This window comes from Sphingobium abikonense NBRC 16140 (genome assembly GCF_001598335.1).
Classification (GTDB): Bacteria; Pseudomonadota; Alphaproteobacteria; order Sphingomonadales; family Sphingomonadaceae; genus Sphingobium; species Sphingobium abikonense.
The window spans coordinates 273,945-328,089 of record NZ_BCYT01000003.1 but is presented as its reverse complement, the minus strand read 5'-3'; the positions used below and the strand labels follow the sequence as shown (position 1 = coordinate 328,089).

At 65.5% G+C, this 54,145-nt stretch carries 58 protein-coding genes and 1 pseudogene (1 of these 59 running past the window's edge); 37 read left to right on the top strand and 22 right to left on the bottom strand.

Annotation, left to right across the window (positions count from 1 at the left end; genetic code table 11):
* The first annotated feature begins 91 nt into the window (after nucleotides 1–91).
* The 9 genes from SAB01S_RS05475 to SAB01S_RS05435 all read left to right on the top strand — a co-directional run bounded on the left by SAB01S_RS05475 (nucleotide 92) and on the right by SAB01S_RS05435 (nucleotide 8,261).
* Nucleotides 92–835 (top strand): flagellar basal body rod protein FlgF, encoded by a 744-nt coding sequence (locus SAB01S_RS05475; protein WP_062732068.1) that lies wholly within the window; start codon nucleotides 92–94, stop codon nucleotides 833–835.
* 116 nt (nucleotides 836–951) lie between these two features.
* Entirely contained in the window at nucleotides 952–1,740 is a 789-nt protein-coding gene (gene flgG / locus SAB01S_RS05470) for a flagellar basal-body rod protein FlgG (protein WP_021228797.1), read from the top strand.
* Nucleotides 1,741–1,749: 9 nt separating this feature from the next.
* Complete coding sequence (locus SAB01S_RS05465; protein ID WP_031299290.1) at nucleotides 1,750–2,430, top strand: flagellar basal body L-ring protein FlgH; 681 nt, start codon at nucleotides 1,750–1,752, stop codon at nucleotides 2,428–2,430.
* 107 nt (nucleotides 2,431–2,537) lie between these two features.
* On the top strand, nucleotides 2,538–3,677 hold the full coding sequence (locus tag SAB01S_RS05460) for a flagellar basal body P-ring protein FlgI (RefSeq protein ID WP_062732067.1): 1,140 nt from the start codon (nucleotides 2,538–2,540) through the stop codon (nucleotides 3,675–3,677).
* Complete coding sequence (locus tag SAB01S_RS05455) at nucleotides 3,677–4,018, top strand: rod-binding protein (protein ID WP_062732066.1); 342 nt, start codon at nucleotides 3,677–3,679, stop codon at nucleotides 4,016–4,018. Before SAB01S_RS05460 ends, SAB01S_RS05455 begins: the two co-directional genes overlap by 1 nt.
* Nucleotides 4,015–5,352, top strand: a complete 1,338-nt coding sequence (flgK, locus tag SAB01S_RS05450) for a flagellar hook-associated protein FlgK (protein ID WP_062732065.1) — start codon at nucleotides 4,015–4,017, stop codon at nucleotides 5,350–5,352. Before SAB01S_RS05455 ends, flgK begins: the two co-directional genes overlap by 4 nt.
* Before the next feature lie 18 nt (nucleotides 5,353–5,370).
* Nucleotides 5,371–6,216, top strand: a complete 846-nt coding sequence (locus tag SAB01S_RS05445; RefSeq protein WP_062732064.1) for a flagellin — start codon at nucleotides 5,371–5,373, stop codon at nucleotides 6,214–6,216.
* Between the two features lie 125 nt (nucleotides 6,217–6,341).
* A complete protein-coding gene (gene motA / locus SAB01S_RS05440; RefSeq protein WP_021228803.1) occupies nucleotides 6,342–7,205 on the top strand; it encodes a flagellar motor stator protein MotA in 864 nt (287 codons plus the stop codon).
* A gap of 3 nt (nucleotides 7,206–7,208) precedes the next feature.
* On the top strand, nucleotides 7,209–8,261 hold the full coding sequence (locus SAB01S_RS05435) for a flagellar motor protein MotB (protein ID WP_062732063.1): 1,053 nt from the start codon (nucleotides 7,209–7,211) through the stop codon (nucleotides 8,259–8,261).
* A 423-nt stretch (nucleotides 8,262–8,684) separates the two neighbouring features.
* Here SAB01S_RS05435 and SAB01S_RS05430 read toward each other — a convergent pair whose 3' ends face one another.
* Complete coding sequence (locus SAB01S_RS05430) at nucleotides 8,685–10,277, bottom strand: isocitrate lyase (protein ID WP_062732062.1); 1,593 nt, start codon at nucleotides 10,275–10,277, stop codon at nucleotides 8,685–8,687.
* A gap of 137 nt (nucleotides 10,278–10,414) precedes the next feature.
* Here SAB01S_RS05430 and SAB01S_RS05425 point away from each other — a divergent pair, with 137 nt between their 5' ends.
* Nucleotides 10,415–11,812 (top strand): helix-turn-helix domain-containing protein, encoded by a 1,398-nt coding sequence (locus tag SAB01S_RS05425; RefSeq protein WP_062732061.1) that lies wholly within the window; start codon nucleotides 10,415–10,417, stop codon nucleotides 11,810–11,812.
* Nucleotides 11,813–11,824: 12 nt separating this feature from the next.
* Here the strand turns inward: SAB01S_RS05425 and SAB01S_RS05420 are convergent, their stop codons facing one another.
* The 4 genes from SAB01S_RS05420 to SAB01S_RS05405 all read right to left on the bottom strand — a co-directional run bounded on the left by SAB01S_RS05420 (nucleotide 11,825) and on the right by SAB01S_RS05405 (nucleotide 15,175).
* Nucleotides 11,825–12,469 (bottom strand): trimeric intracellular cation channel family protein, encoded by a 645-nt coding sequence (locus SAB01S_RS05420; protein ID WP_062732125.1) that lies wholly within the window; start codon nucleotides 12,467–12,469, stop codon nucleotides 11,825–11,827.
* Between the two features lie 101 nt (nucleotides 12,470–12,570).
* On the bottom strand, nucleotides 12,571–13,881 hold the full coding sequence (locus SAB01S_RS05415; protein ID WP_062732060.1) for a M20/M25/M40 family metallo-hydrolase: 1,311 nt from the start codon (nucleotides 13,879–13,881) through the stop codon (nucleotides 12,571–12,573).
* Nucleotides 13,878–14,423: a glutathione peroxidase gene (locus tag SAB01S_RS05410; RefSeq protein WP_062732059.1), complete on the bottom strand. Its 546-nt coding sequence runs from the start codon at nucleotides 14,421–14,423 to the stop codon at nucleotides 13,878–13,880. Before SAB01S_RS05410 ends, SAB01S_RS05415 begins: the two co-directional genes overlap by 4 nt.
* 41 nt (nucleotides 14,424–14,464) lie before the next feature.
* Nucleotides 14,465–15,175, bottom strand: a complete 711-nt coding sequence (locus SAB01S_RS05405) for a VIT1/CCC1 transporter family protein (protein WP_062732058.1) — start codon at nucleotides 15,173–15,175, stop codon at nucleotides 14,465–14,467.
* A 180-nt stretch (nucleotides 15,176–15,355) separates the two neighbouring features.
* Here SAB01S_RS05405 and SAB01S_RS05400 point away from each other — a divergent pair, with 180 nt between their 5' ends.
* The gene (locus SAB01S_RS05400; RefSeq protein WP_062732057.1) at nucleotides 15,356–16,135 is read left to right on the top strand and encodes a ThuA domain-containing protein; all 780 of its coding nucleotides are present in this window, start codon (nucleotides 15,356–15,358) and stop codon (nucleotides 16,133–16,135) included.
* Nucleotides 16,136–16,145: 10 nt separating this feature from the next.
* Here the strand turns inward: SAB01S_RS05400 and SAB01S_RS05395 are convergent, their stop codons facing one another.
* Entirely contained in the window at nucleotides 16,146–17,927 is a 1,782-nt protein-coding gene (locus SAB01S_RS05395; protein WP_062732056.1) for an ABC-F family ATP-binding cassette domain-containing protein, read from the bottom strand.
* Between the two features lie 143 nt (nucleotides 17,928–18,070).
* Between SAB01S_RS05395 and SAB01S_RS05390 the strand changes: the two genes are divergently transcribed.
* Nucleotides 18,071–18,802: an SIMPL domain-containing protein gene (locus SAB01S_RS05390; RefSeq protein WP_062732055.1), complete on the top strand. Its 732-nt coding sequence runs from the start codon at nucleotides 18,071–18,073 to the stop codon at nucleotides 18,800–18,802.
* Between the two features lie 16 nt (nucleotides 18,803–18,818).
* Here the strand turns inward: SAB01S_RS05390 and SAB01S_RS05385 are convergent, their stop codons facing one another.
* Entirely contained in the window at nucleotides 18,819–20,312 is a 1,494-nt protein-coding gene (locus SAB01S_RS05385) for a DUF389 domain-containing protein (protein WP_062732054.1), read from the bottom strand.
* Between the two features lie 73 nt (nucleotides 20,313–20,385).
* On the opposite strand from SAB01S_RS05385, the gene SAB01S_RS05380 reads away from it, so the two are divergent.
* From SAB01S_RS05380 to SAB01S_RS05360, 5 genes are all read left to right on the top strand, one after another.
* Entirely contained in the window at nucleotides 20,386–20,724 is a 339-nt protein-coding gene (locus SAB01S_RS05380) for a hypothetical protein (RefSeq protein ID WP_021227103.1), read from the top strand.
* Between the two features lie 45 nt (nucleotides 20,725–20,769).
* Nucleotides 20,770–21,435, top strand: coding sequence for a response regulator transcription factor (locus SAB01S_RS05375; protein ID WP_021227104.1), 666 nt, complete (start codon nucleotides 20,770–20,772; stop codon nucleotides 21,433–21,435).
* A 181-nt stretch (nucleotides 21,436–21,616) separates the two neighbouring features.
* Nucleotides 21,617–22,924 carry a sensor histidine kinase gene (locus tag SAB01S_RS05370; protein ID WP_062732053.1) on the top strand — a complete coding sequence of 436 codons (1,308 nt, stop codon included), beginning with the start codon at nucleotides 21,617–21,619 and terminating at the stop codon, nucleotides 22,922–22,924.
* Nucleotides 22,925–22,971: 47 nt separating this feature from the next.
* On the top strand, nucleotides 22,972–23,391 hold the full coding sequence (locus SAB01S_RS05365; protein ID WP_062732052.1) for a GNAT family N-acetyltransferase: 420 nt from the start codon (nucleotides 22,972–22,974) through the stop codon (nucleotides 23,389–23,391).
* 16 nt (nucleotides 23,392–23,407) lie between these two features.
* Nucleotides 23,408–23,761, top strand: a complete 354-nt coding sequence (locus SAB01S_RS05360) for a YbaN family protein (protein ID WP_062732051.1) — start codon at nucleotides 23,408–23,410, stop codon at nucleotides 23,759–23,761.
* Between the two features lie 4 nt (nucleotides 23,762–23,765).
* Here the strand turns inward: SAB01S_RS05360 and SAB01S_RS05355 are convergent, their stop codons facing one another.
* Together SAB01S_RS05355 and SAB01S_RS05350 are read right to left on the bottom strand one after the other, a co-directional pair.
* Nucleotides 23,766–23,960, bottom strand: a complete 195-nt coding sequence (locus tag SAB01S_RS05355) for a hypothetical protein (RefSeq protein WP_062732050.1) — start codon at nucleotides 23,958–23,960, stop codon at nucleotides 23,766–23,768.
* Between the two features lie 36 nt (nucleotides 23,961–23,996).
* Nucleotides 23,997–24,935: a right-handed parallel beta-helix repeat-containing protein gene (locus SAB01S_RS05350; protein WP_062732124.1), complete on the bottom strand. Its 939-nt coding sequence runs from the start codon at nucleotides 24,933–24,935 to the stop codon at nucleotides 23,997–23,999.
* 164 nt (nucleotides 24,936–25,099) lie between these two features.
* Here SAB01S_RS05350 and SAB01S_RS05345 point away from each other — a divergent pair, with 164 nt between their 5' ends.
* The 8 genes from SAB01S_RS05345 (at nucleotide 25,100) to SAB01S_RS05310 (ending at nucleotide 32,484) form a co-directional block, all read left to right on the top strand.
* On the top strand, nucleotides 25,100–25,933 hold the full coding sequence (locus SAB01S_RS05345; RefSeq protein ID WP_062732049.1) for a TIGR00266 family protein: 834 nt from the start codon (nucleotides 25,100–25,102) through the stop codon (nucleotides 25,931–25,933).
* 57 nt (nucleotides 25,934–25,990) lie between these two features.
* Complete coding sequence (locus SAB01S_RS05340; RefSeq protein WP_062732048.1) at nucleotides 25,991–26,869, top strand: MBL fold metallo-hydrolase; 879 nt, start codon at nucleotides 25,991–25,993, stop codon at nucleotides 26,867–26,869.
* A complete protein-coding gene (locus SAB01S_RS05335) occupies nucleotides 26,854–27,564 on the top strand; it encodes a DUF4230 domain-containing protein (protein WP_062732047.1) in 711 nt (236 codons plus the stop codon). Before SAB01S_RS05340 ends, SAB01S_RS05335 begins: the two co-directional genes overlap by 16 nt.
* A gap of 77 nt (nucleotides 27,565–27,641) precedes the next feature.
* Nucleotides 27,642–28,415, top strand: a complete 774-nt coding sequence (locus SAB01S_RS05330) for a hypothetical protein (protein WP_245646413.1) — start codon at nucleotides 27,642–27,644, stop codon at nucleotides 28,413–28,415.
* 70 nt (nucleotides 28,416–28,485) lie between these two features.
* Nucleotides 28,486–29,484, top strand: a complete 999-nt coding sequence (gene nadA / locus SAB01S_RS05325; protein ID WP_062732046.1) for a quinolinate synthase NadA — start codon at nucleotides 28,486–28,488, stop codon at nucleotides 29,482–29,484.
* Between the two features lie 13 nt (nucleotides 29,485–29,497).
* Nucleotides 29,498–30,817 carry a DUF2254 domain-containing protein gene (locus tag SAB01S_RS05320; RefSeq protein ID WP_062732045.1) on the top strand — a complete coding sequence of 440 codons (1,320 nt, stop codon included), beginning with the start codon at nucleotides 29,498–29,500 and terminating at the stop codon, nucleotides 30,815–30,817.
* On the top strand, nucleotides 30,798–31,664 hold the full coding sequence (gene nadC / locus SAB01S_RS05315; RefSeq protein WP_062732044.1) for a carboxylating nicotinate-nucleotide diphosphorylase: 867 nt from the start codon (nucleotides 30,798–30,800) through the stop codon (nucleotides 31,662–31,664). The genes SAB01S_RS05320 and nadC overlap by 20 nt, the downstream gene beginning before the upstream one ends.
* Nucleotides 31,657–32,484 (top strand): ribonuclease T2 family protein, encoded by an 828-nt coding sequence (locus tag SAB01S_RS05310; RefSeq protein WP_062732043.1) that lies wholly within the window; start codon nucleotides 31,657–31,659, stop codon nucleotides 32,482–32,484. The genes nadC and SAB01S_RS05310 overlap by 8 nt, the downstream gene beginning before the upstream one ends.
* Here SAB01S_RS05310 and SAB01S_RS05305 read toward each other — a convergent pair whose 3' ends face one another.
* Together SAB01S_RS05305 and SAB01S_RS05300 are read right to left on the bottom strand one after the other, a co-directional pair.
* Nucleotides 32,485–32,907 carry a DUF4112 domain-containing protein gene (locus SAB01S_RS05305; protein WP_062732042.1) on the bottom strand — a complete coding sequence of 141 codons (423 nt, stop codon included), beginning with the start codon at nucleotides 32,905–32,907 and terminating at the stop codon, nucleotides 32,485–32,487.
* A 21-nt stretch (nucleotides 32,908–32,928) separates the two neighbouring features.
* Nucleotides 32,929–34,422, bottom strand: coding sequence for an ABC transporter substrate-binding protein (locus SAB01S_RS05300; protein WP_062732041.1), 1,494 nt, complete (start codon nucleotides 34,420–34,422; stop codon nucleotides 32,929–32,931).
* A 139-nt stretch (nucleotides 34,423–34,561) separates the two neighbouring features.
* On the opposite strand from SAB01S_RS05300, the gene SAB01S_RS05295 reads away from it, so the two are divergent.
* Nucleotides 34,562–35,968: an OprO/OprP family phosphate-selective porin gene (locus SAB01S_RS05295; protein WP_062732040.1), complete on the top strand. Its 1,407-nt coding sequence runs from the start codon at nucleotides 34,562–34,564 to the stop codon at nucleotides 35,966–35,968.
* Between the two features lie 43 nt (nucleotides 35,969–36,011).
* Here SAB01S_RS05295 and metH read toward each other — a convergent pair whose 3' ends face one another.
* The 4 genes from metH to SAB01S_RS05275 form a co-directional block, all read right to left on the bottom strand.
* Nucleotides 36,012–38,612, bottom strand: a complete 2,601-nt coding sequence (metH, locus tag SAB01S_RS05290) for a methionine synthase (RefSeq protein WP_062732039.1) — start codon at nucleotides 38,610–38,612, stop codon at nucleotides 36,012–36,014.
* A gap of 119 nt (nucleotides 38,613–38,731) precedes the next feature.
* Nucleotides 38,732–39,778, bottom strand: a complete 1,047-nt coding sequence (locus tag SAB01S_RS05285; RefSeq protein WP_062732038.1) for a homocysteine S-methyltransferase family protein — start codon at nucleotides 39,776–39,778, stop codon at nucleotides 38,732–38,734.
* Nucleotides 39,779–39,922: 144 nt separating this feature from the next.
* Nucleotides 39,923–40,831: a methylenetetrahydrofolate reductase gene (gene metF, locus SAB01S_RS05280; protein WP_062732037.1), complete on the bottom strand. Its 909-nt coding sequence runs from the start codon at nucleotides 40,829–40,831 to the stop codon at nucleotides 39,923–39,925.
* Nucleotides 40,828–41,799 (bottom strand): ArsR/SmtB family transcription factor, encoded by a 972-nt coding sequence (locus tag SAB01S_RS05275; RefSeq protein WP_062732036.1) that lies wholly within the window; start codon nucleotides 41,797–41,799, stop codon nucleotides 40,828–40,830. Before SAB01S_RS05275 ends, metF begins: the two co-directional genes overlap by 4 nt.
* A 215-nt stretch (nucleotides 41,800–42,014) precedes the next feature.
* Here SAB01S_RS05275 and SAB01S_RS05270 point away from each other — a divergent pair, with 215 nt between their 5' ends.
* A complete protein-coding gene (locus tag SAB01S_RS05270) occupies nucleotides 42,015–42,233 on the top strand; it encodes a hypothetical protein (protein WP_021227123.1) in 219 nt (72 codons plus the stop codon).
* A gap of 78 nt (nucleotides 42,234–42,311) precedes the next feature.
* The gene (locus tag SAB01S_RS05265; protein WP_062732035.1) at nucleotides 42,312–42,548 is read left to right on the top strand and encodes a hypothetical protein; all 237 of its coding nucleotides are present in this window, start codon (nucleotides 42,312–42,314) and stop codon (nucleotides 42,546–42,548) included.
* Between the two features lie 51 nt (nucleotides 42,549–42,599).
* On the opposite strand, the gene SAB01S_RS05260 is transcribed toward SAB01S_RS05265, so the two are convergent.
* A complete protein-coding gene (locus SAB01S_RS05260; RefSeq protein WP_062732034.1) occupies nucleotides 42,600–43,007 on the bottom strand; it encodes a glycine zipper 2TM domain-containing protein in 408 nt (135 codons plus the stop codon).
* Nucleotides 43,008–43,197: 190 nt separating this feature from the next.
* On the opposite strand from SAB01S_RS05260, the gene SAB01S_RS05255 reads away from it, so the two are divergent.
* Nucleotides 43,198–44,187: an esterase-like activity of phytase family protein gene (locus SAB01S_RS05255; RefSeq protein ID WP_062732033.1), complete on the top strand. Its 990-nt coding sequence runs from the start codon at nucleotides 43,198–43,200 to the stop codon at nucleotides 44,185–44,187.
* 76 nt (nucleotides 44,188–44,263) lie between these two features.
* On the opposite strand, the gene rpmB is transcribed toward SAB01S_RS05255, so the two are convergent.
* Entirely contained in the window at nucleotides 44,264–44,557 is a 294-nt protein-coding gene (rpmB, locus tag SAB01S_RS05250) for a 50S ribosomal protein L28 (RefSeq protein ID WP_009822595.1), read from the bottom strand.
* Nucleotides 44,558–44,701: 144 nt separating this feature from the next.
* Here rpmB and SAB01S_RS05245 point away from each other — a divergent pair, with 144 nt between their 5' ends.
* Together SAB01S_RS05245 and SAB01S_RS05240 are read left to right on the top strand one after the other, a co-directional pair.
* On the top strand, nucleotides 44,702–44,923 hold the full coding sequence (locus tag SAB01S_RS05245; RefSeq protein ID WP_009822596.1) for a hypothetical protein: 222 nt from the start codon (nucleotides 44,702–44,704) through the stop codon (nucleotides 44,921–44,923).
* 37 nt (nucleotides 44,924–44,960) lie between these two features.
* On the top strand, nucleotides 44,961–45,419 hold the full coding sequence (locus SAB01S_RS05240) for a nucleoside deaminase (protein ID WP_062732032.1): 459 nt from the start codon (nucleotides 44,961–44,963) through the stop codon (nucleotides 45,417–45,419).
* Here the strand turns inward: SAB01S_RS05240 and SAB01S_RS05235 are convergent.
* Complete coding sequence (locus tag SAB01S_RS05235; protein WP_062732031.1) at nucleotides 45,381–47,279, bottom strand: Na+/H+ antiporter NhaC family protein; 1,899 nt, start codon at nucleotides 47,277–47,279, stop codon at nucleotides 45,381–45,383. The two genes, SAB01S_RS05240 and SAB01S_RS05235, sit on opposite strands and share 39 nt — an antisense overlap.
* A gap of 45 nt (nucleotides 47,280–47,324) precedes the next feature.
* On the opposite strand from SAB01S_RS05235, the gene SAB01S_RS05230 reads away from it, so the two are divergent.
* The gene (locus SAB01S_RS05230) at nucleotides 47,325–47,741 is read left to right on the top strand and encodes a GtrA family protein (protein WP_062732122.1); all 417 of its coding nucleotides are present in this window, start codon (nucleotides 47,325–47,327) and stop codon (nucleotides 47,739–47,741) included.
* Here the strand turns inward: SAB01S_RS05230 and fdhD are convergent.
* Entirely contained in the window at nucleotides 47,738–48,538 is an 801-nt protein-coding gene (gene fdhD, locus SAB01S_RS05225) for a formate dehydrogenase accessory sulfurtransferase FdhD (protein ID WP_062732030.1), read from the bottom strand. The genes SAB01S_RS05230 and fdhD overlap by 4 nt on opposite strands.
* A gap of 99 nt (nucleotides 48,539–48,637) precedes the next feature.
* On the opposite strand from fdhD, the gene mobA reads away from it, so the two are divergent.
* The 4 genes and pseudogenes from mobA to SAB01S_RS19015 form a co-directional block, all read left to right on the top strand.
* Nucleotides 48,638–49,168: a molybdenum cofactor guanylyltransferase gene (mobA, locus tag SAB01S_RS05220; protein ID WP_062732029.1), complete on the top strand. Its 531-nt coding sequence runs from the start codon at nucleotides 48,638–48,640 to the stop codon at nucleotides 49,166–49,168.
* 40 nt (nucleotides 49,169–49,208) lie between these two features.
* Entirely contained in the window at nucleotides 49,209–49,748 is a 540-nt protein-coding gene (locus SAB01S_RS05215) for a DUF192 domain-containing protein (protein WP_062732028.1), read from the top strand.
* A 50-nt stretch (nucleotides 49,749–49,798) separates the two neighbouring features.
* Nucleotides 49,799–50,197: an NADH:ubiquinone oxidoreductase subunit NDUFA12 gene (locus tag SAB01S_RS05210; RefSeq protein ID WP_021227133.1), complete on the top strand. Its 399-nt coding sequence runs from the start codon at nucleotides 49,799–49,801 to the stop codon at nucleotides 50,195–50,197.
* Nucleotides 50,194–50,616 (top strand): annotated as a pseudogene (locus SAB01S_RS19015) (DUF2155 domain-containing protein); the annotation flags it as partial. The gene SAB01S_RS05210 and the pseudogene SAB01S_RS19015, both read left to right, overlap by 4 nt.
* A 35-nt stretch (nucleotides 50,617–50,651) precedes the next feature.
* Here SAB01S_RS19015 and aat read toward each other — a convergent pair.
* Entirely contained in the window at nucleotides 50,652–51,401 is a 750-nt protein-coding gene (aat, locus tag SAB01S_RS05205; protein ID WP_062732027.1) for a leucyl/phenylalanyl-tRNA--protein transferase, read from the bottom strand.
* A gap of 136 nt (nucleotides 51,402–51,537) precedes the next feature.
* Between aat and SAB01S_RS05200 the strand changes: the two genes are divergently transcribed.
* Nucleotides 51,538–52,812 (top strand): dipeptidase, encoded by a 1,275-nt coding sequence (locus tag SAB01S_RS05200; RefSeq protein WP_062732026.1) that lies wholly within the window; start codon nucleotides 51,538–51,540, stop codon nucleotides 52,810–52,812.
* Between the two features lie 63 nt (nucleotides 52,813–52,875).
* On the opposite strand, the gene SAB01S_RS05195 is transcribed toward SAB01S_RS05200, so the two are convergent.
* A complete protein-coding gene (locus SAB01S_RS05195) occupies nucleotides 52,876–54,099 on the bottom strand; it encodes a dihydroorotase (RefSeq protein WP_062732121.1) in 1,224 nt (407 codons plus the stop codon).
* 29 nt (nucleotides 54,100–54,128) lie between these two features.
* Nucleotides 54,129–54,145 carry the final stretch of an aspartate carbamoyltransferase catalytic subunit gene (locus SAB01S_RS05190; RefSeq protein WP_062732025.1) on the bottom strand. It continues 979 nt past the right edge of the window, so the window shows 17 of its 996 coding nt (coding positions 980–996); its start codon lies beyond the right edge, outside the window; the stop codon is at nucleotides 54,129–54,131.

Sequence of the window (54,145 nt, the reverse complement as noted above, 5' to 3'; positions counted from 1 at the left end):
AGCCTCATATCGAAGCATCCTTCGATACGCCATTTCGACTTCGCTTTATGGCTACTCAGGGCGAACGGCCGATAGAAAGGATAGGTAAGCCATGGACCGGCTCGTCAACACGGCACTGACGGCGATGCGCGGCGCGATGGCGCGGCAGGCGTCGATCGCGAACAACCTCGCCAATGCCAACACCGTTGGTTTTCGCGCGGAAATCGCCAATGCCGAAACGCGCTGGATCCAGGGCGAAAGCTTCGACACGCGCGCCCAGGCCTCCGAACAGGTGATCGCCGCCGACATGGCGCAAGGCGCGGTCACCGAAACGGGCAATCCGCTCGACGTGGCGCTGGACGGGGACGCACTGCTCACCGTCCAGGCCACCGACGGCAGCGAAGCCTATACGCGCCGCGGCGACCTCAAGGTTTCCGACAGCGGCCTGCTGACCACCGGCGACGGCCTGCCCGTGCTGGGCGAGGGCGGCCCGGTCATCCTGCCGCAAATGGACAGCGTCTCCATCGCCAAGGATGGCAACATCTGGGGCGTGCCCCAGGGCGGCGACCCGGCCAATCCGCAGCAGGTCGACAAGCTCAAGCTGGTCAATGCGGCCGGATCCAGCATCGCCAAGGGCAATGACGGCCTGTTCCGCGAAGTCAATGGCGGCGCCCTGCCCTCCGATCCGCTCGCCACCGTGACATCGGGATCGCTGGAAGGATCGAACGTCAATTCGACCCAGGCGCTGATCGACATGATCGAGGCCAGCCGCGCATGGGAAACGCAGGTCAAGATGATCGACACCGCCAAACAGCTGGACGATGGCGGCGCGTCGCTGATGCGCCTCGACAGCTAGGCCCTATGGTTAATATTGGCACGCCTCTTGCTTTGATGCGTGCATGAGCGATCCGCTTGAGGATCGCGCCGACGACTGAGCGGCCCGCTTGAGGACCGCGCCACGGAGAATGCACGATGAGCAACGCCGCCCTTCATGTCGCCCGCACCGGCCTTGACGCGCAGAACACGAAGATGCGCGTCATCGCCAACAACCTGGCGAACGTCAACACGACCGGTTTCAAGAAGGACCGCGCCGATTTCGAGACGCTGGCCTATCAGCAGATCGTGCAGGCCGGGGCCAATTCCGACGCCGAAAACAAGTTCGCCACTGGGCTGAACCTGGGATCGGGCGTGGCGCTTCAGGGCACCAGCAAGATCAATACGCAGGGCACGCTGACCCAGACCAGCAACGCGCTGGACATGGCGATCGAGGGATCGGGCTATTTCCAGGTGCAGCAGCCTGACGGTTCCATCGCCTATACGCGCGCCGGCAATTTCAGCGTCACCGCCGAAGGGACGATCGTCACCGGCGACGGGCTGCCGCTCATCCCGCAGATCACCGTGCCGCAGGGCGCGACATCGGTGTCGATCGGCAATGACGGCACGGTGTCCGCGACGTTGCAGGGCGAAAGCGAACCCAGCCAGCTCGGCCAGATCGAGCTTGCCAGCTTCATGAACCCGTCGGGCCTGCAATCCGTCGGCGGCAACCTGCTGGTCGAAACCGCCGCCAGCGGCACGCCGCAGGTCGGGATCGCGGGGTTGGAAGGGCGCGGCGTCATCCGCTCGGGCTATCTGGAAACATCCAACGTCAACATCGTCGAGGAACTGGTCGACATGATCGAGACGCAGCGCGCCTATGAGGTCAACAGCAAGATGATCAAGGCGACCGACGAAATGCTCCAGTACGTCAACCAGAATATCTGAGCCATCATGATGCGCCTGTCCTTCGCCCTTGTCGCCGCCGTTTCCGTGCTTGCCCTCGCCGCATCGCCCGCCGATGCGCGCAAGAAGAAGCGCGAGGTGGAGCGCGAATATTTCGCGCCGACCGTCATTGCCCAGCCGGCCGCGCCTGCCGCCAACGGCTCCATCTTCCAGACGTCGGTCGGCTATACGCCGCTCACCAGCGGCGCGCGCGCCACCACCGTTGGCGACATCATCACCATCGTGCTGGTCGAACGCACCCAGGCGTCCAAGAGCAACAGCGCCGACACTAGCCGCAGCGGCTCCTTCGGGCTGACGCCGCCGACCACCGGCGTGCTTTCCAAGTTGTTTTCGGCAAGTGACGTCGCGATGGGCGGCAATAACGGCTTCACCGGCAAGGGCGCGGCGACCCAGTCGAACGCGCTGTCGGGCGAAATCACCGTCACCATCGCGCAGGTCTATCCCAACGGCACCATGCTGGTGAAGGGCGAGAAGGCGTTGACGCTCAATCGCGGTGACGAATTCATCCAGATCAGCGGCCTCGTCCGCCAGGCCGACATCAGCCCGGACAACCGCATCGCCTCGACCCGCGTCGCCGACGCCAAGATCATCTACAAGGGCAAGGGCGAGATCGCCAATGCCAGCCGCCAGGGCTGGCTCCAGCGTTTCTTCTCCGCGATCAGCCCCTTCTGATGGAGAGCCAAGTGAGCGTTTTCCACCGCCTCTTTTCATTACTCCCCTGGAAGGGGAGGTGGCAGGGCGCAGCCCTGACGGAGGGGTGTCACCCCATCGACAGAGGGATGCCCCTTTACCACCAGCGTCGCTGGCGGCTCCCCTCCCCTTCCAGGGGAGGGTGGTTCGTCGCGCTGGTCGCCGCCTTCGCCCTCGTCACCCCGGCCCATGCCGAGCGGATCAAGGATCTCGGCACGTTCCAGGGCGTGCGACCCAACCAGCTGACCGGCTACGGCATTGTCGTTGGCCTCGCCGGCACGGGCGACGACAGCATCGAATATGCGACGCAGGGCATGAAGGGCGTGGTGTCGCGCTTTGGCCTGACGCTGCCGCAGGGCGTCAATCCGGCGCTTAAGAACGCCGCGGCCGTGCTGGTGACGGCCGACCTGCCCGCTTTTTCCAAGCCCGGCCAGCGGTTGGACGTTACCGTGTCGGCGCTGGGCAAGGCCAAGTCGCTGCGCGGCGGCACGCTGATCATGACCCCGCTGCGCGGCGCGGACAATGAAATCTACGCCATGGCGCAGGGCAACCTTGCCGTCGGCGGCCTCGGCGTATCCGGCGCCGATGGCAGCCAGGTGTCGGTCAACATCCCCTCGGCCGGCCGCATCCCCAGCGGCGCGACGGTCGAACGGGCGGTGGCCACCGGTTTCGACACCGCGCCCACCTTGACCTTCAACCTTGCCGAAGCGGACCTGACGACCGCGCTGCGCGTGGCCGATGGCATCAACCGCGCCTTTGGCGACAACCGGGCGAGCGCGGTCGACGCTGTATCGGTGACGATCGCCGCCGCGCCCGGCGCGGGGCAGCGCATCATGATGATGGGCATGATCGAAAATATCGAGGTTGCGCCCGCCGACGCGCCGGCCCGCGTCATCGTCAACGCGCGCACCGGCACGGTCGTCATCAACGGCGCGGTCAAGATTCATCCGGCCGCCGTCGCGCACGGAAAACTGACGGTCAGCGTCAATGAATCGCCCCGCGTGGTGCAGCCCGCGCCCTTCAGCCAGGGGCAGACCGCGCTGGAGCCGTCGAGCAACATCAGCATCGACGAGCAGAAAAAACCGATGGTCAATTTTAAAGGTGGGGCGTCGCTGGCCGATATAGTCAAGGCGGTCAACGCCATCGGGGCATCCCCCGCGGACATGGTCGCGATCCTCGAAGCCTTGAAACAGGCGGGCGCGATGAAAGCCGATCTGGTGGTGCTGTGATGCAGGTGACGACAACTTCCTCGACGACGGCAACGGCCGGGTCCGGCGCGGGCGGCGCGAACCGCGCCGCGCTGGACAAGGTCGCCCAGCAGTTCGAAGCGGTGTTCCTGCGCCAGATGATCGGCGCGATGCGCTCGGCCAGCCTGGCCGAGGGCATCACCGATTCCAGCGCCACCCAGCAATTTCAGGACATGGCCGACGCGCGCACCGCCGACGCCATGGCCAGCAAGGGCGCCATGGGCATTGCCGAACTGCTGATCAAGCAATTTGGCGCGCGCGTCGCCCCAACAGCTGCCGATGCGCCCGCCCCTGACGGCGCGGCCGGGACGCCCGGCGCATGAGCGACCTTTTCATCATCGGGTCGTCGGGGACCAAGGCCTATCGCACTGCGATGGCCGCCATTTCCGAAAATATCGCCAATGCCGGCACCGATGGCTATGCCCGGCGCACGGTGACGACGGCGGAATCGGGCGCGTCCACCTCGACCATGTCGCTCTACATCGCGAAAGCAAATTTCGGCGGCACGCAGGTGATGGGCGTTGACCGCGCGAGCGACCCCTATCTTGACGCGACGGTGCGCTCGACCGGCATGACGTTGGGCAGCACGACGGCGCGGCTGCGTTGGCTGACCGACGCGGAAACCGCGATGAACGACAGCAGCACGGGCGTCGGCCAGCTGATGACCAGCATGTTCCAGAACATGGAAAAGCTGGCCGCCAGCCCCGGCGACACGTCGCTGCGCGTCACCACGCTCGACAGCATCAGCCGCGTGGCGCAATCGTTCAACCAGACCGCGGCCGACCTTAAAAATGTGTCGGACGGCATTGCGACCGAAGCCACCGCCTCGGTCGAAACGATCAACCGTTCGCTCTCCGCGCTCGCCAATATCAACAACAGCCTGCTGCGCGCGCAACCGGGCACGTCCGCTTATGCCCAGTTGCTCGACAGCCGCGACGCGGCCTTGCAGGACCTGTCGGAAAATCTGAACGTCACGATCAGCTTCGGCGCGCATGACAGCGCCGAAATCAGCTTTGCCGGGCAGACATTGGTGAGCGGCAACAGCGCCGCCAGCCTGTCGGTCGCCGCCAATGCCGATGGCACGCTGGCGCTCAGCCTTGCCGACGGCACCGCGCTCGGCGCGCCCGCCAATGGCACGCTGGGCGGCCTGTTTTCCGCCGCGCAGACCGTCACCGAACGCCGCGCCAGCCTCGACACGCTGGCCGAAAAATTCGTCACCGACGTCAATGCCTGGCATGCGCAGGGCCTGACGGACGCTGGCGACGCGGGCGTCCCGCTCCTCTCCTATGGCGGCGGCGCGGCCAATGTGACGGCGCTCGTCACCGATCCGGCTTTGCTGGCGCTCAAGTCCGCCGATGGCACGCTTAACGGCAATCTTCTGACCGTCACCTCCACCTTGCGCGGCAATGGCAGCGTCGAACAGGCCTGGACATCGCTGGTCGCCACCCACGCCAATCTGTTGGGCGCGACCCAGGCGGAATTTGACACCGCGACCAACCGCAGCGACCAGGCCGTCGCCGCGCGCGAGGCGGTAAGCGGCGTCGATCTCGACATGGAAGCGGCCGACCTCTTGCGCCTGCAACAGGCCTATTCGGGCTGCGCCAAGATATTGCAGATCGCCAAGGAAACCATCGATTCCATCCTCAACATCATCTGACCGGCAAAGGGCTGACCCATGGTAGGCATCACCAACAAGATCATGCTCGCTGAAATGCGCCGGCAACAGAAATTGTCGCAAAGCATCGTCGACGGGCAGACCGCCATTTCGACCGGCATCACGCTCAACAAGCCGTCCGACAATGCGCTCGCCTGGGTGCAGGTGTCCGACATCGGCCGCGCGCAGGCGCAGCAGGCCGCCTGGCAGGCCAATGTCAGCTATGGCACGACCCGCGCCGCCACCGCCGAATCCAACCTGTCGGAAATCAACAACCTCCTCACCCGCGCGCAGGAACTGGTGACGTCGGCCCGTAACGGGTCACTGAACGACACCAGCCGCGCCGCCATAGTCGAGGAACTGGGCACGATCCGCACCACGATCGACGAAATGCTCAACCAGACCGATTATCAGGGCACGCCCGTATTCGATGACGGGCAAAGCACGCTCGTGCCGGTGAGCCGGGGCCTCAACCTGGCGGTTGTCGGCACCAGGCAGGAAGTGTCGGAGGGGATCGACGTCAATGGCACGCCCATGTCGATCAACGCCGTGCTCGCCGCCAGCATCGCCGCCGTCGAAAGCGGCGTCGACGCGGACATTGCCGGCTCGCTCGACGGGGTGAAGGCGGCGCAGGCGCACATCACCGTCGAACAGGCCAAGCAAGGCGTGCGCAGCGACCGGTTGGAGGTCATCGGCGACCGGCTGACCGATGTCGACATTGACCTCACCGAACGGCGGGCGGACCTGGAATCCACCGATCTTCAGGAAGTGATCTCGCGCGTCCAGTCGCAGCTGTTGCAACTTGAAGCGGCGCAGTCCGCCTATGCGCGCATCAACCAGAAGACGCTGTTCGACCTCATCAGCTGATGGTCGCGTAAAAAGGCGTCGACGTCCTAAAGCGGATGCTAACCAGTCCGTATTAACCAGAAAGGGACCAGCGCACCGGCGCTGACGCAGCCACCGCCACACAGGCGCTACTTTCGGGGATAGTCATGTTCGCAATCATCGGCCTTGTCGTGCTTCTGGGCATGGTGTTCGGCGGCTTCATCTTCACCGGCGGCGATATCGGCCCGGTGCTCCACGCGCTTCCGCACGAAATGCTGATCATCGGCGGCGCGGCCGTCGGCGCGCTCATCATCGGCAATTCGGGCGCGGACCTGAAGGCGCTGGGCGGCGGCCTTGCCAAGGTGTTCAAGGGGCCCGCCTACAAGAAACAGGATTTCCTCGACTGCATCTTCCTCGTCAGCAAGCTGATGAAGACGCTGCGGGTCGAAGGGCCGGTGGCGCTCGAACCCCATATCGAGGATCCGGGCACCTCCCCCATCTTCGCCGAATATCCCAAGCTGATGAAGGACAAGACGCTGATCCACCTGATCAGCGACACGCTGCGGCTGGTCGTCGTCTCGTCCGGCACCCTGGATCCCCATGCGGTGGAGGAGGTGATGGACAACAGCCTCAAGACCCATCACCATGAAGCGCTCAAGCCCGCCGACAATCTTCAGGGCCTGGCCGACGCGCTGCCGGCGCTGGGCATCGTCGCGGCGGTGCTGGGCGTGGTCAAGACGATGGGTTCGATCGACCAGCCGCCTTCGGTGCTGGGCGCGATGATCGGATCGGCGCTGGTCGGCACCTTCCTGGGCGTGCTGCTCGCCTATGGCATGGTCAACCCCTTCGCCAATCGCTGCCGCGCGGTGATCGAGCAGGACGGCGCCATCTATCATGTGGTCAAGCAGATCATCATCGCCTCGCTGCACGGCCACCCGCAGCCGCTGGTGATCGAAGCCGCGCGTTCCAGCCTGATCCACGCCAACCAGCCCGGCTTTGCCGAGGTGTTCGACGGCATGCGGAACAAATAAGCCATGGCCGAGAAAAAGCGCGGCGCGAACGAGCCTGAACCAAGGCCGATCATCGTCAAGAAAATCATCGTCGACGGGCATGGCGGTCATCATGGCGGCGCGTGGAAGGTCGCCTATGCCGACTTCGTGACGGCGATGATGGCCTTCTTCCTGCTGATGTGGCTGCTGGGCGCGACCACCGAAAAGCAGCGCAAGGCGCTGGCCGATTATTTCACGCCGACGCTGGTGGAGCTCAAAATGGCGTCGGCCGGGTCGACCGGCCTGATGGGCGGCGACAGCCTGACGGGAAAGGATAATTATCCGACCACGGGGGGCGTGGGCAATCTGTCCATCACCATCCCGCGCGACGCCACCGGCACCAAGGACCAGGGCGGCAAGGCGATGCGCGCGGCCGACCGGCAGAAGTTCGAATCGATCAAGAAGGATCTGGAAGCGCGCATGAACCGCAAGGGCCTGTCGCGCCTGCGCAAGAATGTCCGCTTTACCGAAACCCGCGAAGGGTTGCGCATTGACCTGATCGACGAAGCCGATTTCGCGATGTTCGCCATGGGCACCGACCGGCTCGTCCCCGAAGCGCGCGCGCTGGTGGGCGAAGTGGCGAGCGTTCTGCAGACCATGCCCAACGACCTCATCGTGCGCGGTCATACCGACGCCCTGCCCTATGCGTCGGGCAAGTCGATGAACAATTGGCGCCTGTCGTCCGCCCGCGCGGAATCGACGCGCCAGGCGCTGGCGGACAGCGGCATCGGCAATCCCCGCTTCGCCCGGATCGAAGGCGTCGCCGACCGCGAACCGTTCGTGAAGGATAATCGCTACGACCCGCGCAACCGGCGCATGTCGATCATCCTGGGCTGGAGCCGCGGTGGCAGCGGCGATGCCAGCGACGAGGACACCGACGCTGAAACCCGCGCGGCGATCAAGGAACGCGACGATCCCCGCCGCGTCGCGCAGGAACAGGCGCGCAAGCTCGACATGGGCGGCACCGCCCTCCCCGCAGGCGTCGAACTGCTAAACCCCGCCGCGCCGGGCACATCGAGCAAGCCCGGCAAGCATTGAGGCGAGGATTTACGAGACGCGAGCCGGGGCGTCCGCAAAGCGGATTGAACTGGAATTGAACCGGCCTTTCACGCCGTTGCGTAAGGCAATGCTCGCGGTTTGGCTCAGGCGCGGACGGGTTGTGCGGTCTCATAGGCCACTTTTTCAGCACCGCACGGGCCTGCCTACCGCTGGCATAGGAGAATGTGGCGGAGCTGGTTCCGAACGCGAAAAAACGGCCCGACTTCGCAGCCGGGCCGTCCAGTGCTTCCACCCACGCGCGCGAAGGGAGTGTATTTGTCTCCGCGCGATGGTCGTGCTCGCGGGTCAGTGGCCGCGAATGAGGGCGCCTTTCGATCGGGGCATCCACCGTTCCGCCATGCCATCGGGATCAGACAGGGCGAAACGGTGGATGCGGGCGCGGTGGAATCGCGCCATAAGGGATCAGGCGGCGAACTGGTTCATCGTATTATGCGCGCCGCCAGCCTTCAGGGCCGCTTCTCCGGCGAAGTAATCCTTGTGATCGTCGCCGATGTCGGAACCGGCCATATTCTGATGCTTGACGCAGGCGATGCCCTGGCGAATTTCCTCGCGCTGGACCTGCTTGACATAGCCCAGCATCCCTTCCTCGCCGAAATAGCGCTTGGCCAGATTGTCGGTGCTGAGCGCAGCGGTGTGATAGGTCGGCAGGGTGATGAGGTGATGGAAGATGCCCGCTTCGCGCGCGGCATCCCGCTGGAAGGTGCGAATACGCTCATCCGCCTCGCGGCCCAGTTCGGTATCATCATAATCGATGCTCATCAGCCGTGCGCGATCATAGGCGGTCACGTCGCGCCCTTCCTGCGCCCAGGCGTCGTAAACCTGCTGGCGGAAGTTCAGCGTCCAGTTGAAGCTGGGCGAGTTGTTATAGACCAGCTTGGCGTTCGGGATGACCTCCCTGATGCGGCTGACCATGCCACCGATCTGGCCGATATGCGGCTTTTCGGTTTCGATCCACAGCAGGTCCGCGCCATTTTGCAGGGCGGTGATGCAGTCGAGCACGCAGCGGTCCTCGCCCGTGCCGGGGCGGAACTGGTAGAGATTGCTGGGCAGGCGCTTGGGCCGCAGCAACTGGCCGTCGCGGGTGATGAGCACGTCACCATGGCCGATCGTGGCAGGATCGACCGGATCGCAGTCGAGGAAGCTGTTATACTGATCCGCAATGTCGCCGGCCTCGCGGACATAGGCGATCTGCTTGGTGAGGCCCGCGCCCAGCGAGTCGGTCCGGGCGACGATGATGCCATCATCGACGCCCAGTTCCAGGAAGGCGTAACGGACCGCGCGGATCTTCGCGAGGAAGTCCTCATGCGGGACCGTCACCTTGCCATCCTGATGCCCGCACTGCTTTTCGTCCGACACCTGATTTTCGATCTGGATGCAGCAGGCGCCCGCTTCGATGAACTTCCTTGCCAGCAGATAGGTCGCCTCGGCATTGCCGAAGCCCGCATCGATGTCCGCGATGATGGGAACGACATGGGTTTCATAGTCGTCGATCTTGTGCAGCAGCCGATGGGTGTTGACCGCATCTTTCGCGGCCTTCGCCGCATCGAGATCCCGGAACAGCATGCCCAGTTCGCGGGCATCGGCCTGCTTGAGGAAGGTGTAGAGTTCCTCGATCAGCGCGGGGACGCTGGTCTTTTCATGCATGGACTGGTCGGGCAGCGGCCCGAATTCGGAGCGCAGCGCGGCGACCATCCAGCCCGAAAGATAGAGGTAACGCCCCTTGGTGCTGCCGAAATGCTTCTTGATGGAGATCATCTTCTGCTGGCCGATGAAGCCGTGCCAGCAGCCCAGAGACTGGGTGTAGGCGGCCGGGTCGGCATCATAGGCGGCCATGTCGGCGCGCATGATCCTGGCGGTATAGCGGGCGATGTCCAGCCCGGTGTTGAACCGGTTCTGGAGGCGCATGCGGGCGACGGATTCGGGGGCGATGCCATCCCATCCCGTGTGGCCGCCGATCAGATCATCCGCTTTGGCAATCTCGCTATGATAGGTCATGTCCTCATCCCTTCGCCTGAACATCATAGACAGCGACTTAGACAGGCGCGGCGGGATGCGGGACCGGGCATGACGTTCAGTTGTCGATCTTTACAGATTTTCTCTGTATAGTTGTAAAGTCTGTAGGGAGAGGCTTTGTGGCGAAGGATCGGCCGGTCTATATGGGGCCAAGATTGCGGCGATTGCGCCGCGAGCTGGGGCTGACCCAGGCGGACATGGCGGCAGATCTTGAGATCAGCGCATCCTATGTCGCGCTACTGGAACGCAACCAACGCCCTTTGACCGCCGACATGCTGTTGCGGCTGGCGCGCACCTATAAGCTGGACATGGCGGAAGTAGCGGGCGACGGCGGTGCGGAGCAGAGGGCGCGGCTAAGCGCGGTGCTCAAAGACCCGATGTTCGCGGACATCGACCTGCCGCCGCTCGCCAGCGAGGATGTGGCGGTCAATTATCCCGGCGTTACCGAGGCGCTGCTGCGTCTCTACACCGCCTATCGTGAGGAGCATCTGGCGCTGGCCGATCGCAGCGTGGCGCGGACGGATACGGCCGAAGCGCCCGATCCGGTGGCGGAATCCCGCCGGTTCCTGGCGGCCCGGCGCAACAGCTTTCCGCTGCTGGACGATGCCGCCGAGCGACTGGCAGGCGAGGCGGAGGCGGAAGGCGGCCTGGCGGCGTGGCTGAAGGCGCGGCACGGCCTGCGCGTGCGGCGGCTGCCGTCCGACGTGATGGCAGGATCGGTACGGCGGCTGGACCGGCATCGCGACGCGGTGCTGCTGGACGATGCGCTGGACGGGGCGAGCGCGCAATTCCAGCTGGCGTTGCAGATCGCCTATCTGGAAATGCGCAAGAGTTTCGACGCGCTGCTGAAGGAGGGGCAGTTCAGCGGGGACAGCGGGCGACGGCTGGCGCGGCGGGCGCTGGCAAGCTATGGCGCGGCGGCGATCGTGATGCCCTATGGCGCGTTCGCCAAGGCGGTGGAGGCCCGCGCCTATGATGTGGAGGCGCTCAGCCGCCAGTTCGGCACCAGTTTCGAACAGACCGCGCATCGACTGACGACCTTGCAGAAGCCGGGGCAGGAGCGCGTGCCCTTCTTCTTCCTGCGGGTCGACCCGGCGGGCAATGTCAGCAAAAGGCTGGACGGGGCGGGATTTCCCTTTGCGCGGCATGGCGGGTCCTGCCCGCTCTGGTCGGTGCATCGCGCGTTCGAGCGGCCGCGCGAGGTCATCACCCAATGGCTGGAACTACCCGACGGGCAGCGTTTCTTCTCGATCGCGCGGACGGTGACTGCGGGGGGCGGTGGCTGGGGGGCGCCCAAAGTCGATCGCGCGATCGCGCTGGCCTGCGCCGCCGAGCATGCGCATCGACTGATCTATGCGCGCGACATGGGGGTGAGCAATCCGACGCCGATCGGCGTGACCTGCCGCCTGTGCCACCGGGCGCAATGCATGGCGCGATCCGCCCCGCCGATCGGCCGCGAGATGATGCCCGACGATTATCGCCGCACCCGCGCGCCATTTGGGTTTGGTGAGGGGTGAGGTTCTACGCGCTCAGTCGCCCGGTTGGCGGTAGATGGGGAGGCCAAGGCCGCGTGCGATCGCCATGGCGCGCAGGGCAAAGGCCAGCATGGCGGCGATGAGGCCGGCGACGGGCACGTCAAGGCCGATCCAGCGCAGCGCCACGAACAGGCCGGAGGCGAAGGCGGCGGCGGTGACGTAAAGTTCGGGACGCAGCAGGATGGACGGCTCGCCCGCCAGCAAGTCGCGCATGATGCCGCCGACGCAGCCCGTGACCACGCCCATCATGCCCGCGACGAAGGGCGGGACGCCAAAGCTCAACGCCTTGGCCGCGCCGAATACGGCAAAGGCGGCAAGGCCGATCGCGTCGAGCCAGTCAAGCGCGCGGTCGCTCCACCAGCGCCGCGGCGTGAACCAGACGATGACGGCCGCGCTCATGCAGGCCATCGCGGGCACGGCATCGACCACCCAGAAGACCGGCGCGCCGATCAGCAAGTCGCGAACTGTGCCGCCCCCTACCCCCGTCACCAACGCGAAGAAGGCGAAGGTGACGAGCGTCTGTTGCAGCCGCGCGGCGGCCAGCGCGCCGGACGCAGCGAAGACGAAGGTGCCAAGGATGCTGAGCGTTTCGAGCACCGGGCCGATGGACGTGGCGAGCGAGGGGGTGGGCGGGAGCATATAGGCTTTCAACTAGGTCCGGTCGGGCTGACCGCTCAGCCCCTGCCCATTTGACGATAGGACAGGGCTTTGACGGCGATCAGCCCGACCGGGAATGACGTTTATTTTCCGCCCTTTTCGCTGGCGAGCCGGCTCATGAGGATGGCGGCGCGCTTGGCCTGGCGCTTCATGCTGGCGAGGTCGACGCGTTCGGCCGGGCTGTGATCGCCGGTCGAGGCGGGGCCAAGGCCGACAAGCCCGTCCACATCCTGCGCGACGAAAGCGATATCGCCCGCGCCACGTTTCAGCGGATCGAGCGCGGGCATGTCGGCAAGGCCAAGGTCGCGATTGACGACGTTCAGCCGGTCGAGCAGCGCGCGGTTTCCCGGTGTCGGCGCCATGGAGGGATAGCCAAGGTCAAAGGCGATGGTCGCCGATGTTCCGGGCAGATGATCCTGCCCGACGATCTGCTGCATCTTCACCTGCACGCGCTTGGTCTGTTCCTCGCTCAAGGTGCGGAAATCGCCCTTGGCGACGGCGATAGGCGGGATGATGTTGGTCTTGCCGGTGACGGCGATGCGCACGCCATCCTTGTCGACCTCCGCGCTCTGGCCGCCGCCGATCAGGCCGACATTGAAGGTCAGATTGGGTTCCGGCAGGTCCTGGCGAAAGCGGGTGATGATGCGGGCGATTTCATAGATTGCGCCGTCGCCCGCCTTGGCCGAGAAGATGCCCGAGCTGTGCCCCGATTTGCCGGTGGCGGTCAGCGTCCAGCTGTTCGACGAGCGGCGGGCGATGGCGCCCATATCTTTGCCATCCTCCTGCGAGAGGCCTTCGAAATCGAGCGCGACGTCGGCGCGCTTGCCCGCCGCGATAAGGTCGGCACGGGCGACGCTGATCGGTTCGCCCGAATCCTCCTCATCGCCGGTCAGCACAACCTCTATATTCGCATTTTTGAGCGTCCCTGCGGCTTGCATGGCCTGGAGCGCGAGCAGCATGGTGGCGACCCCGCCCTTATTGTCGGCGGCGCCGGGGCCAGTGGCGAAATCGCCGTCGCGCGTGAAGCGCTGGAACGGCGAGTCGGGTTCGAACACGGTGTCGAGGTGGCCGATCAGCAGCATTTTCGTCGTGCCCGGCCGCCCCTTGTGCGTGGCGATGAAATGGCCGGCGCGCTTGGCCGCGTCCATGGGCTTCCACGCGACGGCAAAACCCAGCGCCTCGAATTGCGGGCGGAGCATGTCGGCGACCGCCTTCACGCCCGCCATGTTCATCGATCCGCTATTCTGGTTCACCAGCTTTTCAAGCAGCGCGACGGACGGTTCATAGCCCGCCTCGACACTCTCCCCGATTTTGCGTTCGGCCGGGCTGAGCGCGGCTTGGGCGATCGGCGCGCCACCCAGCAGCAGGGCGGCGCAAACGAGCGTGCGGATCATTTCGCCAGTTCCGCCTCGATCGCGGCGATCAGGGCGGGGTCGTCGGGATTGGTGGTCGGCGCGAAGCGCGCGGCGACGCTGCCATCCTTTGCGATCAGGAATTTCTCGAAATTCCAGAGGACCTCAGGCGCATCGCCCGGCGTGATGCCATAGCCCACCAGCTTTTCGCGAAACGCCTCCCCTTCCCCCTGGGCGGCCGGCTGGGCGCTGGTGAGGGCTGCATAGAGCGGATGCTTGTCCGGGCCGGTCACGACGATCTTTTCGAACATCGGGAAATCGACGCCGAAATTGGTGGTGCAGAAGGTCGCGATCTCGTCATTGCTGCCCGGTTCCTGGGCGCCGAAATCATTGGCGGGAAAGCCGGTGACGACCAGCCCCTTGTCCTTGTAATCGCGATAGAGTTTTTCCAGCCCCTCATATTGCGGGGTGAGGCCGCATTTGGAGGCGACATTGACCACCAGCACCACCTTGCCCGCATAGTCGGCCAGGCTGGCGTCGTCGCCCTTGATGGTCTTGAGCGGTATTTGCTGGATATCGGCCATATCGTGTCTCCCGTGAAATCATGATGGGCGCGACCTTGGCATCAAATGGCCGCGCCGAACAGATGCCCCGCGCCCGCCGTGACCGCCATGGCGAGCGCGCCCCACAGCAGCGTGCGCAGGATCGAGCGCGGCGGACTGGCCCCGCCCAGCCGCGCCCCGATGAAACCGAGCAGCGCCAGACAAGCAAGGCAAATGCCGACAATGGCGGGAATCGCCGTGGCGGCGGGAACAAGGGCGGCGGCGATCACCGGCGGGGTCGCGCCGGCGGCAAAGCTGGCGGCCGAAGCGAGCGCGGCCTGCACCGGGCGCGCGGTCGCAAGATCGGAAATGCCCAGTTCGTCGCGGGCGTGGGCGCCCAGCGCATCGGCATCCATCAATTGCTGCGCCACCTGCCCCGCGAGATCGGGGGTCAGGCCGCGATCGACATAGATGTCGCGCAGTTCGACCCATTCGGCATGGGGCTGCGTGCGCAGCGCCTTTTCTTCCTTGGCAAGGTCCGCGCGTTCGGTGTCGGACTGGGCGCTGACCGAGACATATTCCCCCGCCGCCATCGACATGGCGCCCGCGACCAGCGCGGCGATGCCCGACAATAGCACGGACTGGCCGGTTGCGCCCGACGCGGCGATGCCGGTCATCAGGCTGGCGGTCGAGACGATCCCGTCATTGGCCCCCAGCACGGCCGCGCGCAGCCAGCCGACGCGGTTGACATAATGGACGGCGTGATGCGGCGGGGCGGTGGTGCTGCTGTCCATCGGCTTCCTTCTGGTTCGGAGGCGCACAGTGCCGCGACGCACGTGCGAAGTCGATCCCCGCGATAGCATGGAGCGAAAAGAGCATCCGACCATAGTCGTAGAAGATGTCCATGCCGATTGCACCGTGCCGATAGGGCGCGATAAGCGACAGGCGTCACGCGGCGGATAGGAGAGACGGCCATGGGAATGATGATGCGGCTCCTGCTGGCGATCGCCGCCCTTTTTGCCGCGCCGAGCGCCATCGCCGAAAGCCAGTTCAAGCTGCTCGTCTTCGCCAAGGCGAACACCTATCATTATGAATATATCCCGATCGCGCGCGAGAGCCTGGAGCAGATGGCGCGGCTGCATAGTTTCGAGCTTGTCTGGACGCGCCACCCGGAAAGTTTCGACGAAGACCTGAGCCAATATGCGGCGGTGATGTTCCTCAATTCGCCCGGTGAGGAATTGAACGCCGGGCAGCGGGCGAAATTCGAAGCCTATATGCGCGCAGGCGGCAATGCGATGATCGTCCACCGCGCCGCGATCACGCCGCCGGGCGAATGGCCCTGGTATGAAAAGCTGGTGGGCCGGCGCGTCGGCGTGCATCCGATGGTGCAGACCGGTGTCGTGACCGTGGAGGACCGCAATTTCCCCGCGACCTTCGCCCTGCCCGACCGGTGGGTGTGGAGCGACGAATTCTACGTCACGACCAATCCCTTTGACGTGCGGATCAACACCGTGCTGGGCGTGGATGAAAGCAGTTACGACCCGACCAAGATCTGGCCCGGCCAGGTGTCACGGCCGATGGGCCGCGACCATCCAATCGCCTGGTATCATGGCTATGAAAAGGGGCGCGTGTTCGTGACCACGCTGGGGCATGAAGGGGCGATGTACCGCGATTATACCTATCTGACGCATTTGATGGGCGGCATTTACTGGACGGCGACCGGGCGCGGCCAGGCGGCAACCAGCAAGCGTTGAAGAGGCAGCGTCAGCCCGCCAGGCCTTCGGCCTTTTGCGCGAGGTCGAGCCAGCGTTCCTCCGCCGCATCCTTGTCGGCACGGGCCTGTTCAATGGCCTTGGTGAGGGCGGCGAATTTGCCGGGATCGCGGGTGTAGAGCGCGGGATCGGCGAGCGCGGCCTCATCGCGGGCGATCGCGGCTTCCAGCGCCTCGATCCGGCCTGGCAGCAGATCAAGGTCGCGCTGATCCTTGTAGCTGAGCTTGGCGGACGCGGGCTTGGGCGGCGGCGGGGGCGCGGCCTCCTTCTTTTCCACCTTCGCGGCCTTGCGCGGATCGCGCTTGGCGATCCAGTCGGCATAGCCGCCGACGATCACATCGACCGTCCCCGATCCGTCGAGGCCCAGCGTGACGGTGACGGTGCGGTCGAGGAAATCGCGGTCGTGGCTGACGATCAGGACGGTGCCGTCATAATCGGCGATGACTTCCTGAAGCAGGTCGAGCGTTTCGAGGTCGAGATCATTGGTCGGTTCGTCGAGCACGAGCAGGTTGGATTCGCGTGCGAATTCGCGCGCAAACAGCAGGCGGGAGCGTTCGCCGCCCGACAATGTGCCGACCTTCGCCTCGGCCAGAGACGGGTCGAACAGGAAGTCCTTCAAATAGCCGTGGACATGCTTGCGCACCCCGCGCACGTCGATCCAGTCGCCCCCTTCGGCCAGCACGTCGCGGACGGACTTGTCGCCCTGCATCAGGCTGCGCTGCTGGTCGATGAAGATCATGTCGAGCGTCTTGGCGAGCGTCACCTCGCCGCTGTCGGGCGCAAGCTGGCCGGTCAGCAATTTCAGTAGCGTCGACTTGCCAGCGCCATTGCCGCCGACGATGCCGATGCGATCGCCGCGCTGCACGCGCAGGGTGAAGTCCCTGATGATTGTGCGATCACCAAAGGCCCTGGTGACATGCTCGGCCTTGATGACGCTCTTGGTCTTGCTATCGTCGCTGGCGACGGCGATCTTGGCGGTGCCCTGCGGCCCCTGCATGGCGGCGCGCTGGGCGCGCATCTCCCAGAGTTTCGCGAGCCGGCCCTGGTTGCGCTTGCGCCGGGCGGTGACGCCGCGCTCCAGCCAGTGCGCCTCGATCTTGAGCTTGGCGTCCAGCTTTTCGGCCGCCCGCGCCTCTTCGGCGTAGACCGCTTCCATCCATTGTTCAAAACCGCCAAAGCCGATCTCGTTGCGGCGCATCGAGCCGCGGTCGAGCCAGAGCGTCTGGCGGGTGAGGCGCGTCAGAAACGCGCGGTCGTGGCTGATGACGATGAAGGCGCCATTATAGCGCGCCATCCAGTTTTCGATCCAGTCGATCGCCGCGATGTCGAGATGGTTGGTCGGTTCGTCGAGCAACAGCAGGTCGGGTTCGCTGGCGAGCGCGCGGGCGATGGCGGCGCGGCGGCGCTCACCTCCACTCGCGGTCTTCGCTTCGCGCGACAGGTCGATGCCGAGCTGATCGGCAATCGCCTCCACCTCATGCGCGGGGGGCGCATAATCGCCAGCCAATGCGAAATCATGCAGCGTGGCAAAGGGCGTGACGTCGGGGTCCTGTTCCAGCGTGATGACGCGCGCGCCCGGCTGCACCGAACGGGTGCCTTCATCCGGTTCGATCTGGCCGCCGATGAGTTTGAGCAGCGTCGTCTTGCCCGCGCCATTGCGGCCGATGAGCGCCAGCCGGTCGCGCTGGCCAACATGAATGTCGATGTTGCGGAACAGCCAGTGCGTACCCTGGCTGAGGCCGAGATTTTCGAAGGAGAGGATGGGAGCCGCCATGGCGGTGCAGCTAGGGGGTAAGGGGCGGCAGGGCAAGTGGGGAACCCGAAAGCTGTCGCACGGCTTTCACCGGTGCACAGCGTCCGTTCATCGCATCCCGGCCAATCACGGATGCAGCGAATTTTTGCAGAGGAGACCCATAGATGAAATCCGCCCTCGCCCTGATGGCGCTTGGCGCCGCTGCGATCCCCGCAGCCGGCCTGGCGCAGACCAGCGTCACCATCGCCGAGACAGCGCCGGTCGTGACGCTGAACGTGACCGAAAGCGTCGAAGCCGCGCCCGATGTCGCGACCGTGGGCACCGGCGTCCAGACCCGCGCGCCGACGGCGCAGGCGGCGATGCAGCAGAATGCGGCGCAGACGGAAAAGCTGATCGCGGCGCTGGCCAGGGCCGGCATCGCCAAGAAGGATATCCAGACCAGCGGCATCAACCTGAGCGCGCAATATGATTATAGCAATCAGGACGGCCAGCCGCAGGGGCCGCGCTTTATCGGTTATGAGGCGTCGAACCAGCTGACGGTCAAGCTGCGCGACATCAAGCGCGTCGGCGCGTCGCTGGACGCCATGGTGGCGGCGGGCGCGACCAATATCAGCGGACCGACCTTCTCGATCGACGATCCGTCGCCCCTGCTGGTGCAGGCGCGCGGCGCGGCGCTGAAGAGTGCGAAGGCGCAGGCGGACTATTATGCGCAGGCGGCCGGCTATCGCGCCGCCCGGCTGGTGTCGATCAGCGAAAGCAACAGCGGCGGCCAGCCGCCCATGCCGATGATGCAGAGCGCGCGGTTCAAGGCCGACGCCGCGCCGGTGACGCCGGTGGAGCCGGGGCAGGTCAGTGCGTCGGTGACGCTGACCGTGCAATATGCGCTCGACAAGTGACGCGCTGAACCCGCGCTTATTCCGCGATGCGCCAGCGCAGGGCCGCCCGGTCCGCGCTGGCGCCTTGCGTCAGGCGCACATCGACGCCGCGATCAGCGAAGGGCTGCGTCAGGGCGGGATGATCGTCTCCGCGCACGGCCATGTCGATGGGCAGGCCGACGCGCTGCGCCGCCCATAGCGCCAGCGCCAGCGTTTCAGCATTGGCCGGCGCGCCATCCTCATTGAGAGCGATATCAGGCAAGGGCAGCACGGGCGGTTCGACCTCGATCGTCCAGCCGGGCGCCATGGCGGCGGCGCGCTGTTCGAGCACGCGGTAGGTGGCAAGGCCCGCTTCGGGCAGCGGCCGCGCGCGCACCAGCGCCCGCTTGCGCCCGGTATCGATGGTGACAGCGTCGGGATCGACCCCGGCGATGAGCGCGAGCCGGTCGGTCAGGCGATCGACCTGGCCCTGCACTTCGCGCCGCGCGGTCTGGACAGCGAGCAGCTGGGCGTTTTCGGTGTCGGTCCCTTCGCCCACGCGAATCTGTTCGATGTCGAGCGCGACGGGCTGGCCCAGCATGTCGCTGAGCACGCGGCTGGCGCGCGTCGTCGCGTTACGTTCATAGCGACTGGTCAGGACGCTGGCGGTGACGGACAGCGGCCGGGCGTCGAAATCTATATCGAGCTGCGAGATGCGGGCATCATCGGCAAATTCGCGGCGGATGACGTCGCGCGCCTCGCGGGCGGCATTGGATTCCCAGGCGATCTGGCGCAGCGACAGGCCCAGCGGCACGGCGAGGGCAAAGAAGATGACGCCGATGAAGACGCTCTGCATCCAGCTTTGCCGGGGCGAGAGTTCCCGGCCAAAGCCATAGAGCCGCGCCATGATACCCGCCGCCAGCGCGATCGTCACGAAGTTGGTGAAGAAGAGCAGGAAGGCGCCGCCCGCCACGGTGGCGTTGAGCGTCGCGACACCAAAGCCGACGGTTGCGAGCGGCGGCATCAACGCGGTGGCGATGGCGACGCCCACGATGGTGCCCGCCTTCCCCCGGATCATCGCATAGGCGCCCGCCAGCGCGGAAAAGAGCGCGACCATGAGGTCGAAGAGATTGGGCCGGGTGCGCGCGGCGATTTCCGCCGTCACGGTCTGAAGCGGGGACAGCAGAACGATGAAGGCGGTGAAGAGGATGGCGATGAGCGCGCCGACGGCCAGGGTGAAAAGCGTGCGGCGAATCTCGCGCGAATCGACGGTGGCGAGCGCGAAGCCCAGGCCAACGATCGGCCCCATGAGCGGAGAGATAAGCATCGCGCCGATCACCACGGCCGGCGAAGACAGCAACAGTCCCAGCACCGCAATGCCCGCCGACATGAGGATCATGAAGGCGTAGCGCGGGCTCCACCCATCATCTTCGCGCACGCGATCGACCACCGCCTGATGGTCGATTTCGCGGATCACATGGCCGCGCCACCAGCGGGGCACGGCGCGCCAGAGTGGCGGATCGGCAACGGGCCTTTCGTCCTGCATCATCATGACACAGCGCCATAATCGAGCGCGGCGCGGCTTTCCAGCCGCCACCGCCATGCCATCATTCACCACCTGTTCAATGGCCTGCACCTATGGCATGCCCATGATGATGAAGTGGAAAAGCCTGACAGCCGGCGCCGGCATGCTGATGGCCGCGATGCTGATGATCCCCGCCGCCGACGCCGGTGGACGCCGCGATGAACAGGATGCCGCCCGCCGCGCGATGCTGGACGGTCATGTCATGCCCTTTTCCATGATCAAGCGCCGTGTCGACGCCGCCGTGGGCGGCGCAACCTATGTCGGCAGCGAGTTCAACCCGTCATCCAACCGCTATCGTCTGAAATATGTGAAGAACGGAAAGGTCATGTGGGTTGATGCCGACGGCCGGACAGGCGATATTATCGGCATGGCGCGCTGACCCCGCGCCGCATACTGGTCATAACAGAAACGGAAATACACGCCCATGCGCCTGCTGATCGTCGAGGATGAACCGAGCCTGGGCCATCAGCTCAGAACCACTCTGGAAGGCGCGGGCTATGCCGTCGACCTGGCGACGGACGGCGAGGACGGACATTTCCTGGGGTCCACCGAAAGCTATGACGCGGTGGTGCTGGACCTGGGCCTGCCCACGATCGACGGGCTGACCGTGCTCGACAAATGGCGCAAGGAGGGCAAGACCTTCCCCGTGCTGGTGCTGACCGCGCGCGACAGCTGGTCCGACAAGGTCGCCGGGCTGGACGCGGGTGCCGACGATTATCTGGCCAAGCCCTTCCAGAGCGAGGAACTGATCGCGCGGCTGCGCGCGCTCATTCGCCGCGCGTCGGGCAATGCGTCGAGCGAGTTGACGGCGGGCGACGTGCGGCTGGACACGCGGTCGGGCAAGGTGACGCTGAAGGGCGATCCGGTGAAGCTGACGGCGCAGGAATATAAGCTGCTGAGCTATCTGCTCCACCACAAGGGCAAGGTGGTGAGCCGCACCGAATTGATCGAGCATATCTACGATCAGGATTTCGACCGCGATTCCAATACGATCGAAGTGTTCGTGACGCGCATCCGCAAGAAATTGGGCGCCGACGTCATCACCACCATCCGGGGCCTGGGCTACAGCCTGGACGAGCCGGGCAGGTAATCCACCGTTCGTGCTGAGTAGGGATTGAGCGAAGTCGAAATCCCGTATCGAAGCACCTGGCACGAACCCTTCGATACGCCACTTCGACTTCGCTCAGTGGCTACTCAGGGCGAACGGCCTTTTGGCAAGCGACGCGATATCCCCTCCCCCCGTCCGCTCGACCGGTTCCATCAGCCGGCGCATGATCGGTATCGCCGCGCTGTGGATCAGCGTGCTGCTGATCGGCGGCGGCGTGGCGCTGGACCGGGTGCTGTCGGACGCGATCACCCGCAATTTCGACGACGGCATGAATTATGTGCTGACGGCGATGATCGCCGCGTCGGAAATCGGCCCCGATGGCGAAGTGCTGTTCAACCGGGAACTTGCCGACCAGCGATTCCTGGAGCCCAATAGCGGGCTATATTATCAGATCAGTGCCAAAGGGCATGAGGATTGGCGGTCGCGGTCGCTATGGGACCGGGCATTGAAGGCGCCGGCCGAGCATGACGACCGCCACTTGCATGTCTATAACAGCAAGCAGTTTCCCGGCGAGGACCTGCGCATCATGGAACGCACCGTGGTGCTGCCCGGATCGAATACGCGCTGGCTGTTCATGGTGGCGCAGGCGCGATCGGGCCTCGACGCCCAGATAAAGACGTTGCGGTCCACCCTGTTCAAGAGTTTCGCGCTGCTGGCGCTGGGGCTGTTCGTGCTGGCGACGTTGCAGACGATCTACGGGCTGCGCCCGCTACGCAAGGTGCGGCTGGAAATCATCCGGATGCGGGGGGGCGAGAAAAGCCGGGTGACAGAGCCGATGCCCGCCGAAGTATTGCCGATGGTGGAGGAATTGAACGCCCTCCTTGCTCATAATGAGCGGCAGGCGGAAGAAGCGCGCACCCATGCGGGCAACCTGGCCCATGCGCTCAAGACCCCGCTGACCGTCATCATGAACGCCGCGACCGCCAAGGCGCCGGACCTGGGCGATGCGGTGATCCGCGAGGCGACGACGATGCGGCGGCAGGTGGACCATCATCTGGCCCGCGCGCGCGCGGTCGGCCGGCGCGGCGCGGCGCAGAGCCGGGCGGATGTGTGGAAAAGCCTGGGCGCGGTGGAGCGAGCGGTCCAGCGCCTCTACCCCGACGCGCGGATCGACATGGATGGCGACAAGGACGCGGCCGTTCGCGTGGAGCGGCAGGACCTGGACGAGATGCTGGGCAATGTGATCGAGAATGCCGCCAAATATGGTGGCGGAAGCGTGTTCGCGACCGTGGTCGCCCGCAGCGGCGGCATGGTGGAGATCCAGGTCGAGGATGACGGCATGGGCATTCCCGAGGAGGAGCGCGTGCGCATCTTCGACCGGGGCGTGCGGCTTGATTCGGGCAAGCCCGGCACTGGCCTTGGCCTCGCCATCGTGCGCGATGTGGCGGAGATTTACGGTGGCACCGTCGCCTTGGAGGAAAGCGAGGACCTGGGCGGATTGCTGGTGCGGCTGCGGCTGCCGGCGGCGTGACGAGTGGGCGGCATTGTATGCCGGGGCGCAAGCGCTAAGACAGGCGCATGACTTTGCGCCTGACCATTCCCGAACAGCCTTCCGAAAGCGATCGGGATGCCGTGATTGCGCCGCTGCGCGCCTATAATATCGACCGCGCGGGCGATCCCAAGACACGGCCGGTCGCCATATTGCTGACCGATGAGGAAGGCCAGCATGTCGGCGGCCTATGGGGCAAGTGCAGCTATGACTGGATGTTCATCGAGTTTCTGGCCATTCCCGAGGCGCATCGCGGGGCCGACCATGGCACGGCCCTGATACGCAGGGCGGAGGAGATTGCGCAAGCGCAAGGGTGCATCGGCATCTGGCTCGACACCTATTCCTTTCAGGCGCGGGGCTTCTACGAGAAGATGGGGTTCAGTCTGTGCGGCGAGATTGCCGACCATCCAGTCGGGGAAAAGCGCTTTTTTCTGAGCAAGCGGCTTTAGGACAGAGGCGCACCCCATGCGGCGGCACCTCTATCTTATCGCGGGGTTTCTTTCGATCGGTCTAGGGGCGATCGGGGCGTTTCTGCCGCTGTTGCCGACGGTGCCGTTCATGATCCTGGCAGCCTTCTGCTTCGCCCGGTCCAGTCCGCGGCTGGAAGCCAAGCTGCTCAACCATCGGCAGTTCGGGCCGCATATCCGCCGCTGGCGCGAACGTGGCGCGATCAGCCGGCGCGGCAAAATCGCGGCGGTGGCAGCCTTCGGATTCAGCATCGTGCTGGCGCTGATCCTGTCGCCCTGGCCCTGGTTCCTGATCCCGGTCGCCGCCGCGCTGATCGGCGGCAGCTGGATCTGGAGCCGGCCGGAGGCGTGAGGCTTCAGTCCTCGATCAGGTCGAGATAGGCGACGACATCATTGTCGGTGGCGATGAAAAGGCCGTCCTGCATGTCGGCCGGCTGCTGATCGGCAACGCGCAGCGCTTCCGTCAGGGGACCATAAAGCAGGGTGGTGACGCCACCGTCATCGCCCAGATGATAGAGGCGCACGGTCGCGCCGTCATAGGTGCTACGCATCGGCGGCTTATCGCGGCGGAATGAGTGCGGCGCAAGTCAGCGCCGGTCGCTGACCTTCATCGAGGGGGCAAGCTGGTTGCGGCCGATGCGCACGGCATCATTGGTGAAATTGGCGACGAAGGTGGAGCCGCGCTCCAGCCCCGGCACGAAACCGGCGCGATTGCCGTCGATGACAAGGCCCGCGCTGCTGTTTTCCCGACCTTCGGGCGCGACGGTGATGAAGGCGGACCAATTATCCTTGTCCTTGCCCTGCACCATTTCATTGCCGCTGATCGTGCCGGTCGCGCCGTTGGACAGGTCAATCATGTAATTGGTCAGGTGCCCGGCGCTGTCGTCGAAGCTGTTGCCGGTGATGGTGACGCGCGGCGTGCGGGTTTTGAGATAATGACCGCCATTGCCTTCATCGAACCGGCTGTTGGTGACGGAGAGGCTGGCGAGGCGGCCGATATAGATGCCATGGGCGCAATCGAGATCGCGGTCGCAGCGGCCAAGCTTGCGGAAGGTCGATTTGTCGATGCTGACACGACCGCCGGCATAGTCGCCGGTCAAAATGCCTTCCTCGCTGTTGCGGAACAGGCTGTTGGTGACGCTAAGGTCGCCGCTTTCGAGGCGGATGCCAGCGCCATTGCCGTCGGGCACGCTGATATTCTGGAAAACAATGCCATCGACGGTGGTGGCTCGGCCGCGCGCGACAAGCGCCCCCTTCCCTTCGCACGGCACGCCGTCGAAAATGGCGGTGCCGGGCTTTGCGGCGCGGATGGTGACGACGCCGCCCTGCTGCACCGCGCATTGGCGATAGGTACCGGGCGCAACGATGATGGTGCCCTGCCCCTCGCCGATCGCGTTCAGGGCGTCCGACAGGGTAGCGTAGCCGCGGCCCGAGTCGCTGAGCGTGAAGGGCGCGGATTGGCCCTGCGCGAGCGCGGTCGCGGCGACGGCGGCGGACAAAAGCAGGGCGGTGGACAGGAAGCGCATGGCGCGCTCCTTAGAGGCTTGCAGGCGCGCCGCCAAGCGCGCGCGAACACCCGGCGACGCACTGGCCTGAAATGGCACAGGCGCATGGGCAAGAGTGAACGGTTTTCGGGCATCACGTGATCCGGTAAGGAGAGGCATCCTTTGATCCGCAGGAGTCCATGTCCATGCCCAATTCCCCCTGGAGCCATCATCGCAGCGCCAGCCTGTCCGACGACATCGATTTCGAGATCAAGGGCCAGGAATTGCAGTTTCTGGAGATTGAGCTGGACCCGGGCGAAAGCGCGGTCGCCGAAGCGGGCGCGATGGTATGGAAGGACGGCGCGATCAGCATGACGACGGTGTTCGGCGACGGCAGCGGCGGCGCGGACGGCGGCTTCATGGGCAAGTTGCTGGGCGCGGGCAAGCGGCTGGTGACGGGGGAAAGCCTGTTCACCACCGTCTTCACCCATCAGGGTCATGGAAAGGCGCGGGTCGCCTTTGCCTCGCCCACACCTGGGTCGATCCTGCCCCTCAAGCTCGACCAATATGGCGGCGCGCTGATCTGCCAGAAGGACAGTTTCCTGGCCGCCGCCAAGGGCGTGGCGATCGGCGTGCATTTCCAGAAGCGGATCATGACCGGCCTGTTCGGTGGCGAAGGCTTCATCATGCAGCGATTGTCGGGCGATGGATGGGTGTTCGTGCAGATGGGCGGCACGCTGGTGGAAAAGGAACTGGCCTCGGGCGAGGAACTGCATGTCGACACCGGTTGCCTGGCGGCGATGACGCCCAGCGTCGATTTCGACCTGGTGGCCGCGGGCGGTGTCAAATCCATGATCTTCGGCGGCGAAGGCGCGTTCTTCGCGCGGCTGCGCGGACCGGGGCATGTGTGGATCCAGTCCCTGCCCTTTTCGCGCCTCGCCGGACGGATGCTGGCGGCGGCCGGCAGCCGGGGCGGGCAGAATAGAGGCGAAGGATCGCTGCTGGGCGAATTTGGCGACCTGATCGGCGGCAATCGCTGAGTGCCGCGGGCGTCGGGCGGCCCTTGAAATCGGGTGCGAAATGGGCACATGGGTCCCATGGCATCTCCTTTCGACCCGGTTGACCTGCCCACGGGCGTTTCGATGACACTGTCGCCGCTCGTGAGCCGGGTGCTGGCGCCCAATCCGTCGCCCTTCACCTATACCGGCACGCAGACCTATGTCGTGGGCGGCGAGGCGGTGGCGGTGATCGATCCGGGACCGGACGACGCCGACCATCTCGCCGCGATCGCGCGGGCGATTGGCGGACGGCCAGTCGTCGCGATCCTGTGCACCCATACCCATCGCGATCACAGCCCGGCCGCGCGGCCGCTGAGCGCGGCGACGGGCGCGCCGGTCATCGGCTGCGCGCCGCTGACGCTGGAGGATGACGGCCCGCGCGCGGACGCGGCGTTCGACGCGGACTATCGGCCCGACCGGGTGCTGGGCGATGGCGAGACGGTGGAAGGGCCAGGCTGGACGCTGGAGGCGGTGGCGACGCCGGGCCATACGTCCAATCATCTGTGCTTTGCTCTGCGCAAGGAAAAGGCGCTATTCACCGGCGATCATGTCATGGGCTGGTCGACCAGCGTGATTTCTCCACCCGATGGCAACATGACCGCCTATATGCGCTCGATGCAGCTGCTGGCCGAGCGGGACGACGCGATCTACTACCCCGCCCATGGCGATCCGATCGACAATCCGCAGCGGCTGGTGCGCGGCATGATGGGCCATCGCAAGCAGCGCGAAGGGCAGATTTTGCGGTTCCTGGCGCGCCATGGCGACAGCGCGATCCCCGACATGGTGTCGGAGATGTACAAGGGCGTCGATCCGCGCCTTTATGGCGCGGCAGGCCGGTCGGTACTGGCGCATCTCATCGACCTTAACGGCCGGGGGCTGGCGGCCCCGGCGGAGGACGGGCTGTGGCGCGCAGCCTGAAAGCCTATGCCGGGCCGGTGGGCGCGGCATTGCTGATCCTGATCGTCGGGACGGCGATGCTGGTGGGCTGGCAACGCTATAATCGCGATTATGTCGTGAGCGTGGAGGATGACGGATCGGCGGTGACGAAGATCATCGCCGAGCGGATCGCCGGCAGCAGCAGCCTGCGCGTGTCGCGGCTCAACGGCACCATCCAGAGCACCGCGCGCGATGTCCGTGGCTTTGGCTGGCTGAAATCCGACCAAGTGGTCAAGATGCCCTATACGGTGGACTACTTCGTCGACCTGTCGGGCCTGTCCGCCGACGACCTGGAGTGGGACGAGCAGCGCCGCACGCTGATCGTCAACGCCCCCGACGTGAAGGCCGACACGCCCAATCTGGACGAGGCGCGCCGCACGCTGGTGCGCACCAGCGGCCTGTTCGTCACGCGCGAGGCGGGCGAGGCGCTGAGCCGCCGGGCGTCGGCCCATGCCGAGGCGCGGGCGAAGGCGTCGGCGCGGTCGCCCGAACGCATGGCGCAGGCGCGCGAATATGGACGGATCGCGCTCGCCAGGCTGATGAGCGCGCCTCTCGCCGCCATGGGCTATGGCGACGCGCGCGTGATCGTCACCTTCCCGCCCGAACGCAAGGGCGACAATCGCGAGCGATGGGACGTCACCACGCCGATCAACGAAGTGCTGGCCCGCAATCGATAAGGCAATGAACATGTCAAATTGACCTGTCCCCGCCGGCGATGATATTATTGTTTCGGTCAGGCATGGGTGGGGACATCATGGCGACGGGGACAGTATCGGCGGCGACCGTTGTTCAGCGGGAACATCGGTTTTTCTTCATCAGCGCCTGTGTGATGGCATTCGTGCTGGTCGCGGGTTTTTCCACCAACATCCTGCTTCAGCGATCGAGTTTCGCGGCGCCGATCCTGTATCATGTCCATGCCGTCACTTTTTTTGGCTGGGTGCTGCTGTACCTGCTTCAGACCGGATTGGTGGTGACCGGATCGGCCAGGCTTCACAAGCAACTGGGCTGGCTGGCGCTGGCCTGGGTGCCCGTCATGGTCATACTGGGGATGGCGATCACGATTTCCGTCATTCGCGCATATGGCGGCCCCTTCTTCTTTGCCCGGGACGAATTTCTGATCGGCAATCCGGTCGGCATCCTCACCTTTGCGGCAATCGTCCTGTGGGCGATCCGCATGCGACGCCGAACCGACTGGCACAGCCGGCTGATGCTGTGCGCGATGGCGTCGATCACTGGGCCGGGGTTCGGCCGATTATTGCCTCTGCCATTGCTGATGCCGATGGCCTGGGTGATTTCGGCGGTGGTTTTCCCCGCCCTGTTCATCCTTGCAGGTATGTGGCGGGACAAACGGCGGGCCGGCGTAATTCATCCTGCCTATATTTGTAGCCTTGCCCTCATATTCGGCACCCAGATCGTTGCGGAGGTCATAGCCTTCAGCCCGGTTGGCAGGGCGATCGGCGATGCCGTGACCGCCGGAACGCCGGGGGCGGCGCGACCCTTATATGCCGACTGGCCCCGGCATTCCTGATCGCCGTCCTTGATCCTCCGCGCTTGCCCGCTTATCTGCCCGTCCGAATGGTTTAGACGGAGATGACAGGGTGGACGCACGCGGCGGCATAGGCGGATCATTGCAGGGGCTGGACCTGCGCGCGGAAATCGACCGGCTGCGCAAGGAACGCAACGCCGTCATCCTGGGCCATTATTACCAGACGCCCGACATTCAGGACCTGTCCGATTTCGTGGGTGACAGCTTGGAGCTGTCGCGCAAGGCGGCGGAGACGGACGCGGACGTCATTGCCTTTTGCGGGGTGCGCTTCATGGCGGAAACCGCGAAAATCCTGTCGCCTGAAAAGATCGTCGTCCTGCCCGACATGGACGCGGGGTGCAGCCTGGAGGACAGCTGCCCCCCCGCCCAGTTCAAGGCGTTCCGCGAGGCGCATCCCGATCATATCGCCTTGAGCTACATCAACTGTTCGGCCGAGGTGAAGGCGCTGTCCGACATCATCGTGACATCATCGTCCGCTGAAAAGATACTGGCGCAGATCCCCGCCGACCAGAAGATCATCTTTGGCCCCGACAAGCATCTGGGCGGCTACCTGAAGCGCAAGCTGGGCCGCGACATGCTGTTGTGGCCGGGCGTGTGCATCGTGCATGAAGCGTTCAGCGAAACCGAATTGCTGAAACTTAAGGCGCAGCACCCCGACGCGCCGATCGCAGCGCATCCCGAATGCCCGCCCTATATCGTCGACCATGCCGATTATGTCGGATCGACCAGCGGCATCCTGGATTTCGCCAAGACCATGCCGGGCGACACGCTGATCGTCGCGACCGAGCCGCATATCATCCACCAGATGCAAAAGGCGGTGCCGCACAAGAACTTCATCGGCGCGCCGGGCGCGGACGGCAACTGCAACTGCAATATCTGCCCCTATATGGCGCTCAACACGATGGAGAAGCTGTATCTGGCGCTGCGCGACCTACGGCCGCGCATCGAAATGGACGAGACGTTGCGGTTGCAGGCGAAAAAGAGCCTGGACCGGATGCTGGACATGGCGAGCGGCACGGTGGGCCAAGGCGATGTCGGCCCGCGTGGCTGAGGCCTGATCCGCGATGATCGCGCGGCTGCGCGCGCTCTGGCAGGGAACGCGGGCCAGCTATTGGTTCTATCCCGCTTTGTTCACGACCAGCGCCGCGCTGCTGGCGATCCTGACGGTGTGGATGGATCGCCATGGCGCGGCGCAATGGCTGACCAGCCATGACTGGGTGGACGAAGCCCGGCCAGAGGGCGCGCGCAATGTCCTGAACGTCATATCCGGGTCGATGATCGGCGTCGCATCGACCATCTTTTCAATCACCATCGCCGCTGTCGTCTACGCGTCGGGCAGCTATGGCCCGCGGTTGCTGTCCAATTTCATGGAGGATCGCGGCAACCAGCTGTCGCTTGCGACCTTCATCGCCACCTTCGTCTATTCGGTGCTGGTGCTGCGCGTGGTGCGCGACGCCTATGAAACGGCGGGCGACCCCGGCTTCGTACCGCAATTATCGCTGCTGATCGCCACGGGCCTGATGGCGGCGTCGATCGTCGTGCTGGTCTATTTCCTCAACCATGTGCCCGCCTCCATCCGCATCAACGCGGTGCTGGAAGGGATTGGCGAGCGGCTGCTCCGCAGCGTGCGAAATCGCTTCCCCAGACATTGCGACGCCGAGCAGCAGGACCAGCCGCCGCAGGGGACGCCGGTGGCGGCGACCGGCACGGGCTATATCCAGATCATCGATTTCGCCGGGCTGGACCGGATCGCGCGGGACATAGAATGCCGGGTCGAGTTGCGACTGCGGCCGGGCGATTTCGTCCATCCCGACGTGGTGTTGCTGGCGGTCGTCGGCGCGGAGCCGGATGATGCGATGGCCGACCGGCTGCGCGACTGTTTTTCATTGGGGGCGATGCGATCGCCCTCGCAGGATATAGAATTCCTGATCGACGAACTGGTGGAGATTGCGCTGCGGGCGCTGTCGCCGGGCATCAACGATCCCTTCACTGCCGTCACCGCGCTGCACTGGCTGGGCGCGGCGACCGCGCAGATCGGCGCGCGGGACCTGCGCGGCGGGCCGGACCGGGGCGATTATGACTGGAACCGGATCGTGCCGATGAACGATGATTTCGATCATTTCGTGCGGCGCGGCTTTGGCGGCATCCGCGCGGCGGCGGCGACCAGCCCGATCGCGGCGATGCAATTCCTCGATTGCCTGCTGGGCGCGGGATCGACGCTGAGACTGACCGGCCGGCGCGCGCGGCTGCGCGAGGAAGGCGCGCTGCTGATGGCGCAGGCGCGGCTGGACCTGGCCGGGCCGTCGCTCGATGAACTGGAGGCGCGCTATTGCGATTTCCTGGCAGCCATGAAAGACGGCACCCATGAACGGCTTTCTTCCTGACGCATTTTCGCTTCCCGGCTTCGACCTTGACGCCTTTGTCGCCGCCACCCTGGCCGAAGATCTTGGCCCCGATGGCCGGGACGTCACCAGCGAGGCGGTGATCCCGGCCGATGCTATGTTCGAGGGCGTCATGGACAGCCGCGACGCGGTGACGCTGGCCGGCCTGCCGATCGCTGCCGCCTTCTTCCGTGCGCTCGATCCGCAGGTCCAAATCGAGATGCTGCACCGGGATGGCGATCAGGTGGCGGCGGGCACCGACCTGATGCGCATCCGGGGCAAGGCGCGCGCGATGCTGACGGCGGAGCGGTCGGCGCTGAACACCGTCCAGCATCTGACCGGAATCGCGACGATGACGCGCGCCTATGTCGATGCGATCTTGGGCACGGGCGCGACCCTGCTCGACACGCGCAAGACGATTCCGGGCCTGCGTTGCCTTGAGAAATATGCGACGCGGATGGGCGGCGCGACAAATCACCGCATGGGCTTGTGGGACGCGGCGATGATCAAGGATAATCATGTCGCGGTCGCCGGGTCGGTCGAGGAAGCGGTGCGCCGCGCGGTCGCTGCCGGGGTCGAGCGCATTATCGTCGAGGTCGACCGGGTCGACCAGATCGAACCGGCGCTGAGCGCAGGTGCGACCCATTTGCTGCTCGACAATATGGCCGCGCCCGTGCTGCGGGGAGCGGTGACACTGGTGGGCGGACGGGTGCCGACCGAAGCGTCAGGCGGCGTGACGCTGGACACGATCCGCGCCAAGGCGGAAACCGGCGTCACCTATATCAGCGTCGGGCGGCTGACCCAGTCGGCGCCGGCGGCCGATATCGGACTGGATTTCGACTATGCCTAGGCTGATCCTTGCCCTGCTGCTCATGCTCGCGCCATCGGCGGCGCTGGCCCAGTCGGCGCAGTGCCGGATGCCCGCCACCCTGCCCCGGCCCAAGGCCGAAGGGCCGACCGTCAAGGAACCCAAGCGCGTGCTGCCGATCGGCAGCTACACGCTGGCGATCAGCTGGACGCCGCAATATTGTTCGACCGCGCGGGATCGCGGCAGCCTGCAATGCGGGGGCCGCAACGGCAGGTTCGGCTTTACCCTGCACGGCCTGTGGCCAGACGGCGTCGGCAAGCAATGGCCGCAATATTGTCGACCGGCCGACCTGGTGCCGCGCGACGTGGTGCGCGACAATCTCTGCGCCACGCCGTCGGTGCAGCTGATCCAGCATGAATGGGCCAAGCATGGCACCTGCATGACGACCAGGCCGGAGCTGTATTTCGACCTGTCGCGCGCCTTCTACCAATCGCTGCGCTATCCCGACATGGGGGCGCTGGCGCGGCGCAAGACATTGACGGTGGCGCAGTTCGCCGCCGCCTTCGCCGCCGCGAACAAGCGGTTGGAGCCCGATATGCTGCGCGTGACCACTGTGCGCGGCAACTGGCTGAGCGAAGTGTGGATCTGCATGGACCGGGCGATGGAATATACGCGCTGCCCCGCGCATCAGGGGGGTGCGCCCGGACCCAGCTATTTGCGGATCGAGCCGGGGCCGAGCATCCCTGTCGCGCGTCCGGCGCGGCGCGGTGAACCTGGCCCTGCCCCCGCGCGCAAGCCCGGCCTTATCCTCGACCTCGACCCCAAGGTGCAGCCGTTGACCAAGGATGGAGAGGCGGACTGATTACTGGTCGATCACTGCCGTTGCGGGATGGTGGCGATCCATATGCTTGCGGATGATCCGCAGATTCTTGGTGTTTGATTTGTAGAGAAAATCGAAAATATCACCGGCGAACGGGATCGCGCCGATCAGGGTGTCGACGCCCACATTGGCGGCCATGCGCGTCAGATGCCATTTCGACATGCCAAGATTGCGCGCTTCCCAGACGATCCATGCCCCCATTGCGGCGGTGGCGATGTCGCCCACCACCGGAACCAGGCCGACCAGACTGTCCAGCCCGACCCGGCGGTTGGTGCCGGGGATGACGAACAGCCCCTCCAGCATCGCCTCCATCGCCTCGATCCGGCGGCGCACCGATGCGGGGTCGCGGCCAAAGCCCGGCATGTCCCGCACGATATGGTCGAACTGGTCCTGCGATAACGCCATCAATCGTCTCCTCCACCTCCCCTAATTGGGGGAGGCAAGGAGGTGGTTCAATGGGTGGCGCGCGCGCTGGGAGGGCATGAAGCCGCCAAGGCGGCGCGAGACGAGCGACCAGCGCACCGGCGCGCCCAGCGCAATATAGCCATTATGCCCCTGCATCAGCGCTTCGGCTTCGGCGATCCGGGCCACCCGTTCTTCCGCCGTGCTGGCAAGGCTGGCCGCCTGCAAGGCAGCATCGGCGGCGGCGCTGCAATGCACCTTGCGCGCGCAACCGACGCGGCCAAGATACCAGAGCGCGCTGTCATAAGGGGCGACTTCGTCGATGAGGCGCAGGTCGGCCGAAGCGGTCATGGCGACCCGATCGACGGCAAGGCCGATCGCCCCCAGATCCCGGCGCAGCATCCCGAACAGCAATGTGGCGCCGGGGCCTTCGGGCAAGGCGATGCGCAGCGCGGGGACATCGTCATGATCGGCGCGCCAGCGCGTGATCGTCGCGCTGGCGCGGGCGCGGCGTTCGTCCATCGACTGACTGGCCCAGACGGGCGCGGTCGGGGCGCGGCCCAGGTCCAGGTCCGACGGAACGATGCGATCGGTCGAGGTCCAGCCGCCAAGCGGAAAGAGAGTAGGCAGGACGCTCCGGTCGATCGCCATGTTGATCGCGGCGCGCACATTGTCATCGTCCAGCATCCCGCCGGTGCCGACCACCGCCAAGCCCAGCAGGCCCTGCACCGGGTCGATCTGCACGGCGTCGCGGTCGATGCCGGCGGGGATGAGCAGCGGCACATCCGCGAACCGGCCGCCCAGCATGAGTTCCGAGCGCCCTTCGCGAAAGCGGACGATGCCCAGCGCCGCCCGCTCCGCGCGCAAGACGCGCAGGCGGGAAAGCGGAACCAGCTCTTCCTCCGCATCGTCGTCGCCCGTCGAGCGATCCACCGGCGTCAGCATCAGCGCGCCGCCCTGCCGCCGCGCGCGATAAGGCCCGGTGCCGCCGTCGCGCGACAGGACGCCCATCTGCGGCTGCGCCAGCATCTGGAGCATATAGGGGCGCGCGGCGGCCATGCGGATTTCGATGACCTCTCCCGTCATCGGCACGACCGCCTGCACCGCATCGAGCGGACCATCGGGGTCAAGCTGGCGCAGGCTGGTGATGCGCGCCATCAGAAGGCGGGCTACGGCGGTGGCGGTGACGCGCGAGCCGTCGGCCCAGAAAGCGCGGCGCAGGCGGAAAATATAGCTGCGCCCGTCGTCCTCCACGATCCAGCGCTGCGCCAGCCCCGGCACGATATCGCCGCGCGCATCGAATGCGACGAGCCCCTGCGCCGTGCTTTCGAGCAGCAGCTTGGCCGCCGGATCGGGCAATTGTTGCAGCGGCTTTGCGAAATCGTCCCGGTCGCCCACGACGCTGACCACGATCAGCCCACCATCTTCCTTCGAACAGCTCGACAGCGCGATCAGCATCGCGCCGAGCGACGGCAGGGCGTGGCGCAGGGCGCGGGGGAGGGTAAGGGCGATGCGCATCGGACGGCAGGAGTAGCGAATGGACGCGCAATCACCAACCCTGGTTCCGCTGGAACGATTGTCATAATTTAGCAACATGAAAGACCCGCAGATGCAATAAATAGTTCATATTGGCACCGCCCAGAGAAAGGGCGTTTCCATGCCAGCTATGAAGTCCATGACCGCCATCGCGCTGATCCTGACGATGGCGCAGGTTCCTGCCGCCGCGCAGGTGATCAGCCAGCAGGAGGCCGCGGCCTTGCGAGCCGAAATTGCGGCTCTCAAAGCCCAGATCGACCGGCTGGAGGCCCGCATCGGGGGAAGCGACACCGTTGCGGCGGCAGCGCCGGTGCAAGGTGAAGTACCCGCCCCTGCAAAGCTGGCGACCGCCGCTCCCTCCACTCCGCCCGCCGAATCGCCCACGGCCGTTCGCTGGAATGGCGGCCCGGTCTTTTCGCAGGGGGAACTGACGTTTCACCCCAAAGGCCGCATTCAATATGATGCCGGCCTGCTGATGACGCCGGACAGCGTCGCCGACCGGGCGCGTGGCTATTCCAACGAGTTGCGCCGGTTGCGGCTGGGCGGTGAAGGGAAAATCGGCGGCGGTTTTGGTTATAAGCTGGAGCTGGAACTGTCCGACAACAGCGTCGACCTTGTCGATACCTTCATCACCTATGAAAAAGGCCCGTGGCTGGTGACGTTGGGCAATCACAACGCATTCCAGTCGCTGGACGAGCTGATCAGCGATACCGGCGGCGCGGTGATGGAGCGCGCGGCCTTTACCGACACCTTCAATTTCGAGCGGCGGCTGGGCCTGTCCGTGCAATATCGCAAGGGCATAGTGCTGGCGCAGGCGGGCGTCTTTTCCGACAGCGCCGATTCGCTGACCAATGATGCGGACGGCGCCGACGGTGGGGACGAGAATAACAGCTATGCGCTGGACGGGCGCATCGTGCTGGCGCCCAAATGGGGCGACACGCAATTGCATGTCGCGGCGTCGGGCCATTGGCGCGATTTCCAGCGGCTCTCGTCGGTCGGCCAACGCTATCGGCAGCGCGCCTATCTTCATTCCGCCAACAGCCGCTTCCTGGCGACACCGCAGATCGTCGGCGACAGCGAAAGCCATTATGGACTGGAATTTGCGGGCGAACGCGGCCCCTTCTGGTGGGCAAGCGAGGCGCATTGGTTGCGGGTGTCGCGACCCGGCGTCGCCGATCCCGTCTTCTTCGGCGGCTATGGCGAGGTGGGCTATGTGCTGACAGGCGAAAAGCGCGGGTACAAGAACGGCATCTTCGGCACGGTGACGCCCGACAGCCCGGTCGGCAGCGGCGGGTGGGGCGCGTTGCAGACGACGCTGCGCTATGACTATCTGGATTTGAACGACAAGGGGATCGTGGGCGGCACGCAGAAGGCGGTGATCGCCGCGCTGGTGTGGACCCCGGTCGAATTTCTGCGCTTCAACGTCAATTATGCGCATCTGCGCTACAGCGACGCGGCGATCCTGGCCGGGGATGACCGGGATTACAGTGTCGATGTCATCGGCTGGCGCGCCGAACTGGATTTCTGACCGGCATGCGGGCGATGCGCGATCGCGCACCGCCCCATGTCGATCAGTCGAGATTGGGGCGCAGATAACGCTCGGCCGTGTCGAGATCGATCCCGCGCCGCTGCGCATAATCTTCCAGCTGGTCGCGGCCGACGCGGGCGACGCCGAAATATTCGGCCTGGGCATGGCCGAAATAAAAGCCGCTCACCGCCGCCGTCGGCAGCATCGCGAAGCTTTCGGTCAGCGAAATTCCGGTGGCGTGATGCGCGTCGAGCATGTCGAACAGCAGGGGTTTCAGGCTGTGTTCCGGGCAGGCGGGATAGCCCGGCGCTGGGCGGATGCCGCGATATTGCTCCTTGATCAGCGCCTCGTTGGTCAGCTGCTCCCCCTCCGCATAGCCCCAGAGCGCGGTGCGGACATAATGGTGCAGCCGCTCGGCAAAGGCTTCGGCCAAACGGTCCGCCAAGGCTTTCAAAAGAATGTCCGAATAGTCGTCGATTGACGCCTTGAAGCGGGCGAGATGCGGTTCGATGCCGTGGATCGATACGGCAAAGCCGCCCATCCAGTCGCCATGGGGGCTGATGAAGTCGGCCAGGCACATGTTCGCCCGCCCTTCCCGCTTGGCGATCTGCTGGCGCAGCATGGGCAGGCGGACGTGGCGTTCATCCTCGACATGGACGATAATGTCGTCGCCCACCCGGCGGCAGGGCCACAGGCCGCAAACGCCGCGCGCGGTCAACCATTTGTCGTTGACGATTTTGTCGAGCATCTTCTGCGCGTCGGCAAACAGGCTGCGCGCGCTTTCACCGACAATCTCATCGTCCAGGATTGCGGGATAATTGCCGGCCAGTTCCCAGGCACGGAAGAAGGGGGTCCAGTCGATATATTGGACCAGGTCCTTCAAATCCCAGTCGGGGAAGCGGTGTACGCCGGGCAGGCGCGGGCGCGGCGCCTTGAGCGCCTCGTCCATCTCGAAGCCATTGGCGCGGGCATCCTCGATCGAAAGAAGCTGGCTTTGCCCCTTCCCTTCCCGCGCCTTGCGGACATGATCATAATCGGCCTTCGTCTTCTGCACGAAGTCCGTCTTCTGCGTTTCCGAAACCAGCGCGGTCGCCACGCCCACCGCGCGGCTGGCGTCGAGCACATGGACGACCGGGCCGGTGAAGGCCGGGTCGATCCGCAGCGCGGTGTGAACCTTCGACGTGGTCGCGCCGCCGATCAGCAGCGGCATGGTCATGTTGGCGCGCTGCATTTCCGCTGCCACCGTCACCATTTCGTCCAGGCTGGGGGTGATGAGGCCGGACAGGCCGATCATGTCGGCATCATTCTCGTTCGCGGCCTTGATGATGTCCTGCCAGGGGACCATCACGCCCATGTCGATGACCTCAAAGCCGTTGCACTGGAGCACGACGCCAACGATATTCTTGCCGATGTCATGGACGTCGCCCTTGACCGTGGCCATGACGATCTTGCCCTTGCCCTTCGCGCCCGGCTCCTTTGCCGCTTCGATATAGGGCAGCAGATGCGCGACCGCCTTCTTCATGACGCGGGCGGATTTGACGACCTGGGGCAGGAACATCTTGCCTGCGCCGAACAGGTCGCCGACGACGTTCATACCGTCCATCAGCGGCCCTTCGATCACCTCGATGGGCTTGGCGGCGGCGAGCCGGGCTTCCTCCGTATCCTCGACCACATACATGTCGATGCCCTTGACCAGCGCATGTTCGAGGCGCTTGGCGACCGGCCAGCCGCGCCATTCCTGCGCGGCCTTTTCCGACGCGGCATCCTTGCCCTTGAAGCTTTCCGCCAGCGCGACGAGGCGGTCGCCAGCTTCCGGGTCGGTGTTGAGGAGGACATCCTCGCACGCCTTGCGCAGCGCGGGATCGATCGCGTCATAGACGTCAAGCTGGCCTGCGTTGACGATCGCCATGTCGAGCCCGGCGGGGATGGCGTGATAGAGGAAGACGCTGTGCATCGCCCGGCGCACCGGCTCATTGCCGCGGAAGGAGAAGGAGAAGTTGGAGAGGCCGCCCGAAATATGGACATGCGGGCAGCGCGCCTTGATCTCGCGGCAGGCTTCGATGAAGTCGACGCCGTAATTATTATGCTCCTCGATCCCGGTCGCGACGGCGAAGATATTGGGGTCGAAGATGATGTCCTCGGGCGGGAAGCCGATGCTCATGAGCAGCTTGTAGGCGCGCTCGCAAATTTCGACCTTGCGCTCTTTGGTGTCGGCCTGCCCGGTTTCATCGAAGGCCATGACGACGACGGCCGCGCCATAGGCCATGCAGAGGCGGGCGTGATGGAGGAACGCTTCCTCGCCTTCCTTCATGCTGATCGAGTTGACGACCGGCTTGCCCGACACGCATTTGAGGCCTGCCTCGATCACTTCCCATTTGGAAGAGTCGATCATGACCGGGACGCGGCTGATGTCCGGTTCCGATGTCATGAGCTTGAGGAAGGTGGTCATCGCCTCGACCGCGTCGAGCAGGCCTTCATCCATGTTGACGTCGACGATCTGCGCGCCATTCTCCACCTGCTCGCGCGCGATGTCGATGGCGGCGGCATAATCGCCCGCCATGATCAGCTTCTTGAACTTGGCGGAGCCGGTGACGTTGGTGCGCTCGCCGATGTTGACGAAAGTGGCGGTGGTCTGGGTGGTCATATCCCGATCTTCAATTCCGTTCGGGCTGAGCCTGTCGAAGCCCAGTCCTTTTTTTCAAGAAAGTGCAGCCCTTCGACAAGCTCAGGGCGAACGGAGGAGAGATATCCCCTCCCTATTTCTCACGCCGCGATGTGCATGGGTTCGAGGCCCGCCAGGCGCGTCACGACCGGCAGTTCGGGCACCGCGCGCGGCTTGTGACCGGCCAGCGCCTTCGCCACCGCGCCGATATGCGCAGGCGTCGTGCCGCAGCAGCCGCCGACCATGTTGACCAGCCCCTCGTCCACCCAGTCGCGGATCAGCTTCGCGGTGGTTTCGGGCCGCTCGTCATATTGGCCTAGCTCATTGGGCAGGCCCGCATTGGGATAGGCCAGGATCAGCGTGTCGGCATTCTTCGACAATTCGGCCAGATAGGGGCGCAGGAGGTCCGCCCCGAACGCGCAGTTCACGCCGATGGTCAGCGGCTTCAAATGGCGCAGCGAATACCAGAAGGCGTTGATCGTATGGCCCGACAGGTTGCGCCCCGACATGTCGGTGATGGTGAAGCTGAGCATCAGCGGCACGGACCGCCCGGCCGCCGCTTCCGCTTCGCGCGCGGCCATGCCCGCCGCCTTGGCGTTCAACGTGTCGAAGCAGGTTTCGACTAGTAGGAAATCGACGCCGCCCGCGATCAGCGCATCGCATTGCTCACGATAATCGGCCTTGAGCGTATCATAGTCGACTTCGCGATAGGCGGGGTCGTTGACGTCGGGCGAGATGGAGAGCGTCTTGTTGGTGGGGCCGATCGAACCGCAGACGAAGCGGGGCTTGCCGTCCTTCGCGCCTGCCTTTTCGCACGCCGAACGGGCCAGCTTCGCAGCGGCGACATTGATGTCCCAGACCAGATGTTCGCAGCCATAATCGGCCATGGCGATCTTGGTCGAGCTGAACGTATTGGTTTCGACCATGTCCGCGCCTGCGTCGAGATAGGCGGTGTGGATGCCCTCCACGATGTCGGGGCGCGTCAGGCAGAGAAGGTCGTTATTGCCCTTCTGGTCCTTCGCCAGGTCAAGGTCGCCGCGATAATCGGCTTCGGTCAGGCCATGTTTCTGGATCGACGTGCCATAGCCGCCGTCAAAGATCAGGATCTTTTCGGCGGCCAGTTGGCGGAATGTCTGTTCGGCGGTCATCGTCTCGTCCCCGCTTTTGGAAAAATCCGTTCGTGCTGAGTAGAGGCTGAGCTTGTCGAAGCCTCGTATCGAAGCGCCTATCCTTCGATACGCCATTTCGACTTCGCTCAATGGCTACTCAGGACGAACGGCTGATGAAATTCATCACGTCACTATCTCAGCCGCCACCTTGGGCCTTAAACCCAGCAGATGGCAGATCGCATAGCTATGTTCCGCCCGGTTGAGCGTATAGAAATGAAAGTCGCGCACGCCGCCTTCATAAAGTTTGCGGCAGAGTTCCGCCGCGAGCGTCGCGGATATCAGCTGCCGGGCAGCGGGGCGATCGTCCAGGCCTTCGAACAGACGCCCCATCCAGGCGGGCACATCGGTGTTGCACATGGCCGCCATGCGCTGGACCGCGGCGAAATTGCCGACCGGCATGATGCCGGGCACGATTTCCGCGTCAATGCCGGCGGCGCGCACCTCATCCATGAAGCGGAAATAGGTGTCGGGTTCGAAGAAGAATTGCGTGATGGCGCGGGTCGCCCCCGCGTCCAGCTTGCGCTTGAGATTGTCGAGATCGCTTTGCGCATCGCGGGCGTCGGGATGAACCTCGGGATAGGCGGACACGGAAATTTCGAACGGGTGACGCTTCATCAGCCCTTCGACCAGATCGGCCGCGCCGGCATAGCCATCGGGATGCGCTTCGAACCGTCCACCCTGTTCAGGCGGATCGCCACGCAACGCGACGATATGGCGCACGCCGGCCTGCCAATAGGCGTCGGCAATCTCGTCAATCTCGCTCTTGCTGGCGGCGACGCAGGTCAGGTGCGCGGCGGCAGCAAGCGGGGTTTCCCGCGCGATCCGGGCGACCGTATTATGCGTGCGCTCCCGCGTCGATCCGCCCGCGCCATAGGTGACGGACACGAAACGGGGCGAAAGGGGTGCAAGCGTTTCGATCGCCGACCAGAGCTGCGCCTCCATCTTTTCCGTCTTGGGCGGGAAAAATTCGAAGCTGACGCGCGCATCGCCGGCCAGATCCGCATAAAGGGGCACGCGATCGTCAATGGTCATGCGGATATCCGTCGTTCGAGCGGCAGGACATCGGCGCCCTTGCGCCGCCCCAGCCACAGTTGCACCGTCAATTCCTGCCCCGGCAGGCGTTCCACCTGTTCCAGGACCAGGCCCGCATCCGCGAACCAGCCTTCCATCTGGGCATCGGCAAAACCGAGCCGCGCATGCTGGTCGCGGGTGCGTAATTCTTCCCGCTGATGCGGGGCGAAATCGGCGATCAGCACACGGCCGTCGCGCGCGGTCACGCGCGCCGCTTCGGCAATGACGCTTTCGGGCGCCTGGGCATAATGAAGCACCTGATGGCACAGCACCGTGTCGATGCTGCCGGATTCCATCGGCAGGGACAGGAAATCGCCCAGCAGCAGCGCATATTTGTCGCCAGCGTCCTGCGGCAATTTGGCGCGGGCGAGGCGCAGCATGTCGGGGCTGCGATCCAGCGCCGTCACTTGGCGCGCTTCGTCACCGAACAATTCGATCATCCGTCCGGTGCCGGTGCCGATGTCGAGCAAATGGCCGATTGGTTCGCGCGCCAGCAGCGCGGTCATTGCCGCTTCGACCTGCGCTTCGGGCACGTGGAGCGAGCGGATCGCGTCCCATTCGTCGGCATGTTCGGCAAAATAGGCCTCGGCCGCGCGCGCCCGCTCCGCCCGCACCGCCGACAGACGCGCAAGATCGGCCGCCTGCCACAGCGCTTCGGGTTGCGTAGGTTCGATCCGATCGAACAGCGTGAGAAAAGGCGCGATGCCCTGCCCGCGCGCCAGGCGCAGGAACACCCAATTGCCCTCCTTGCGCCGTTCGACAAGGCCAGCTTCGGCAAGGATGCGGACATGGCGGGATACGCGGGGCTGACTTTGCCCGACAACTTGGGCGATTTCCCCCACCGCCAGTTCCATCGCGCGCAGCAAATGCACGATCCGCAATCGCGTCGGGTCGCCGAGCGCCCGGAAAATATCGAGAGCGGAGTGCATAAGACGATCATATAAAGAAATCTTTATATACGTCAATGCCCGTCATTTCCGCGACGAACCAAGCGTAACGACCCCCGCAAAGCCTTGCGTTGCGATGAATGGGATTGCCTTGCCTTGATCAAGGCAGTACGAATCGCGGCGCAGGCGCAATGGGGGGTGAGCTTTTCTCCGAGAGTGGTCTGCATCTTTTTTTTCTCAGAGAGGGGTTGTTGCCCATGACCAAGTCGATTGCTCTTTCGCTCGTTCTCGCCGCTTCGCTCGGCCTGGCTGCCTGCAGTGGCAACCACGAAGAAAACGCCGCCAACATGGCTGCCAATGCTGCCGAGAACGCGTCGAACGCGGCCGACAACGCCATGAACGCCGCGATGAACGCCGCTGACGATGCCGCCAACGCCGCGTCGAACGCGACGAACAACGTCGCGAACGCGATGTAATTGTCCCTGACCAGGGAAGAATTTGCGAAAGGGGTCGCTCCGGCAACGGGGCGGCCCCTTTTCCATGGGAGAGTGCCGATGCGCTATCTGTCGGGGCTGATGTTTCTGGCACTGCTGACCGGATGCGGATCTTCGGAGAGCGACGGCGTGGGCGGCGTCAGCGCGAGCGACGCGCGCGCCCTTAATGAAGCCGCAGCGATGCTGGACGCGCGCGTCGGCGTGACGGACGACAAGGCGGGGGATCTCAACCCCGCAGCGCGCATGGCGGCGGACCGTCAGCGCGGCCAGGCGCCGGAGAGCAAGCCGGCACAATGAAGGGCCGCCCCGGCGGGGGACGGCCCTTCCTTTACGGCTAACCAGGCTGGCTTAGCAGTTGCGGTCGATCGCGCGGCCGGCGAGGGCGCCGACGCCAGCACCGATGATCGCGCCGGCCGTACCGTCGCCACGGCCGTAGCGGCCCGAATTGCGACCCACCTCATTACCGAGCAGGCCCCCGGCGATCGCGCCGATGATGGTGCCGCCCGTACCATTATCCCGGCAGCGATAGCCACCACGATAACCGCGATAATTGTTGCGATAATAGCGTTCACCGCGATAACCGCGATAATGGTCGCCGCGATAGCCGCGATATCCGCGGTCGTATCCGCGATAATAGTCGCCCCTATCATAACCGCGATAATGGTCGCGGGCCATGGCGGGCGTGGCGGTGACGGCAAGGGAGGCGGCGCCCATCGCGAGAGCGGCTCCCATATTTACAAGAAACTTCATCTTCATGGCGGTTGCTCCTCCAGAAAAAATATCTCATCGGCGAAGCGTCAAGAACGGGATTCGCCATTGATTGACGTCTTTATGCCCGATCGGGTTTGAGCCATCGCTGAATGGCGCTGTCAGCCAGCGTTCACCTGATGGCGGCCCGTCACTGCTTTGCTGCGTCCTGCCGCATATTGCCCTAAGCGGGGCGGCGATGAGCCGAATCCTGATCATCCTTGTGCTGGCGATGCTGCTATGGCCTGCGCCTCACCCCGGAAAGCCCGAAACGGTGCGCCCCGGGACGTTGCTGGTCAGCGTGCGCGCGTTGCCGCTGGACAGCACCGATCCGGCGCGGCGCAGGATCGGCGCGCTCACATATCTGGGCGGGTGGGAGTTGCAGAGCGCCAATCCCGGCTTTGGCGGCATATCCGCATTGCTGGCCGCAGCGCCCGGCGAAATGCTGGCATTGAGCGATTCGGGCATATTGATGGGATTTCATGTCGGCGACGGACCGCATCTGCGCCGACCGTTCATCGCCCCCCTGCCCGTTCGCCCGCAGGATCGGCACCGGCCATGGTGGGCGTGGGATTCAGAGTCGCTGACCCACGACCCCGCCACGGATCGCTACTGGGTAGGCTTTGAGCTGCAACAGTCCATCTGTCGCTATGGCCCCGGTTTCGCGCGGGTGGAAGCGTGCCGCACCTGGCCTCAGATCGCCGCCTGGCCCAAGACGGGATCAATCGAATCGCTTGCCCGGTTGCCCGATGGACGCTTTATCGCGATCGGCGAAATGGGCATGACGGCGGAAGGGCGGCACGAGGCGCTGCTCTTCCCCGGCGATCCGGCCGATGCCGCAACCGGCAATCCCGTCCCGCTGCGCTATACCCCGCCCCGGGGATACAGGCCGACCGATGCGGTGGCGCTGGATGCGCGCCACTTGCTGGTGCTCCACCGCCGCCTGACGTTGCAGGACTTGTTCACCGCGACGATCGCCATCGTCGACCTGCCACCGATCCTGTCGCCGGGCACGATCCTCAAAGGCCGCACGCTCGCCCGGCTGGCGCCGCCGCTGCTCGCCGACAATTTTGAAGGGATGACGGTGACGCGCGAAGGGGGGCGGCCGATCCTGTGGATTATATCCGACGACAATCACGAATTTTTCCAGCGCACCTTGCTGCTGAAATTCGCCTTGCCGATGATGTGACCATCGGCTCCGCGAAAGGACGCAAAAAAGCGGCCCGTTTCCAGGCCGCTCATCCACCGAAACGAATCGGACAGGATCAGGCCGCTGCGGCGGCCTTCTTCTTGACGATGTCACGCTTGAGGCGACGGGCCTTGAGCGAGAGCTTGTCGTCGCTGGTCTTGACCAGCCAGTTGTCGAGGCCGCCATTATGTTCGACCGAACGCAGGCCATGGGTCGACACGCGCAGCTTCACGGTCGTTTCCAGCGCTTCGGAGATCAGCGAGACGTTCTGCAGGTTGGGCAGGAACACACGCTTGGTCTTGTTATTGGCGTGGGACACGTTGTGACCCACCTGGCGGCCCTTGCCGGTCAGCTCGCAGATGCGCGACATAGTCTGTTCAACCTTTGAATTCGGGTTCGTTCGGAAAGCCGCGCCGATAACGGGATTCCCTGCGGCCGTCAACCCGGATGGGACGGCACGCAACCCTTTCCCCCAGCGCGGCGTTTGACCTGGGTTACAGCAAAGGAGGGCGGAATGCGACTCATTGGTGGATTGTTGGTCATTATCCTGCTGGTGCTGGCGGGTGGCATCGCGACCGGATTCATCGACCTGCAGCGCACGCAATCGGGCAGCCTGCCCGAAGTGTCGGTGCGTGGCGGATCGCTGCCCAAATATGAGGCCAATGTCGCCAAGGTCGAGGTCGGCACCCGCAACGAAACGGTCGAAGTGCCGACCGTGGATGTGCGCAAGCCCTGATATTCCGATCGCCGTTCAGATGCGCTAGGGGCGGATCATGGCCGCGCCCTTCCCCCTGCCCGCCCCGATGCGCCGTGCGCTGGAACTGGCGCTACGGGCGCAGGAGGCGGAGGAAGTGCCGATCGGCGCTGTGGTGACGCGGAACGGCGTCATCATTGGCGAGGGCGAGAATCGCAACCGGCGCGATCGCGACCCGACCGCCCATGCCGAAATCGTCGCGATGCGGGCGGCTGCGGCCCATCTTAACGATTTTCGGCTGACAGGCTGCGACCTGTGGGTGACGCTGGAACCATGCCCGATGTGCGCGGGCGCCATTTCCCACGCGCGCATCGCCCGGCTTTATTATGGGGCGGCGGACCCCAAGGGCGGCGCGATCGAACAGGGGCCGCGCCTTTTCACCCAACCCCAATGCCTGCACCGGCCCGAAGTCTATGGCGGGCTTGCGCAAGCGGACGCGTCAGCGTTGCTGCGCGATTTTTTCGCTGCCCGCCGGTGAATAGAGGATGCGGTACAGCTGATAGGGCAAGGTCATGTCGGTGTTGAGCCGCACCGGCACGAGCCAGTCGGGCCGCTGGCCGCGCATCAGGTCTGCGTAAAAGCCGCCGGGACTGCGTGACTGGTAGATGGTGCCTTCGGGGAAATTGGGACAGATCAGCAGATAGGTCGCGTGATGCCGGGCGGCGATGGCGCGAAAAGCGGCGGGCTTGCCATCGAAGGCGTGATGGATGTCGAGGATGGTCGCGCCGTTGCGGTGATAGGGGCCGGCCAGGGCGCTGTGATGCGTGGTCGCCAGGATGCGGGGGCCAAGGTCGACCATGGTGAAGATCGTCGCGGGCGGCAGCTGGTCCAGCACGGCCAGCGCCGGCAATGTGCGGCACCGGCCATTCGCTTTCTTGATCGCATCGGTTCGAGCAAGCGCGGAGGGGCGCCAGGCCTTTGGCTTTTGCCCGGTCATGTCCTGATAGATTTTCACCACCTGCGGGTAGAGCGGATAGGCGAAGGCGATGGCGGCGAGCAGAGCGACGCCGGCCGCGCCAGCGATGCGGGCCCGGCGCGATCCGGTCAGCACCGCCGCGACCAGCCGGTGCGCGGCCCAGGCGGCGGGCGGGATGGCGAGCAATTGTGCCGCCGGACCGGCGCGCAGCTGCCAGAACAGCAAGGCGGTCGAAAAGACCATCATCGCCCCCACGGTCGCCCAGGCCCAGAGCCGTTCGCCATCGCGCCGCGCATCCCACAGCGCCCAGAGCAGGCCGATGAGGCCGGCGGCGGGGATGGCGAGCAGCGGCACGACCAGACTTTGCGCCTGCGCGGTGATCGGCTTGGCCTCGCGAATATTGGCGAGCCACAGGCGCTGGAGTTCGGGTGAAATCTGATAGGGGCTGAGGCATTGCGGCCAGTTGAACCAGACGAAGAGGCCAAGCGCGCCGCCGACCAGTGCGCCGGCGGCAAGACGCATGGGCCAGCCCCGCAGCGGCGCGAGCGCCAGCAGCACCATCCCCGCCCCGGCCGCGCCGAACACCGCCACCCATATGGGCGAGAGGGCGTCGCAGACCATGGCGCGATTGGCATAGCTGGCAAAGAGCAGGTACAGGAGCGAGGTCGCGCCCGACAGGCTGAGCGCATAGGCGAGCATGCGGCTTTCCGCGCCGGGGCGGAATACCCAGCGCAAAGCGATGAGCGCCCCGCCCGCAGCCAGATAGACGATCATTTCCATGCCGATGGCGATGGAGAGCGCGCTGCTGACGCCGGCCATGATGCCGCCGCGCAGCCGGTTGGTGTCGATCACCCCGGCCAGCATGGTGAGCGCGAGCGCCAGTTGCCAGCCATGATGGTCGATGCGCATCGGCGCATACATGCCCAGCCCCATCTGCGCGGCGAAGGGCGCGACCACCGCGAGCAGCCAGCCATGCGGCCCGGCGAGCCGCCGGCCGATGAAGCCTAGCGACAGCATCAGAAGCAGCAGCGGCAACAAGGGCGCGATGCCGCAGGCCAGGCGATCGGCCATGCCCTGGTCGACAAAGGCCCGGAAGAACAGCATCAGCCCGGCAATGGGAAGATCGACGATGCGCGACCAATGGATATTCGCGCCGCCCGGCGGATCAAGCCGATATTGGCGCAGGTCGTACCAGCCCTGCCCCGCCAGCCAGTCCTTCACCTGGACATAGCGGATATTGTCGTCGGTATCGCCGAGCACGAGCCAGTAGATTGCCGGCCAGCGCGTCGCCACCATCGCGACGACGGCAACGATCCAGATGAGGAAGGTCAGCCATTTCCAGTGACGGCTGGACCAGCGCGCGAGATGACCCGCCAGGACCATCCATTTCGCGCGCATGTCGTGCCGGCTTTGCAAGTTCATGCCGGTCGATTAGACGACCCGCTTCAAAGCGCAACGGGGGCCATGATGATTTTCGCCGAACGGTTGAGCCCGCAGCAGCGCGCGCTGTTCTGGCAGATCGTCCGCTATGGCGTCACGGGCCTGTTCGTCACCGCTTGCCAGGCCGCGATCTACTGGTGCCTGGCGACGCTGGGCGGGTTGCATGTCCAGGTGGCCAACTTCATCGGCTATGGCGGGGCGGTGTGCGTGGGCTATGTCGCGCACAGCCTGTTCACCTTCCGCGATCAGGCGCGCAGCGACGGGCATGGCGCGCGCGGCGTGCGGTTCGTGGCGGCGTCGCTGGTCAGCTATGGCTTGAACGCACTTTGGGTGTGGCTGTGCGTCACGCATATGGGCTGGCCCGAATGGTCACCCATTCCCGCGATGTTGTTCGTGACGCCGGCCATCATGTTCATGCTCAACCGGCAATGGGTGTTCCGCTAAAGCGCGTTGCCATAGGCCAGCAGCGCATCCGATCGGGCGAGCACGACCAGCGGCAGGCTGGCCGCTGCGGCGCGGTCGACAGCAAGGGTGGTCGGCGCGGAGATGGTGACGAGCAGCGGACAGTCGGCCAGCACCGCCTTTTCCACCAGTTCATAGGAGCAGCGCGAGGAGAGCAGCGCAAAGCCCCCGTCCCAGCCATGGCCTGCGCGAGCCATAGCGCCGATCAGCTTGTCAAAGGCATTGTGGCGGCCGACATCCTCCCGCGCCAGGCGGATGCGCCCCTGCGGATCGACCAGGGCTGCGCAATGCGCCGCGCCGGTCGCGGCGTTCAACGGCTGATGATCGCGCAGGGCACCAAGCGCGCGGAAGATGGCGGCATGATCCGCGCTGGACTTGGCCGTGATGGTTGGCAGCGGTCGCAAGGCCTGTTCCAATGTTTCGACGCCGCACAGGCCGCAAGCCGAATCGGATGTGCGGTGGCGCACGCGCCGGAGCAGATCGTCGGTGCGGTGCGGCGGCAAGGTCGCGCGCGCGATGACGCCCGCGCCGGTTGCATGAACATCTACGTCGAGCAGCGCATCGCCGCGCGACACCAGCCTTTCGGCCAGGCTGAACCCCTGGACCAGATCGTCCATATCGTCGGGCGTCGCCATCAGCACCGCATAGCCCGCGCCATTATATTCGATCGCGACGGGCACTTCCCGCGCCAGCGGCCGGTCGACCGGCCTGGTCGCACCATCCGGGGTCAGGCGCAGAAAAGGCTGGGAGTCCGGAGCGGGATCGGGTGGTATTGTCATTGTGGGCGACCCTAGGCCCCACCCGCCGGGCTGGCAATGTCACGGCTGGCGGCGCGCGCCTGTCCCGCCTATGACGATAGCGGACCTTGAGGAGACGCCATGGCGACGCGGATAGTGCTGGGGGCGGTTCTGGCTGGCGGGCGGTCCAGCCGGTTCGGCAGTGACAAGGCGCTGGCGATGCTGAACGGGCGCACCTTGCTGGATCATGCCATTGCGGCGATCAGCCCCCATGTTGGCTTGGTGGTGGTGTGCGGGCGCGCGGGCGGGCTGGCGGACCGGCCGCAGCCCGATCTGGGGCCTTTGGGGGGCCTCAACGCCGCGCTGCATCATGCGATCGATCATGGCTTTGCCGGAGTGCTGACCACGGGATGCGACATGCCGGTCTATCCTGCGCAATTGCCCGCTTTGCTGATCGGCGCGCAAGCGGCGGTGGTGGAGGGCCAGCCGCTGCTGGGATGGTGGCCCGCTACGCTCGCGCCGATGCTGGACGCTTATCTGGCTGGTGAGAACAGTCGGTCGATTCGCGGTTGGCTGGAGGCGGCGGGCGGGCGCGTGGTGACGCTGGAGGGCATCGCGCTGCCCAATATCAACCGGCCGCAGGATCTGGCGGCGCTGCAAAAGACGCAATAGCCCCTTCCCCCCGGCACGCGATTCGCTCTAGGCAGGCGGCATGATCCGCGTCGCCAGCCTGTTCGCCCTTGCCCTGCTCACCGCCTGCCAGAGCGGGAAGGTTGACGAGGAACAGGACGCGAGCAACGTCTCTGCCGCCCGGACCCCTGCCCTGCTGCCCGTGGTGATCCAAACGACCGGCGGCAGCGCGCATCGGTTCGATGTCGAGGTCGCACGCACGCCGCAGGAGCAGGATAAGGGGCTGATGTTCCGCAAGGAGATTGCGGCGGACGGGGGCATGCTGTTCCCGATGGACCCGCCGCGCACCGCGAGCTTCTGGATGAAGGATACGCTGGTGCCGCTCGACATGCTGTTCATCCATACCGACGGGACGATCGCGTTCGTGAAGGCGCAGGCGCAACCCTATGCGCGCGAGCCGATTTCGGCCGGGGTGCCGGTGGCGGCGGTGCTGGAACTGCGCGGCGGGCGCGCGGCGGAACTGGGCATCGGCGAAGGCGACAGGGTGAGTTGGGGCGGCTGCGCGGTGCCGACGGACACGCTGACGACCGACCTCAATTTCTGCCCGGCCCCGGCGCGCTGACGCCATATCCGTCTTGCCCGCGTCCCTCGCAACGGCTAAGCGCTTGGGCCATGGGTATCCTGGCAAACATCTTCACCTGGTGGAATGGCGCCACCTTTGGCACCTGGCTCTTTACCAAGCGCAAGGGCACGAAGGTCGGCGAGGATCATCAGGGCAATGTCTATTTCGAAGGCGGCAAGGACCCCAATGGGCTGACCCGCCGCTGGGTGATCTATAGCGGCGCGAATGACGCGAGCCGCGTGCCGGCCGAATGGCATGGCTGGTTGCATCATTCGATCGAAGGGGCGCCCGAAAGCTTCCTGCCGCCGCCGCGCATCTGGGAAAAGGAATCCACCCCCAACGCGACCGGCACGCCCCAGGCCTATCGCCCGTCGGGCGCGCTGGAAAAGGGCGGCCTGCGCCAGAAGGCGACCGGCGATTATGAGGCGTGGAGCCCCGACGCGGCATGAGCGGACGCCCGGCGGGGTCGTTCCCGCCGATCCTTCCATGCATGATCGTGCTGCCCTGCGCCCTGACGTTGGCGGCATGCGGCGACAATGACGCCCTGCCGCCGGCCAATCGGTCCGGGCCGGTCAAGGTGGAGAGCGCGCCGATCCGTCCCGCCGACAATGGCGTCATGCCCGGCACGCCGATGGTCGAGCGATCCGCCGTGCTGGGCCTGCTGAACAAGCGCAACGGCCTGACCCGCGATCTGACGTTGAAGCCGGGCGAGGCGGTGCGCGTGGGCGATGCGATCGTGCGGTTGCAGGCGTGCGAGACGACTGCGCCCTGGGAAAATATCCAGGAAACCGGTGCGTTCGTGCAGCTGGACGTGCGCAGCAGCGCCGACAATAAGTGGCGGCGCGCCTTTTCCGGCTGGCTGTTCCGCGACCGCCCCGACCGCAATGTGGTGCAGCACCCGATCTATGACGTCTGGGTCAGAAGCTGCGCGATGGAATGGCCCGAAAGCGGCCCCGACACGGTCAAGCTGGGCGCCAAGGGCGAGCCGGTGTCGGCGCGTCCGGCCAGCGGGGCGAACGCCAGTTCCGCCGCCGCGCCCGACCCGGCGGCCAGCACGTCCGACTCCGCGCCCAGCGCCACCGAACCTACGGCCGCGCCCAGCAACTGAAGATAGTCGCGCTGCCGGATTTCCACCGCACCCATCGTGCGCAGATGATCGGTCATGAACTGGCAGTCGAGCACGGTGAAGCCGGCAAAGCGCATCCGCGCCACCAGCCAGGCCAGCGCGACCTTTGACGCGTCGGTGCGGCGCGACACCATGGATTCGCCGAAGAAGGCGGTGCCCAGCGCCACCCCATATAGGCCGCCGACCAGTTCCTCTCCGTCCCACACCTCGATCGAATGGGCGAAGCGTCGGGCGTGCAGGTCGACATAGGCCCGCTCGATCGCATGGTTGATCCAGGTCGACGGACGATCGGGCGCGGCCTGCGCACACAGCGCCAATATATCGCCGAAAGCGCGGTTGGCGGTGACGCGGAAGCGATCGCGGCGCAGCACCCGGGCCAGCGAATGCGACAGGTGGAACTGACCCAGGGGCAGGATCGCGCGATATTTGGGTTCGACCCAATAGACATCGCGCGCGTCGCGATCATCCGACATGGGGAAGACGCCGATGGAATAGGCCTGCAACAGGATCAGCGGGTCGATCAGCATGGGGGGCTAAGGGTAGCAGAGGAAGCGCAGGCAGGGCCAGCGCGTTCATGAGCGCATGTTATAGGATTGCCACCAACGGCAACCGGCGGCGGGAAGTGATTGACTTGCGTTCTGCCCCGCCTAGCCTGCGCGTCCCATGAAGATGCTTTCCCTGGCGCTGGTGCCCCTGCTGTTCGCCTCCCCTGCCCTCCATGCCGCCGATGATCCCGCCACGGGTCCCTATGCCGTGCGCATCGCAAAGGTGCTGAAAGCGACGCCGCTGATCGACGGCCATAATGACTGGCCCGAGGCGCTGGCGGAAAAGGCGAAGGACGCCCGCTGGACCATGGATTTGAGGCGGCTGGACCCGGCCACCTATCACACCGATGTCGAACGGCTGCGCGCCGGCGGCGTGGGCGGGCAATTCTGGTCCGTCTGGGTATCGGCCGACCTGCCGCCGGTTCAGCAGGTCAAGGATACGCTGGACGCCATCGGCATGGTGCACAGTCTCGCCGCCCGCTATCCCCAGGATTTCCGGCTGGTGCGCACGGCCGCCGAAATGCGCGCAGCGCACAAGGCCGGGCGGATCGGGTCGCTGATGGGCGTGGAGGGCGGCGGCCAGATCGACGGCAGCCTGGCGGTGCTGCGCGCCTATCATCAGCTGGGCGCGGCCTATCTGACGCTGACCCACAGCCGCACGATCGGCTGGGCCGACAGCGCGACCGACAATCCGCAGCATGACGGCCTGACCCCCTTTGGCGAGGCGGTGGTGCATGAACTCAACCGGCTGGGCATGCTGGTGGACCTCAGCCATGTCAGCGAGGCGACGATGCTGGACGCGCTGCGCGTGACGAAGGCGCCGGTGATCTTTTCCCACAGCAATGCGCGGGCATTGTGCGACACGCCGCGCAATGTGTCGGATGCGGTGCTGAAGCAGGTGGCGGCCAATGGCGGCGTCGTCATGGTGAATTTCGCCGCGCAATATGTGTCGGAGGCGCGCCGGGTCTGGGGCGCGGATCGCAGCGCGGAGATCGCGCGCAACAATGCGCCGCCCTTTGGCGGGCTGTATATCGGCGATCCCGAAGGCGCGGCCAGGGCGCTGGCGGCATGGGAGGCGGCGCATCCCAAGCCCCAGGCGACCATCAGTCAGGTCGCCGACCATGTCGAGCATATCGTCAAGGTGGCGGGGATCGACCATGTTGGGATCGGCAGCGACTTTGACGGCGTCGGCGACCTGCCCGAAGGGTTGGGCGGGGTGCAGACCTATCCCGCGCTGCTGGCAGAACTGATGCGGCGCGGCTGGAGCGACGCGGACATCGCCAAGCTGGCGGGCGAGAATATATTGCGCGTCATGGCGGCCGCGGAAAAGACGGCAGCGGCGATGAAGGACGAACCCGAAGGCAGCGCGATGCCGCCGGCCGATCCTGCCTGATCTTTGGTCAGTAACGCGCCGTTGGTAACGGCCTTCGGCCGGCTCAAAAGTCTCAGCAGTTGGTCAGAGGAACGCCCCGCCCTTCATGACGCGGCGGGCGCGGCCCTGCACCGGCAGCTTGTCGAACGGCGTGTTGCCCGCCGACGCCGCCATGCGCGATGAATCGACGATCCATGGCGCGTCGGGATCGACCAGGATGAGGTCGGCGGCGCTGCCCGGCGTGAAGCTGCCCGCGTCAACGCCCAGGATTTTCGCGGGGTTGGCGCAGAGCAGGGTCATCAGCCGGTTGATCGACACATGGCCTTCGCGCACCAGATTGAGCGAGAGCGCCAGCAAGGTTTCCGCGCCCGCCATGCCTGGCGCTGCGTCGGCGAAGGGCAGGCGCTTGTCCTCCGGCCCGCGCGGATCATGGCCTGATGTAATGACATCGACCGTGCCGTCGGCGACGGCGGCGATGCTGGCGAGGCGATCGGCTTCATGGCGCAGCGGCGGCGACAGGCGCGCGAAGGTGCGAAAATCGGTCGCCGCCTGATCGTTGAGGAACAGATAGGCGGGCGTGATGCCGCAGGTGACGCGCAGCCCTTCCGCCTTTGCCGCGCGGATGAGGTCGAAGCCGGCGCGGGTGGTGACGAGGCGGAAGTGGATGGCGGCGCCGGTTTCGCGCACCAGCATCAGATCGCGCGCGATCGCCATGGCCTCGGCGCAGGCCGGCGCGTGCGGCAGGCCGAGGCGTGTCGCGGTTTCGCCGCTGGTGGCGACGGCGCGGGCGGTAAGGCCGCCATCTTCGGCATGGGCGATGAGCGTCAGGCCAAGGCCATGGGCGTAGGTCAGCACGCGCAGCATCACGCCGGAATCGGCGATCCACTGGCGGCCCGTCCCGACCGCCTTCGCGCCCGCCGCCTGCATGAGGCCCATTTCCGCCATTTCGGTGCCCATCAGGCCGCGCGTCGCGGCGGCGATGGGATGGACCCAGAAATCGGGCTTGCCCGCCCGCGTTGCCTGACGGATGAGGCCCACATCATCGAGCGGCGCGCGCTGATCGGGCATCAGCGCAGCGCGGGTGATGCCGCCGAAATGGAAGGCGGGCTTGTCGGTCGCAAAGACGCCGAGGTCGATCAGGCCCGGTGCGACGACCAGGCCGCGCGCGTCGATCCGCTCCGCATCGGCCGGCACATCGACCTGGCCGGTCGCGACAATCCGGTCGCCCTTGATCAGGACGACGCCGTCATGCAGCGCGTCGGCGGCAGGATCGGCGAGCTTGCCATTGACGATGGCGCGCAGGGTCATGCCCATCCCTTCTTTGATGGTCGGGATGTTCAAGCCCATCCCTCCA

Bases quoted from the DNA above. Each gene is read 5' to 3' on its own strand.
- metF (WP_062732037.1), bottom strand. From the start codon at position 40,831: ATGACCATTGACGATCGCGTGCCCCTTTATGCGGATCTGGCCGGCGAT.
- SAB01S_RS05345 (WP_062732049.1), top strand. From the start codon at position 25,100: ATGCCCAATTCCCCCTGGAGCCATCATCGCAGCGCCAGCCTGTCCGAC.
- SAB01S_RS05255 (WP_062732033.1), top strand. From the start codon at position 43,198: ATGAGCCGAATCCTGATCATCCTTGTGCTGGCGATGCTGCTATGGCCT.
- metH (WP_062732039.1), bottom strand. From the start codon at position 38,612: ATGACCACCCAGACCACCGCCACTTTCGTCAACATCGGCGAGCGCACC.
- SAB01S_RS05340 (WP_062732048.1), top strand. From the start codon at position 25,991: ATGGCATCTCCTTTCGACCCGGTTGACCTGCCCACGGGCGTTTCGATG.
- SAB01S_RS05320 (WP_062732045.1), top strand. From the start codon at position 29,498: ATGATCGCGCGGCTGCGCGCGCTCTGGCAGGGAACGCGGGCCAGCTAT.
- SAB01S_RS05295 (WP_062732040.1), top strand. From the start codon at position 34,562: ATGCCAGCTATGAAGTCCATGACCGCCATCGCGCTGATCCTGACGATG.
- SAB01S_RS05285 (WP_062732038.1), bottom strand. From the start codon at position 39,778: ATGACCGCCGAACAGACATTCCGCCAACTGGCCGCCGAAAAGATCCTG.
- flgG (WP_021228797.1), top strand. From the start codon at position 952: ATGAGCAACGCCGCCCTTCATGTCGCCCGCACCGGCCTTGACGCGCAG.
- aat (WP_062732027.1), bottom strand. From the start codon at position 51,401: ATGCTGATCGACCCGCTGATCCTGTTGCAGGCCTATTCCATCGGCGTC.
- rpmB (WP_009822595.1), bottom strand. From the start codon at position 44,557: ATGTCGCGCATCTGCGAGCTGACCGGCAAGGGCCGCCAGGTGGGTCAC.
- SAB01S_RS05215 (WP_062732028.1), top strand. From the start codon at position 49,209: ATGATCCGCGTCGCCAGCCTGTTCGCCCTTGCCCTGCTCACCGCCTGC.
- SAB01S_RS05245 (WP_009822596.1), top strand. From the start codon at position 44,702: ATGCGACTCATTGGTGGATTGTTGGTCATTATCCTGCTGGTGCTGGCG.
- SAB01S_RS05235 (WP_062732031.1), bottom strand. From the start codon at position 47,279: ATGAACTTGCAAAGCCGGCACGACATGCGCGCGAAATGGATGGTCCTG.
- SAB01S_RS05265 (WP_062732035.1), top strand. From the start codon at position 42,312: ATGCGCTATCTGTCGGGGCTGATGTTTCTGGCACTGCTGACCGGATGC.
- SAB01S_RS05395 (WP_062732056.1), bottom strand. From the start codon at position 17,927: ATGGCGGCTCCCATCCTCTCCTTCGAAAATCTCGGCCTCAGCCAGGGT.
- motA (WP_021228803.1), top strand. From the start codon at position 6,342: ATGTTCGCAATCATCGGCCTTGTCGTGCTTCTGGGCATGGTGTTCGGC.
- SAB01S_RS05475 (WP_062732068.1), top strand. From the start codon at position 92: ATGGACCGGCTCGTCAACACGGCACTGACGGCGATGCGCGGCGCGATG.
- SAB01S_RS05460 (WP_062732067.1), top strand. From the start codon at position 2,538: ATGCCCCTTTACCACCAGCGTCGCTGGCGGCTCCCCTCCCCTTCCAGG.
- nadC (WP_062732044.1), top strand. From the start codon at position 30,798: ATGAACGGCTTTCTTCCTGACGCATTTTCGCTTCCCGGCTTCGACCTT.
- SAB01S_RS05430 (WP_062732062.1), bottom strand. From the start codon at position 10,277: ATGACCTATCATAGCGAGATTGCCAAAGCGGATGATCTGATCGGCGGC.
- SAB01S_RS05370 (WP_062732053.1), top strand. From the start codon at position 21,617: ATGATCGGTATCGCCGCGCTGTGGATCAGCGTGCTGCTGATCGGCGGC.
- SAB01S_RS05310 (WP_062732043.1), top strand. From the start codon at position 31,657: ATGCCTAGGCTGATCCTTGCCCTGCTGCTCATGCTCGCGCCATCGGCG.
- SAB01S_RS05260 (WP_062732034.1), bottom strand. From the start codon at position 43,007: ATGAAGATGAAGTTTCTTGTAAATATGGGAGCCGCTCTCGCGATGGGC.
- SAB01S_RS05210 (WP_021227133.1), top strand. From the start codon at position 49,799: ATGGGTATCCTGGCAAACATCTTCACCTGGTGGAATGGCGCCACCTTT.
- SAB01S_RS05240 (WP_062732032.1), top strand. From the start codon at position 44,961: ATGGCCGCGCCCTTCCCCCTGCCCGCCCCGATGCGCCGTGCGCTGGAA.
- SAB01S_RS05410 (WP_062732059.1), bottom strand. From the start codon at position 14,423: ATGGCCGATATCCAGCAAATACCGCTCAAGACCATCAAGGGCGACGAC.
- SAB01S_RS05375 (WP_021227104.1), top strand. From the start codon at position 20,770: ATGCGCCTGCTGATCGTCGAGGATGAACCGAGCCTGGGCCATCAGCTC.
- SAB01S_RS05415 (WP_062732060.1), bottom strand. From the start codon at position 13,881: ATGATCCGCACGCTCGTTTGCGCCGCCCTGCTGCTGGGTGGCGCGCCG.
- flgK (WP_062732065.1), top strand. From the start codon at position 4,015: ATGAGCGACCTTTTCATCATCGGGTCGTCGGGGACCAAGGCCTATCGC.
- SAB01S_RS05365 (WP_062732052.1), top strand. From the start codon at position 22,972: ATGACTTTGCGCCTGACCATTCCCGAACAGCCTTCCGAAAGCGATCGG.
- fdhD (WP_062732030.1), bottom strand. From the start codon at position 48,538: ATGACAATACCACCCGATCCCGCTCCGGACTCCCAGCCTTTTCTGCGC.
- SAB01S_RS05385 (WP_062732054.1), bottom strand. From the start codon at position 20,312: ATGATGATGCAGGACGAAAGGCCCGTTGCCGATCCGCCACTCTGGCGC.
- SAB01S_RS05195 (WP_062732121.1), bottom strand. From the start codon at position 54,099: ATGACCCTGCGCGCCATCGTCAATGGCAAGCTCGCCGATCCTGCCGCC.
- SAB01S_RS05275 (WP_062732036.1), bottom strand. From the start codon at position 41,799: ATGCACTCCGCTCTCGATATTTTCCGGGCGCTCGGCGACCCGACGCGA.
- SAB01S_RS05300 (WP_062732041.1), bottom strand. From the start codon at position 34,422: ATGCGCATCGCCCTTACCCTCCCCCGCGCCCTGCGCCACGCCCTGCCG.
- SAB01S_RS05350 (WP_062732124.1), bottom strand. From the start codon at position 24,935: ATGCGCTTCCTGTCCACCGCCCTGCTTTTGTCCGCCGCCGTCGCCGCG.
- SAB01S_RS05400 (WP_062732057.1), top strand. From the start codon at position 15,356: ATGGGAATGATGATGCGGCTCCTGCTGGCGATCGCCGCCCTTTTTGCC.
- SAB01S_RS05435 (WP_062732063.1), top strand. From the start codon at position 7,209: ATGGCCGAGAAAAAGCGCGGCGCGAACGAGCCTGAACCAAGGCCGATC.
- SAB01S_RS05420 (WP_062732125.1), bottom strand. From the start codon at position 12,469: ATGCTCCCGCCCACCCCCTCGCTCGCCACGTCCATCGGCCCGGTGCTC.
- SAB01S_RS05465 (WP_031299290.1), top strand. From the start codon at position 1,750: ATGCGCCTGTCCTTCGCCCTTGTCGCCGCCGTTTCCGTGCTTGCCCTC.
- SAB01S_RS05405 (WP_062732058.1), bottom strand. From the start codon at position 15,175: ATGGACAGCAGCACCACCGCCCCGCCGCATCACGCCGTCCATTATGTC.
- SAB01S_RS05445 (WP_062732064.1), top strand. From the start codon at position 5,371: ATGGTAGGCATCACCAACAAGATCATGCTCGCTGAAATGCGCCGGCAA.
- SAB01S_RS05200 (WP_062732026.1), top strand. From the start codon at position 51,538: ATGAAGATGCTTTCCCTGGCGCTGGTGCCCCTGCTGTTCGCCTCCCCT.
- SAB01S_RS05390 (WP_062732055.1), top strand. From the start codon at position 18,071: ATGAAATCCGCCCTCGCCCTGATGGCGCTTGGCGCCGCTGCGATCCCC.
- SAB01S_RS05360 (WP_062732051.1), top strand. From the start codon at position 23,408: ATGCGGCGGCACCTCTATCTTATCGCGGGGTTTCTTTCGATCGGTCTA.
- SAB01S_RS05305 (WP_062732042.1), bottom strand. From the start codon at position 32,907: ATGGCGTTATCGCAGGACCAGTTCGACCATATCGTGCGGGACATGCCG.
- SAB01S_RS05380 (WP_021227103.1), top strand. From the start codon at position 20,386: ATGGCCTGCACCTATGGCATGCCCATGATGATGAAGTGGAAAAGCCTG.
- mobA (WP_062732029.1), top strand. From the start codon at position 48,638: ATGGCGACGCGGATAGTGCTGGGGGCGGTTCTGGCTGGCGGGCGGTCC.
- SAB01S_RS05355 (WP_062732050.1), bottom strand. From the start codon at position 23,960: ATGCGTAGCACCTATGACGGCGCGACCGTGCGCCTCTATCATCTGGGC.
- SAB01S_RS05330 (WP_245646413.1), top strand. From the start codon at position 27,642: ATGGCGACGGGGACAGTATCGGCGGCGACCGTTGTTCAGCGGGAACAT.
- SAB01S_RS05270 (WP_021227123.1), top strand. From the start codon at position 42,015: ATGACCAAGTCGATTGCTCTTTCGCTCGTTCTCGCCGCTTCGCTCGGC.
- SAB01S_RS05455 (WP_062732066.1), top strand. From the start codon at position 3,677: ATGCAGGTGACGACAACTTCCTCGACGACGGCAACGGCCGGGTCCGGC.
- SAB01S_RS05230 (WP_062732122.1), top strand. From the start codon at position 47,325: ATGATTTTCGCCGAACGGTTGAGCCCGCAGCAGCGCGCGCTGTTCTGG.